Genomic DNA, 53,875 nt, shown 5'->3' with positions numbered 1-53,875 from the left:
ACGCCAAGCAATGGTTCGCCACCTGGTTCATCGAGCACGGCATGGTCTGGCCGCTGGAGACCACCCTGCCGTGGTTCGTGCTCACCAACTACCCCGAGCACAACGACGTCATGACCCTGCTCGATGGCGGCCTGCTGCTGGCCTATATCGGCGCCGCGACGGTCATCCTCGGGGTAGGCCTCTCCGCCCTCGTGGCCCTCGCCACGCGCTTCCTCGGCCCCTGGTCGTCGGCGCGCTTCCACCACCTGACGCAGACGCTGATCCCCATCGCGGGATGCGGCGTGTTCCTCGGCCTCTCGGCCCTCACGGTCACCTTCCTGCGCGGGGAGGGGCTCCCGCTTCCCTACGTCGCCGAGATGCGGGCCGGGCTGCTCATCGGCGCGAGCCTGTGGAGCGCGTGGCTCGCCTGGCAGGTGGCGGGGCTCACCACCGGCGGATGGCGCCGGGCGGGCGCGACGGCCTGCATCGCCGCCGCCGCCACCCTGTCGGTCTCCGGCTGGGTGCTTCTGTTCTGGATCTGGTAGGGCGCTCACGCAGCCCGCCCGCGACATCGAAGGAAATCTCCGCATGATCGGAGCATTCGTCATCGCCTTCCGCGAGGTCATCGAAGCCGGCCTCATCATCGGCATCGTGCTGGCGGCGACGCGCGGCATCGCCGGGCGCGGCCGCTGGATCGGCCTCGGCGTGGTCGGCGGGCTTGCCGGCGCCTGCCTCGTGGCGCTCTTCGCCGAAGCGATCTCCGACGCGTTCGAGGGCGCGGGACAGGACATCCTGAACGCCGCCGTCCTCGCCACCGCCGTTATCATGCTGATCTGGCACAACACCTGGATGAGCCGCCACGGGCGCGAACTGGCGGGCGAACTGAAGGCCGCCGGAGAATCCGTGCGCCGGGGCGAGACCACATCCGCCGCCCTGGCCTTCGTCGTCGGCGCGGCGATCCTGCGCGAGGGCGCGGAACTCGTCCTCTTCCTCTACGGCCTCGTCGCCTCGGGCACGTCCGGCCCCGACCTGCAGATCGGGGCGCTGGCCGGGGTCGGCGCCGGCATCCTGATCTCGGCGGTGAGCTATTTCGGCTTGGCCGCGATCCCCACCCGCTACGTCTTCTCGGTCACCAGCGCGCTCATCATCTTCCTCGCCGCCGGCCTCGCCGCGCAGGCGGCGCAGTTCCTCACCAATGCCGGGCTCATCACCGTGCTCGACCGGCCGCTCTGGAACACCGCCAACATCCTGTCCGAGGGCAGCATGGTCGGCCGCGTGCTCCATGCCCTCGTCGGCTATACCGACCGCCCGACGGGACTGCAGGTCATCGTCTATCTCGGCACGATCCTGGTGATGATCGCGCTCATGCAATGGTCGTCGGCCGACAAGAGGCGGCGGACCCTGCGAACGGCGTGAACCGGGGAGGCGGACCATGCATGTGAACCACGATTCGGCGGCTCCGGCGGCGGCCCCGATCACGTTCGACCAATTCCTGGCCGTCGACATCCGGATCGGCACGGTGGTCTCCGCCGAGCCGTTTCCCGAAGCGCGCAAGCCGGCCCTCAAGCTCGTCATCGATTTCGGACCGGCCATCGGCGCCAAGCGCTCCAGCGCCCAGATCACCGAGCATTACCGGCCGGAGGATCTGGTCGGCCGGCAGGTCGCCGCGGTGGTGAACTTCCCCCCGCGCCAGATCGGCAAGTTCCTCTCGGAGGTCCTGACCCTGGGCTTCGCCGACACGAACGGCGCCGTCGTGCTGTTCCGCCCCGACCAGGCCGTGCCAGACGGAAGCCGCCTGTTCTGATCTCACCGCCGTTTGGCAGCGCCGGCGATCCAGGCGTCGAGGCGTGAGACGAGCGATGCGGGGTCGCCGCCGAGCGCCAGGATCTTCTGTCGCGCCGTATCCCCGGTGACGATGCGGATGTCGGACCGGCGCAGGTCCAGGGCCTCAGCGAGGGCGGCGATCAGCGCCGTGTTGGCGGCCCCCTCCACCGGAGGTGCGGCGACCCGCATCTGGACCCAGACGCGCCCGTCGGCGCCCTCCACGAGACCGTCGAGGCCGGTCCGACTCGCGCGCGCCGTCAGGCGCACGGCGAGCCGGACGCCCTCCCGCGTCGCCGTATAGGGGCGGTTTTCCGTCGAAGGCGGCATGATTCCCTGTCCGTGCATTGTCCGGGCCGGTTTCCCGCGAACCCAGTGGATTTTCCCGAGGCCCTCGCGGCGATGCGGTGTGATCGGCATTTCGCTGCAAAGGCCACGCCCGCGCCGGTCGAACGCGGATCATCGACACGCATTTTATATCCGCAGGGCTGTCCCGGCAGCCGTGTTGCATTAAGCTCCACCGCATCGTCACTGGAATGCGTTCATGTCCGATCTCCGCCTGCGCCGCAGCGTCCTCTACATGCCCGGCTCGAACCAGAGAGCCCTCGACAAGGCGAAGACCCTGCAGGCCGATGCCCTGATTCTGGACCTCGAAGACGCGGTGGGACCGGACGAGAAGGTGCTGGCCCGCGAGCAGGTCTGCGCGGCGGTGAAGGGCGGCGGCTACGGCGACCGCGAGCTCGTGATCCGCGTCAACGCTCCGCAGACCCCCTGGGGCGAAGCCGACCTGAAGGCGGCGATCGAAGCCCGTCCCGACGCCATCCTGATGCCGAAAGTGTCCTCGCCCGCGGTGCTGGAGAGCATCGCCAACCATCTCGAAGCCCTCGATGCGCCCGAGAGCATCGACGTCTGGGCGATGATCGAAACCCCGGCGGCGATCCTCAACATCCAGGACATCGCCAAGGCGCGGCGCGACCGGCGCACCCGGCTCACTTGCTTCGTCCTCGGGACCAACGATCTCGCCAAGGACACCTGGGCGCAGCTCGTGCCCGGCCGGGTGCCGATGCTGCCCTGGATGATGTTCACCCTGGCCGCCGCCCGCGCCGAAGGCCTCACCATCCTCGACGGCGTCTGGAACGATATCGGCGACATCGAAGGGTGTCGCACCGAGTGCCGGCAGGCACGCGACCTCGGCTTCGACGGCAAGACGCTGATCCATCCCAACCAGCTCGAGCCGGCCAACACCTCCTTCGCCCCCACCGAGGAAGAGGTGCGCCGCGCCACCCTGGTGATCGAGGCCTTCGACAAGCCCGAGAACGCCAAGCGCGGCGCCATCAAGGTCGAGGGCCGCATGTACGAGCGCCAGCATATCAGCATGGCCCGCCGCGCGGTGAACTGGTCGGATTCCATCGCCGCCAAAGGGTATTGAGTCAGGTCGTCTCCACCATGAACGGGGGAGAGAGCCCCCTCTCCCCGCAGGCGGGGAGAGGATCGCGGACACCTCGTCGTGTCCGCGATGAGCGGAGGCGAAGCCGGAGCGACGGTGAGGGGGCGATTCCGATGGTGTCTCATCCGACATCGCCCCCTCACCGTCGGCTACCGCCTCGACGCGCCGACGACAGGGTCGTCGCGTCCCTCTCCCCGCAAGCGGGGCGAGGGAATGCGCCCCCCGTGCAATCGGGGAGGGGTGCGGGAACAAGGGATCGGGCGGCGGGATTGCCCGTCCATAGCGCTTCATCCCAACCAGCCCCGTCCCGCCTCCCTCATGAAAGCGGGACGGCTCGGTCGCGTGAACGGGTGAACGCGAGGCCTCCCGGTCGGGGGCCTGTCTCACCCCGTTTAGGACAGCACGCGCCTCATGAGCCCGATCCTCGAACCCTTCACCCTCGGCGACCTGACCCTCAAGAACCGCGTCGTCATGGCGCCGCTGACCCGGAGCCGGTCCTCCGACGAGGGCATCCCCCCGGATTTCGCGGTCGATTACTATGCCCAGCGCGCCAATGCCGGCCTCATCATCTCGGAGGCGACCAACATCTCGCCCCAGGCGGTCGGCTACGCGCTGACGCCGGGCATCTGGACCGATGCGCAGGTGGAGGGATGGAAGCCCGTCACCGCGGCGGTTCACGCCAATGACGGGCGCATCTTCCTGCAGCTCTGGCATACGGGCCGCATCTCGCATCCCGACGTGCAGCCGAACGGCCAGTCGCCGGTGGCGCCCTCGGCCCTGAAGCCCGAGGGCATGGCCTTCACCAAATCCGGCATGAAGCCGCATGAGACGCCCCGCGCCCTGGAGACGGACGAGATCCCGGGCATCGTCGAGGATTATCGGAAGGCCGCCGAGAATGCGAAGCGCGCCGGATTCGACGGTGTCGAGATCCATTCGGCCAACAATTACCTGCTCGAACAGTTCGTGCGCGATTCCACCAACAAGCGGACCGATCGGTATGGCGGCTCCATCGAGAACCGCCTGCGCTTCCCCCTCGCCGTGGTGAAGGCGGTGACCGAGGTCTGGGGCGGCAAGCGCGTCGGCATCCGCCTGTCGCCCGCCACCACGGAACCGGGTAAGACGCCGCTGGACAGCGATCCGAAGGCGACCTTCGGCGCCTATATCGATGCCCTGAACGCATTCGACCTGCTCTACGTCCACACGATCGAGGGCGTGACCCAGCAAACCCGCGACGTGCCGGACGAGGTGGATTTCGGCCAGATCCGCGAGCGTTTCCGGGGCGCCTATATCGGCAACAACCAGTACACGCTCGACCTCGCCGAGAAGGATCTCGCCGAGGGGCGGGCGGACCTATTCAGCTTCGGCCGGCCCTATATCGCCAATCCCGATCTCGTGGAGCGGCTCCGCACCGGCGCACCGCTCGCCGAGGCTCCGAAGGCGTATTGGTATGGCGGGGGCGCCAACGGCTATTCCGACTGGCCGGGCATGAACGGCCCCGTCGCGTTCCGGCGCTGATGCCTCATCCCGGGAACTCGGTCCGGGGTGGACTACTCGCTTCCCGCACCTGCTCGACGGCTGTTCGCCCTATCCAAGAGGGTCCGACGTGAGGCGCCACGGGCTCCCTCTCCTGGAAGGAGAGGGGACCTGCGCTGCCCGCGAGATGTGTGAATATCGTAGCCAAGGTGGAACGGTGGGCCTCAGCCCTTCGGTGACGGCTCGCCGCCTTGCGCCTCGGCCTGCTCGCCACCGGCATTCGCCGGTTGCGGCACCGACATCTCCGGGTAGCGCTTGCGATATTCCTTCAGGAAAGCCTGGAGGGTCTCCGCCTTGGTGGCCCGCTGCGCGATCTCGCGGAAAGCCTGGCTCCGCACCGCGTTCGGCTGGGTGAGCAAGGCGAAGGTGCGGGCGTCGGCGCTCTCGGCCATGGGCTCGGCGAACTTCGCCCTCAGGCGCTCCAGCCCGAGGGACTCGTTCGACAGGCCGTAGGCTATGGCCGAGCGGATGATGTCGGAGCGCATGGCATCGTCGAGGGGTTTGCGCAGTCGCCAGGCCTCGCCGACCATGGCCTCGTGCGCCTCGCCCGCCTCGCGCCAGCGCCGGCCGCTCCAGAGAATGTCCGCGCGCAGCCGCTCCACGTCGGCGCCGGTCTCCGCCTCGATGGTCTCCAGGGCGAGATCGGTGCGCGACAGGTCGGACAGGGCGCGCGCCCGGATGAGCGCGCGGGCACGGCGCAGATCCTCGGGCAATTCCGGCTGATAGGTGGCGTCGATGACCTGGAGCGCCTGGAGCGGCTTCTCGTCCATCATCCGGATGGTCGCCAGCCGCGCGGCGACGCTGGCGCGGGCCGGGCCGGTGAGACGGTGATCGACCTGATGCTGCAGCAGTTCACCCGCCGAATCGAGCAGGTCGAGTTCCACCAGCTTGTCGGCGAGGCGGCGCACGATCTCGTCGCCGCGCCGGCCGATCGGCGCGAAATCCTTGAAATCGAAATACAGCGCCAGCGCCTCCACGCCGGACATCCGCGCCCCCTTCTCGGTGAGGAAGAGGTCGTCGAACAGGTCCTGGGCACTGTCGTGGAGCTCGCGGCTGATCGCCGATCCGGGCGCCAGCGCATCCGCCTTGCGCGAGGCGGCGAAAGCCTGGCGCCAGCGCCCGGCTTCCATGTTCAGCTTGGAGAGCCCTGCGATCGTCCTCTGCTCGATCTCGTCGCCATGCCAGGTGAGGAGGAGCGTTTCCAGCCGTTCGATGGCCTCGGCCACCGGCATCTTGCCGAGGGCATGGGCGAGGACGGTGCCGCGCAGGGTCGCCACGGCGGCGGTCGGCCGGTCCGCCGTGTCGGACAATCGCTGATAGGTATCGAGCGCCGCGCTCGTCTGGCCCGTCACCTCGTCGATCCGCGCACGCAGGAAAGCCAGGCGGTCCGAGACCGAGCGGTCGGACGCGCGCGCCTGCGCGGTGGTGATCTGCTGGCTCGCGGTGGCCCAGTCGCCGGTCTCGATGGCGGCCTCCGCCGCAACCGAGCGAAGCAGGCTCTGCAGGTCGTCGGGATAGCGCTCGATGATGCCCGCCGTATCCCGGAACGCCGTATCGGCGATGGGCCAGCGCCCCGCCTTGGCATCGAGATAGCCCTTCCACAGCCGCGCCTCCGGGTCGGCCCGCAAGTATTCGGAGTCGAGGGCCTTCCGCGCATCGGCGTAACGGGCCATCTGCGCGTTCGCCACGGCGGTGAGGATGGCGAGTTCGCGCTGTCCGGCCATCACCGGATCTTCGCTGGCCGCCACCTGAAGGACGCCGAGGGCTTCCAGGCCGAGGCCGTTGGCGAGCATGCTCCGCGCCAGGGCGAGCCTCAGCGGTCCGCGCGCCGGGCGCGGCGCGTCGACCACGGCGTTCAACTGCTCCCGCAGGTTCTCGCCGATATTGCCGCTCCGCGCCGCGTCCCAGGGCTGGCGCTCGATGGCGAGGTCGCTCACGGCGGTGAGGGCCGGTTCGGCCGGGCGCGCGACCCCCGAGACCGCCATGCCGCCTTCGCGGGCGATCACGACGCCGTCCATGTCCGGCCGCACGAGGAGATCGTCGGCCTTGGCGAGGACGGCGACGCCCTGGCGGCTCGGCAGCAGCTCGAAATCCACGAAGGCCTGCCGCTTGGGGATGCCGGCGGGCTTCGGGCCATAGCCGGTCACCACGCCGATCCGCTCGCCGCCCCGTTCGATCCAGGTCGCCCCGCCGGGGTGGGGCAGGCGGATGCCGATGCCGATGCGGCCGCTCGCTTCCGTGTTGCGGATCGCGGACAGCGTTTCGCTCGCCGACAGATTCTCACCGGCCACGAGTTCCCAGCCGGTGGGCGCATCCGCATCGCCGATGGGGACGAGATCGAGGAGCCGCTCGCGGGGAACCTTGAAGCTCAGGGAGACGAAGGCACCCTGCCGCCGGGGCTGACTGACGAGATCGAAGACCGGATCTCCGGGGGGGACGGCGACCGTCTCGGGCGTCTCGAAGACCAGGGTGGCGATGCCGGCCCGCTCGAACAGGGCCGCCGCCGGCTGGCGCTGGAACGGAAAGGCGAGGCCGGGTCCGGCCGGGCGCAGGACGACGGTCTTCTGCGGAAGAGTGGGCGCCGGCATGCCGGCCGGTTTGGCCTGCGCGGCGCTCACCGGCGCCGTCGCGGGTTTGGACGATGCGTCCCCCGCCGCGGCCTTCACGTCCGCCGCGGATGGCTTGATATCCGAAGCTTTGGCATCCGGGGGCGCGGCCTTGCGGAAGACGTCCAGCGTCACGCCGTCCTCGTCCCGTCCGGTGCGGATCTCGTAGCCGGCGGCGGGCGTCACCAGCAGGCGGGCGCCCTCACCGTCGTTCTCGACGGACAGAGCCTCGATGGCGGGCTTGGTGCGCCCACGGGGCGCGAGGTCGTCGATGCGCCAAGCACCGGGAATCGTCAGCCGCGTCGCCAATCCGGCCTCGTCGAACCGCGCGGTCGTCTCCGGTGCGAGCCGCAGGCTGAGCCGGGTCAGGGTCGGCAGGCGCGAGAGTTCGAGGGGCAGGCGCTTCGGCTCGATGACGGGCTTGGCCGCGCGCATGGCGGCTTCCGCGATCTGCGCCCGGCGGACGAGTTCGGCCACGATCTCGGGCGGCAGCGGAGGAGGGAGCCCGGACCAGTCTTCGGGCAGCAGGTCCACGAAGACGTGTTCGCCCGCCGTCTGGACGTTGAGGCGATACGGCTTCTGCAGGGCGATGCGCAGGCCGGTCCCGTCGGGGTCCCGCCGGACCATGGTGACGAAATCGGGGATCTCGCCCGCGATCTTCTCGGGCGCAGACGTGCTGGGCTCACCGAAATTCACCAGCAGGACGAGGCCGGAGATCCGGGCCTTCACCGGAACCGCCGAATCGAACGTCATGGCGATCCGGGCGTAGCGCCCGACCTGGTTCGCCTTCAGGGTGAGGAGGCGTGCCGCCTCGGCCTCGCTGCCCGAGACCAGCGTCCCGCCGAGGATCGAGGTCGCGACGAAGCCCGCCATGAGCCGGCGCCGTCGTCTCGCGATTTCGGCCCCCATTCCCATCGAACGTCACGCCACACCGGATTGCCCGGAGAATCCGAAACCGATTCCCGCGACACGCTACACCGCCGGCGAGTCTCCACTGTCGAGGCTAACGCCCGCCTAACGCCCGCTCGGCGCGATGTCTCGAAACTGCGCGCCCCCTGGATTCCCCCCGGAACGATGGCCTTCCGCCGATGTCCGATCAAAAAAACCCCGCGCCGGCTTTCGCCGGGCGGGGAGGTGTTCAGAAGGACCTTCCTTGGGAGGAAGACCGCAACTTTACCATGTGACATCCCACATTTACCACATCGGGAAACGGACATGTCCACTGCCGAGGCGGCTCGCGCGTCGATGTCGCGGGCCGGGTGGAGGCCGGCCCATCCGACGCCGGGCGACGACCGAAGAGCGGTTCCGGCCTACATCCCGCCGGTTCCGCCACTGCCGCCACCGGCGCTTCCGGCCCCGGACCGGCGCGAGGGCTGGCTGGAATTGCCGCTCGCCGCGGAACTGTCCCGCCCGCGACGGCCGCCGGTGTTGTTCGAGAGGCTATGGGTTCCAAATCCGCGCTTGGAATGGCGCGAGCGCGCATCGGCGGAGGTCGTCATCTGCGCGAGGGCGAGCGACGAGACGGCGAGGGCGCAAAAAGTGAGGGCCAAGGTCTTCATGAATTCTCCTGTCGATCCGGTGGGCCAACGCCAGAACGACCCGGAATATCCATGACGGGAGAACGAAGACCGCGACGGTAAAGACCCCGCCCGGCGCGAACCGGACGGGGGAAGTCAGACAATCCCCCTCGGGGCGGAGGGTATGGGATAGACGCCCGACCCCAGCCAAATCATCCCCGAAACGGGCAGGCCGCAGATGTCGCACCACCCCCGGCCGTGGCCGCCCTAGATAGAGGGGTCACTCGACGGAGCCGGAAACCGATGTGGTATCTGTACGGCGCCGTTCTTCTCGCGGGCATCGCGAACGCCGTGCAGGCGGGACAGAACGGCGCTCTGGCCAAGAGCTTCGGCGGATCCCTGAGCGCCGGCCTCGTCGTCGCGGCGGGAACGGCCGCCTGCATCACGCTCGCCGGCCTCGTCTCGGGCAAGCTGACCCTGCCGTCCGCCGCCCAGGTTTTGGACGTGCCCTGGTGGGCCTGGTTCGGCGGCGTGCTCGGGGGCGGCATCGTCGTGGCGCAGCTCATGGTGGCCCGCCAGATCGGGGCCGCCCCGTTCCTCGGAATGCTGGTGACGGCGGGCGTCGTCACCTCGATCCTGATCGATCATTTCGGCTGGATCGGCTTCGAACGCCACCCGGCGACCCTGTGGCGGATCGCAGGCGGTCTGCTGATGATCGCAGGCGTCGCCCTCGTGGCGACTTTCTAGTCCGCCCGGCTGAACCGTTTCGACGGTGTCCGCCGTTATAGCGCTACTCTCAACCAGGAAGACCCATGCACCGTTACTTCCCCGTCCTCATCGCCGTCGTCGCGATCCTCGCGGTCGGGATCCTGTATGCCTTCGTCCGCAACGGCGACACGGCGCATACCGCCCCCGTCCAGCAGACGGCGCCGCGCTGATGCGTCGCCTGATGCCCCTGGTGCTGCTGGGTCTCGTCGCGATCCTCGCGGTGATCTGGGTGGGCGTCTGGAATTTCGAGGCGCTTCGCACCGAACGGGCCGAGAATGGCGGAGCCCCCGCCGTCCCGGCCTGCGATCCGAACAACACGGTCGGCAAGGCGATCCTGCCGAACTGCCCCGACGCGTCCATCACCGCGACGCAGAAGCGCTGACGCCCGCGCGTCCCTCCGCTCGATCTTGCCGGAGTACTCAGTCCGGCGGTTGGATCGGGAGACCACCCGACCCCGTCATTTCTTGACGACGAGCCCCGGAATGATCGTGCCGGTCTCGCCGAAATTGGCGACGGCCTTGGCGCAATTGGCCGGCACATCCTTGCCGTAGACGTCGGCATAGGCTTTGACCCGCAGGATCAGCTCGCCGCCCGCCAGGGCATCCGGCTCGATGCCGAGGCCGCGCACCACCGTCTTGAACGTCTCGTAGTTCGGCTTCGATTCGGGGCAGGAGGCCGAGACGAACTGGAGCAGCCCGGCGAGCTTGGCGGCGGTGTTCTTCTGCCGCTCCTCCTTGGTGTCCGGCGGCGGGGGCGCATCCGGCGCGGGCTGGGCGGCGAGGGGAGCCGTCAGGGTCCCCAACAGGAGCGAGGCGAGCACGATCTGCTTCATGGGTGGCGTGTTCCTACCTGTCTGTCCCGTCGCCCGACTGTTTGCCGTCAGTGCGAGAGTGCGCTGGCCCTCGCGAGGGCGGCACCGAAGCCGTTGAGCGGCACGGTGATCGTCGTGGGTTCGGTGGCGTCCTGCTTCGGGGCGAGGATGAGCAGGTTCTTGGCGGTCTTCATCGTGTCGGTGGCCAGGGTCGGCAGGCTCACCGGCACGAGGCAGCCTTCCGAGCTGCAGGTGTAATAGGGCGCGCCCTTGCCGAGAACCGCGTCGTCGATCTTGAAGCTCAACCCGGCCTCGATCTGGAATCCGAACGGCATCAGGATCAGCCCGTCGGTGCGATCGTTCGCGGGCGGCTTCAACTCGATGGCGAATTCGCGGCGGTTCTCGCGCTTCGAGCCCTGGGCCTGCACCACCGAGCAGATCGAGACCTGGTTCTCGCGGGAGCAATTGATGCTCCAATCGCCATAGCTCTCGCTCAGCGCACTGGCGCCTTCCGGCCAGATCGCCTTGGCCGGGGCTACGGCGGCGGGCGCAGCGGCGACCGGGGCGGGGGCTTTCGGCGCGGGCTTCGGCTTCGGCTTGGGTTTGGGCTTCGCCGGCGCGTCGGAGGCGGCCGGTGCGTCCTGCTCCGGCGCGGCCTCCTGCGCCGAAGCACCGTTCCAGGCGGTGATCGCGGCGAACGACATCACGCCGACCACGGGCAAAACATGTCTCCAACGCATCGAGCGGGCATCCGGCATTCGAACGAAATCAGACCTGCCGCCTAGCCCTCCCGGCCCGCGAGCGCAATGGACCCGCCGGCATCGCGATTCGTCGCCCACCGGCAATCCGACCCGGCCGTCCTTGCCGAATTTGCCCGCGAGCCCCGTCTACCCCGCTCGACCGTCCGGGTCAGCGACGCCTATCCTGGCCGCCCTGGTCGATGGCCGGCAGTTCGTTGGGGCCGAGCCCCATGACGACGGGCTGCTGCGTCGGCGTCTGGCCGCGCGCGCGGTTGGCGAGCGCCACGGTGAGCTTCTCGGCGGGTTCCGACTGCATCAGCGCCAGCACGTCGGCCATCTTGCGCGGATTCATCGCCAGGACGATGGGCACCAGCACGTCGAGGGAGAGGCGATCGAAGACGCGGGCGGCGTCCTTCGGTTTCATCGTCTCGTACATGGTGACGATGTTCTTCAGGCCCATCCTCTCGGCCTCGGCCTGCTGCGCGGCGGCGCCGTCGGGCCTGTCCTCGTTGCGCTTGAGATCCTTGACGCCCTCTTCGAGCTTGCGCTCGGCGGTTCCGAGCATCTGCTCGCGCAGGCTCAGGGTCTCGTCGCGCTGCTTGAGGGCGTCGCGCCGGGCCGAGAGCTTTTCGAGGATGGCGCGCTCGCTGGCCGGCATCGGCTCCGGGGGAGGCGGGGGGCGCGGCGCGGGCGGCTCCGGTTCGGCCGCGGGCTTTTCCGGTTCCTTGGGCGTCACGGACCCGGTGGTCTGCGGGTCCGGCAGTTCGTAATTGGTCCGGGCCTTGGCGAGGACCCGCGCGAACTCCGGCAGCTGCGCGTCGGCCGAGGCCGGGCTCGGCCCCAGATCGTCGACGGCGATGGCGCCGAGCTTGAGCACGAGGAGGCCCACGGCCGCCAGCGTCACCGCATCGATCAGCCGCAGCTTGTAGGGACGCGCCTGTGCGGCGCCGGGCCGGCCGGTGCGGAGCTTTCCCAGGCGGGTCTGTCCCGCGCGGACGAGGGAGCGGGGCGTCGTCATGCGGCGCGGCTCCGCAGGCGGCCGAGCGCCCGCTCGGACATGGCGAGGGCGGCGGCGGCGGCAGCGCCGAGGCGCTCACCGTTGGGGCTCGACGGCGCGGCCTTCGTGTCCCCGGCCTCCACCGGCGCGGCGCGGATCTCGGAGGGGCGGATCTCGACGGGGGGCACCACGGCCACCCGCGAGGGCTGCGAATGGGAGACGATGGCGGAGATGCGGGCGATCACGGTCTCGCCGGCCTGGACGTGGGCGGACAGGTCGGCGGCGTAGCGCTCCGCCGTGCCGAGGCGGTCGGCCAGGGTCCGGTCGCACTCGTCGAGGGTGGCGCGCAGGCCGATGATCGCCCGCTCGGCGGTGGAGCTCGCCACCACGAGATCGCCGATGGTCTGGCGCAGGGCCGCCTCGTCGGCCTTCATCCGGGTGATGCGCCGGCTGAGGCGCACGGACGAGACGATGCTGGCCACGAGGAGGATGGCGACGAGGACGTCGGCGGCGAGAGTGACGAGGAGGCTCATGCGCGGGTCACCCGTCGTTGCGGTTGTTCATGGAGGCCTCGAAGGCCTGGAACGTGGTGCGCGAGCGCCGGAGCGGCCGCGTGAGTTGCACCGAGATGTTGTCGTCGACACGGCCGATGCGCCCCTGCGTCAGGGCCCAGTCGCCGCAGCGGACGTTGACGAGGTCGGTGGGCTTGGTGTCGAACATCAGCGTGTCGCCGACCTTCAGGGACAGCACCTTCTTCAGAGGCAGCATCATCTCGTGGAGGACCGCCTCCATGGTGGCGTCGGCCTGCCAGATCTCGGTGGCGAGGTGGCTTTCCCAGGTGTGGTCGCGGCCGAGCTTCTCGCCCATGAAGCTCTGCATGAGCAGTTCACGGATCGGCTCGATGGTGGCGTAGGGAAACAGGATCTGGAGCTGGCCGCCGCGGCCGTCCATGTCGAGCTTCAGGGTGATCAGGATGGCGGCGTTGGCCGGCCGGGTGATCGTGGCGAAGCGCGGGTTGGTCTCGATCCGGTCGATGCCGAAGCGCACCGGGGAGAGCGGCTGGAACGAGAGTTCGAGATCGCTGAGGATGATCTCCACGAGGCGCCGCACCAGCTGCATCTCGATGGTCGTGAACGGACGCCCGTCGAGCCGGGTCGCCGAGCCGCCGCGCTTGCCGCCGAGCAGCAGGTCGAGGGTGGAGTAGGCGAGGTTCGATTCCACCGTGACGAGGCCGGAATTCTCCCAGGCATCGGCCCGGAACACCCCGAGCAGGGTCGGCAGCGGAATGGCATTGAGATAATCGCCGAAGCGGACCGAGGTGATGTTGTCGAGGGTGACCTCGACGTTGTCCTGGAAGAAGTTGCGCAGGCTCGTCGACAACAACCGGATCATCCGGTCGAAGACGATTTCCAGCATCGGCAGGCGTTCGTACTGGACGACGCCCGAATCCACGATGGCGCGGACACCGCCGGCACCCGAGGCCGACAATTCGCGCAAGGAGAAGCCGAGGACGCCGTCGATCTCGTCCTGGTTGAGGATGCGGTCGTTGCCGGCGAGTTCGGGGAGATTGTCGGTCTCCCCGTCCTCGATCATCGTCGCCCATTCGGCGGCGACGTCGCTCGCATGCGTGCTCGTGCCCTGCTCGGCCAGCGCCGCGCCCCACTCGTCGGCCAGCGAGGTCTCGCCGCCTTCGGCGTTCTGCGCGATCAGGGCGGCTGCCCAATCGTCCTCTTCGACCTCGTCTTCGGGACCTGCCATGACCGTCTCGACACCGATGGGGGTTACTGGACGATCACGTCCTTGAAGAGCACGGCCTCGGCCCGTGCCGGATGGATCGCGACGTTGACCCGGCGGAGCAGTTCCTCGCGGAGCCGGTACAATCCGGCCGAGCCGGCGAGGTCGCTCGGGCGCAACTCGCGCATGTAGACCTGGAAGGTGTCCTCGATGCGCGGCATCAGCGGCTTCACCTCGCCCTCCACCTTGGCGTCCTTGAGTTCGAGGGAGACCTTCACCTTGGCCGTGCGCGGCTTGTCCTGGCCGGGCTCGTTGGCGAGGTTGACCACCATCTCGCGCACTTCGAGGAAGACCAGGGGCTTCTTCACCTCCACGGCGGCGTGATCGTCGCCGCCCTTCTTCTTCATCATGAAGAACCCGCCGCCGCCGGCCAGCACCAGCACCGCCGCGCCGATCATGATGATCTTCTTCTTCCCGCCTTTAGGGGCTTCGCCTCCGGCGTCCTCCCCGTCCGCGGCGGGGGCCGTCTTGGGCTTCTTGGCCATGGATCGCCCCCATCGAATCTTGTCCCAGGGTGCGACCGGCGCTGAGCCCCCGCGACCCCGTGGAGGGATGTATCCAAGGTTACGGTTAACGTCTCGTTAAGGCGGCAAAACCTGCCGGGTGGTTCTTGCCGCGGGGATGCGGCGGGAGGACGGTGCGACCGGCCTCTCTTCGCCACAACATATTGGTTTCACTAATCTTTTCAGATTTTTTGGAGATGGCACGGGCCGTGCGGGTAACCTTAACGTCGCCGCAGCCCAAGGCTTATTCGATCCATGCAGAACGCGCTGTTTGTCGGAGTCTCCAGTCAGGTCGCCCTGCAGCGTGAGCTCGACGTGATCGCCAACAACATGGCGAACGTCTCCACCACGGGCTTCAAGGGCCGCAGCTCGCGGTTCCAGGAATACCTGATGCCGGTGGCGAGCGCCGACTCGTTCCATCGGCCAGACCGGCGCGTCTCCTACGTCATCGACCAGGGCACGACCCTCGACCTCGCCCAGGGACCGATCGAGCAGACCGGCAATCCGCTCCACGTCGCGGTGCGCGGCGAGGCCTTCCTCGTGGTCCGCACCCCGAACGGCGACCGCTACACCCGCAACGGCGCGTTCGAGACCGACCCCCAGGGCAATCTCGTCACCAGCGACGGCTACGCCGTGCAGGGCGAGGGCGGCCCGATCCAGATCAACGCCCAGGAGACCGGCCTCTCCATCGGGCCGGACGGCACGGTCTCCACCAATCTCGGCATCCGCGGACGCGTGCGGATGGTGACCTTCGCCAACCCGCAGGCGCTCACCAACGAGGGCGCCAACCTCTACGGGTCGGCGGCGGTTCCGGTGGCCGCCGGCATCAACGGCCGCCTCGAATCGGGTGCCCTCGAACGCTCCAACGTCAAGCCGGTCATCGAGATGACCCGGCTGATGGACGTGAACCGCACCTACACCATGGTCTCGGGCGTGATCTCGCGCCTGGACGAGTTGCGGGGCACGGCGATCCGCCGCCTCGCCGACGTCGCGTAAGGAACCCAGGCGATGCGCGCCCTCTACGCAGCCGCCACGGGCATGGCGGCCCAGGAACTCAACGTCCAGGTCATCTCGAACAACATCGCGAACCTGCGCACCACCGGCTACAAGCGGCAGACGGCCCATTTCCAGGACCTGCTCTACCAGAACCTGCGCCGGGCCGGCTCGTCCACCTCGGACCAGAACACGCAGCTTCCCGCCGGCCTCGCCCTCGGGTCGGGCGTGAAGACGACCTCCACCGCCCGGACGATGTCGCAGGGGCCGCTCGCCTCGACGGAGAAGGAATACGACGTCGCCATCCGCGGCGAGGGCCTGTTCCGGGTGACCATGCCCGACGGCCGCACCGCCTATAGCCGCGACGGGTCGTTCGACCTCTCGGCCCAGGGCCAGCTCGTCACCCGCGACGGCTACCTCGTGGATCCGGGCATCACGGTGCCCAACAACGCCACCAGCGTCACGATCAGCGCGCAGGGCTCGATCCAGGCGACGGTGCCGGGGCAGACCGCGCCGCAGAATCTCGGCCAGTTCCAGCTCGCCCGCTTCGTGAACAAGGTCGGCCTCGAATCCATCGGCGACAACCTGTTCGTCGAGACCGCCGCCTCCGGCCCCGCCATCAACGGCCTGCCGGGCTCGGAGGGCTTCGGCAACCTGCAGCAGAGCTATCTCGAAGAGGCGAACGTCAACGCCGTCACCGAGATCTCGTCGCTGATCGCCGCGCAGCGTGCCTACGAGATGAATTCGAAGGTCGTCACGGCGGCCGACCAGATGCTCTCCACGACCTCGCAGATGTTCCGCGCCTGACGGTTCGTCCGGCCTGACGTTCCCGCTTCGCCTCTCCGTTTCAGCCCGCCTCCGAAAGCGTCGCGCCATGTTCGCCCTGAGACAGATCCCCACCGCCCAGCCGCGCCGCGTCGGCACGCTCACGCCCGGCATCGTCGTGCGCACGTTCCTCGCGCTCGCGGCCCTCGGCTTCATGACGGTCCAGGTTCTCGCCGAGGAGCCCGGCCAGCGGCTGCGCCTGCGCGGCGACGTCACCGCGCGCGGCGATATCCTGACGCTGGGCGATCTGGTGGAAGGGGCGCCGGCGGATCTGGCGCGGCGCCCGCTGTTCCGCGCCCCGGCGCTAGGCGCGTCGGGGACGATCCAGGCCCGCCGCATCGCCGATGCGGTGGCCCCCCTCGGCCTCGGCGAGATCGAGACCGGCGGCCGGAACCAGGTCTCGGTGCAGCGTGCCGCCCGGCGTGTCGGCCCCACGGAGATCGAGGCGGCCATCAAGCGCGTGCTGGAGACGGCCTACGGCCTCGACCCACGCAACCTCGCCCTCCGCCTCGACGGCGAGAACACCGTCCTGCTGGCGCCCCTCGACCTCGACGGGCAGGCGGCGGCCCTCGACGTCACCTACGATCCGCGCCTGAAGCGGGTCGCCGCCCTCATCACCCTGGGCGAGCGCCAGGCCTCCCTGCGCGTCGCCGGGTTGGTGCAGGAAATCCGCGAGGTCCAGATCCTCTCCCGCACGCTCAACCGCGGCGACACCGTGACGGCCGGCGACGTCACCGTCGAGCGCCGCCCCCGCGAGGCGACGCCCCCGGATGCCCAGGCCGGGTCGGTGGTCGCCGTCGGTCAGATCGCCCAGCGCAGCCTGAGCGCCGGCTCCATCCTCCGCTCCGGTGACATCGCTCCGGCGGATCTCGTCCAGCGCGGCGAGGCCGTGACCATCGTGTTCGATTCGCCCGGCCTCAACCTCTCCCTGCGCGGACAGGCCAACGAGAACGGGCGTCTGGGCGCGGCGATCACCGTCACCAATCCCGCTTCCAAGAAGACCCTCGCCGCCACCGTGATCGGCCCCGGCCGCGTCTCGGTCAGCTCCTCCGCCAGCATCGGCCGCCAGGCCAGTGCGGCGTTCGACGCCGGCCGCTGACACCGCCCCGATCCTCACGAGAAAAGCTGGCTCCCATGACCAACCGCTCCATGACCGTCCGTTCCATGCCCCTCATCAAGACGCCGCTCTCCCTCGCGGCGATCCTGGTGGCCTGCGCGGCCCTGGGCGCCTGCAACACGGTGGACCGGCTCTCGCAGGTCGGCGCCACCCCGGCGCTCTCCTCCATCGAGGATCCGACCTCGCAGCCGGGCTACCGCCCGGTGCGCCTGCCCATGCCGGACGTGCAGCCCGTCTCCTACGCACCCAATTCGCTGTGGCGGACGGGATCGCGCGCCTTCTTCAAGGATCAGCGCGCCGCCCGGATCGGCGACCTCGTGACGATCAAGGTCAACGTCACCGACAGGGCCAACCTGAACAACGAGACGAAGCGCTCCCGCTCCAACGCGGAAGGCATGGGGCTCCCCAACGCGTTCGGCCTGGAGAGCAGCGCCGCCGTCGCCGCCGCCGGGATCAGCCCGGACAAGCTCCTCGCCGGGACGTCGACCTCGTCGAGCGATGGTTCGGGGTCGGTCCAGCGCAACGAGACGGTGACGACCAACATCGCCGCCATCGTCAATCAGGTCCTGCCCAACGGGAACCTCGTGGTGGAGGGCAAGCAGGAAATCCGCATCAACTTCGAGGTGCGCGAACTCATCGTCGCCGGCGTGGTGAGGCCGGAGGATATCGAATCCGACAACACGATCGATTCCTCCAAGATCGCCCAGGCCCGCATCGCCTATGGCGGCCGCGGCCAGATCACCGACGTGCAGCAGCCCCGCTACGGCCAGCAGCTCGTCGACATCCTGCTGCCGTTCTGAGGCTGAGCCAGTTCGCCCGGACGGTCTTGGGTTCTGCGTCGTGGAACCTGCACATGTCGGGCTACGATAGTCACATATCTCGCGGGCAGCACGGGTCCCCTCTCTTGGAATGAGAGGAAGCGCGCCACGCCTCAGGTCGAACCGTCTTGGAAGAGGAACGGCCGTCGAAGAGAGGCGTGGACCCGGTGCCTTCCGAGCTAGGGAACGCGCGCGGCCCGCAAGATCGACGACGGTGCGTAAATAAATCCCGTCGACCAGCCCAGAGGGACCGTCCCGGTCAATGCTCGGTACCGGGCCGGTTGGGGCGCGGTGCGGTTCCGTGATTGTCGACGAAGGCCGAGCGTTCGGGGTCGTTCTTCAGCTTGGCGACGCGGGCGCGCTGCCACAACGCCACCCCGACGACGAGCGCGAAGGTTGCGAGGGCAAGCACGAGGATCAGAACTTCATTGTCCATGTCGGGATCCTTGATCGACGCGACGTCGTATCAGTAATCGTGACAACAGGACGAAGGTTCCGGGCGAGCAATTATCGTTTAAGGCCAAGCTTCTGTTGAATGCTCGGCGAGGTATTCAGGATCTAGAACTTCAGGGGCGACCGCCGAAACCTGTCACGACGACCGGCGGTCGCGACAGGTCCGTTCGATGGGCTACACCATCGACGCTACTCGTCGCGATAGACGCGCTCGCGCCGCTCGTGGCGCTCCTGCGCCTCCAGCGACAAGGTTGCGATGGGACGGGCGTCGAGGCGCTTCAGGGAGATCGGCTCGCCGGTCTCCTCGCAATATCCGTAGCTTCGGTCCTCGATCCGGGCCAACGCCGCGTCGATCTTGCCGGTGAGCTTGCGCTGGCGGTCGCGGGCCCGCAACTCGATCGCCCGGTCGGTCTCCGACGAGGCCCGGTCGGCCAGATCCGGATGATTCTCGTTTTCGGTTTGAAGTGCCACGAGCGTATCCTGCGCTTCGCGCAGAATGTCGGCTTTCCATCCCACCAGCTTACGGCGGAAATACTCACGTTGCCGCTCGTTCATGAACGGCTCGTCCTCGGACGGCACGTAACCGTCGTCGATCTTGACTGTCGCCATCCTCGCCCCTTCGCAAGTCCGTCACAGCCGGTACGCGGCGATGTTTCGCGTGCCTATACTTGAGGGCGCCCGACACTACAACGCACCCGTTGGTCCTACCCCCCTCGGATTCGGTGTTGCGTGCCCCCTGCGACAAACACGCAACGGGTGCATCCGCCAGGCGACACCCCGAGACGAACGCGCCGCGCTTGGCGTTCGGGCGGAAACCAGGCCGGATGGCGGTGCGAAGCCCCGTCGCATGGCGGTCGAAAACCCGTCGGATGGCGGTGGCCCGCCCCCTTCGCGAATACCATCGGACGATTGGGAGAGGCCGGTTTGCGGCCGGTGCGCCGTAACCTATAGGGTCGTTTCACGTCGGTCCCCGGACCGGCCGCGTGATCTCGCCCGCCGCGCGAAACCGAGGCCCTGAGAGTGCCGGAAAGCCGAACCTTGCCGAAGCCCATCGCCGGACATTCGGACATCTTCGTCGGCTCGAGCGAGATGGCGGCCCTGATGCGGGCCAAGGACTGGTCCCAGACCCCCCTTGGGCCGCCGGAACGCTGGCCCGAGGCGCTGAAGGTCGCCCTGCGCATCCTCCTGACCTCGCGGTTCGAGATGTGGCTCGGCTGGGGGCCGGAGATCGCGTTCTTCTACAACGACGCCTATCGCCCGACGCTCGGCCTCAAGCACCCGGAATCCCTCGCGAAACCCACCAAGATCCTCTGGGCCGAGATCTGGGACGATATCGAGGCGCGCATCCGCAGCGTCTACGAGGACGGCGAGGCGACCTGGGATCGCGGGCTGCTGCTGCTCCTCGAGCGCAACGGCTATCCCGAGGAAACCTATCACACTTTTTCCTACAGCCCGGTCCTCGCCGACGACGGAACGGTGGGTGGCCTGTTCTGCGCGGTCAGCGAAGAGACGAACCGCGTCATCAGCGAACGGCGCCTCGGAATCCTGCGTCTCCTCGGCGAGAGTCTCGCTCGGGCGGAAAGCCGCTCCGACGTCCTGCGGGCGGTGGAGGCCAGCCTCGGCGAGGCCCGTCGCGATCTGCCCTTCAGTGCCATCCATCTCTACGACGGGGGCAGCCTCGCCCGTCTCGCCGCCGCCACCGGGATGTCGGCGGACCATGCCGCCCTGCCGGAGGTCATCGATCCCGCCGGCCCCCTCGCGGACTTGCTCGACGGCTCGGGACACGAGACGATCGTCGATCTCGATCCGGCCCAGAACTGGCCGACCGGCGACTGGGCGAGGCCACCCGCGCAGGCGGTGAGCCTGCCCCTGGTCGGACAGGGTGGAAGCGCGCCGCTGGGCATCGTCACGGTGGGGCTGAACCCGCACCGGCCCATCGATGCCGATTACCTGAGCTTTCTCAAGCTCTTGGCCGGACAGATCTCGTCGAGCCTCGCCAGCGTCTCGGCCTATGAGGCCGAGCGCGAGCGCAACGCTGTCCTCGCCGAAGCCGTTCGCATGCGTCAGGAGGCGGCCGAAGCCCTGAGGCAGGCCAACGAGGCCCTCCTCTCGGAAGTCCGGCAGAGGACGGCGGAGCGCGACCGCATGCGCACCCTGTTCCAGGACGCACCCGGCTTCATGTGCGTCCTGAGCGGACCCTCGCACGTGTTCGAGTACACCAACGAGGCCTATCTCCAGCTCGTCGGGCATCGCGACATCATCGGGATCGGCGTCCGCGAGGCGTTGCCGGAGGTCGAGGGACAAGGCTTCTTCGAGCTTCTCGACGAGGTCTACGCGACGGGCAGGCCCTTCATCGGCCGGAACATGCCGGTGACGATCCAGGCCGGACAAGATGGCGGCCTCGAACAGCGCATCCTCAACCTCGTCTATCAGCCGATCACGGAGGCCGACGGCAGCGTCACCGGCATCTTCGCCGAGGGGCACGACGTCACCGACCGCGCGCTCGCCGAAGATGCGCTGAGACGCCTGAACGAGACGCTGGAACAACAGGTCCAGGCCCGGACCCAGGAAGTCCAGGAGCGGACCCAGGAGCGCGACCGGGCCTGGCGCCTGTCGCAGGATCTGCTGATGGTCACGGAAGCGGACAGCCGGATCGCGGCGATCAACACCGCCTGGACGACCCTTCTCGGCTGGACATCCGACGATCTCGCCGGCCGGTCCTTTGCGGATCTCGCCCATCCCGACGACCGCGACGCCGTCTGCGCGACCTTCTCGGCCATCGTCGCCGAACCGCTCACCGACCCCTTCGAGTTCCGGCTGCGCCACGCCGACGGCAGCTACCGCTGGTTCGCCTGGACGGGCGCGTTCGAGGACGGGCGGATCTATGCCAGCGGCCGCAACACCACGGCCGAGCGCGAGCAGGCGGCCGCCCTCGCACTCGCCGAGGACGCCTTGCGTCAGGCCCAGAAGATGGAGGCCGTGGGCCAGCTCACCGGCGGGATCGCTCACGATTTCAACAACTTGCTCACCGGGATCGTCGGCTCCCTCGACCTGATGCAGACCCGTTTGTCGCAGGGCCGGATGGACAATATCGAACGCTACGCCAAGGCGGCGATGTCCTCCGCCAACCGGGCCGCCGCGCTGACCCACCGGCTCCTCGCCTTCGCCAGGCGCCAGCCGCTCGATCCGAAGCTGGTCGACGCCAACGCCCTGATCGCATCCCTCGAAGACCTTCTGCGCCGGACGATCGGCGAGACGATCTCCCTCGACATCGTCATGGGGGAGGGGCTGTGGGCGACCCTGTGCGATCCCCACCAGCTCGAGAACGCGATCCTCAACCTCGCCATCAATGCCCGCGATGCCATGCCGGATGGCGGCCGTCTGCGCATCGAAACCAGCAATTCCGAACTCGACCGCGCCTATGCCCGACTGCATCCGGGGGTGGAGCCGGGCGCGTATGTCCGCATCGTCGTATCGGATACCGGCACCGGCATGCCGGCCGACGTCATCGCCCGGGCCTTCGACCCGTTCTTCACCACGAAGCCCCTGGGGCAGGGGACCGGCCTCGGCCTGTCGATGATCTACGGCTTCGCCCGGCAGTCGGACGGCCATGCCAAGATCGACTCGCAGGTCGGGCACGGTACGGCGGTGAAGCTCTACCTGCCCCGCTCCGTCGAAGCGGTCCCGGAGCCAGGCACGGCGGACACCATCACGGAGGCGGCCCGTCTCGGTGCGGGGGAGACGGTCCTCGTGGTCGAAGACGAGGGGGTGGTGCGCGACCTCATCGTCGATGTGCTGGAAGACCTTGGCTACCGCGCGATCTCGGCCCCGGACGGCCTGTCCGGCCTGAAGATCCTGCTCACCCAGGAGCGTGTGGACCTGCTCGTGACCGATGTCGGCCTTCCCGGCCTCAACGGTCGCCAGCTGGCCGATCAGGCCCGCGAAACCCGCCCCAATCTGAAGGTGCTGTTCATTACCGGCTATGCCGAGAACGCCATCTTCGGCAACGGCCAGCTCGATCCGGGCATGCAGATGATCACCAAGCCGTTTCCGGTGGAGATCCTGGCCGGGCGCATCCGCGAGATGATGGAAACCTGAAGCGCCAGAAGGCTTTCGCTTCTGACGGCAGGCCCCGTCAGGTGGCTTGAGCGGCCGAAAGCTTGGCGAGTTCCACCGCTGCGCGCAGCTCGATATCGGCGATGAGCCCGTCGAGGCGCGGATCGCCGCTGGACCCGGCACGCTCCGAGAGTCGGCTCGCGATGGCTTGGAGTTCACGCGTCGAAACCCTTCCCATCACCAGGGAAGCCTTCAGCCGGTCGAGACCGTCGAGCAGGTCGTGGCCACGCTTGGCGAAGCGACGGCGGCGCTCGCCGGGCTGCTCGCCCTGACCCTGCAGGGTCAGGATCGCGTCGAGCCCCGCCAGGGAGGTGGTGGGTGCGGTGGTGGCCGAAGAGGTGGTGGCGGCTGCGTCACCGCCAAGCAGGAAGGAAGAGGACGCATCCGTCTTACGCAGGGCGGGCGAGGCAGAGGCCGAGGCGTGGGAGACGAGGCGGTTATCGACGCGCATGAGCCGTCTCCGAAAATCAGGGCGTCGCTTCGCGCATCGGCACGACGATCGTTTCGCCCAGCAGAATCCGCCCTCGATGGTTAACCATCCGTAAACGACCGGGCAGAAGCTGCCGGGTCGGCAGGGAAAGCGGTTCCCAACCCGAGTACGGGAAACGCCAGCTCGAAAAATAAGCGTTTTTTGTCAGATGCTTGACCGACATGGCCGGTTGGCATGGTCCTGGCAGACCATCCGGCATGTCCAACGTCCACGACATGCCCCGCCGACCAGCAAAGCGCATCATGCCAATCGCGACCGCCCGGACCTTCCAATCGGCACTCCTCACCTGCGGCGCGGCGCTGCTGGCGCTGGTCTTCGGCTTGAGCGGCCAGGCTTTCGCCCTGTCCCGGGTGAAGGATCTCGCGAGCATCGAAGGCGTGCGGCAGAACCAGCTGGTGGGCTACGGTATCGTCGTCGGCCTCAACGGCACCGGCGATACCCTCAACAACATCCCCTTCACCCGGCAGTCCCTCCAGGCGATGCTCGAGCGGCTCGGGGTCAACACGAGGGGGGCCACCATGCGCACCCAGAACCTCGCGGCCGTGATGGTGACGGCGAGCCTGCCGCCCTTCGCCACACAAGGAAACCGGATCGACATCACGGTCTCGTCCCTGGGCGACGCCAAATCCCTCCAGGGCGGCACCCTGCTGGTGACGCCGCTCCTTGGCGCCGATGGCGAGGTCTACGCCCTGGCGCAGGGATCGGTCGCCATCGCGGGCTTCTCGGCCGAGGGCGATGCCGCCAAGATCACGCGCGGGGTGCCCACCAACGGGCGCGTGCCCAACGGAGCGATGATCGAGCGGGAGACGGCGTTCAAGATGAACGACATGCGCTCCCTGCGCCTGTCCCTGCGGAACCCGGACTTCACCACCTCGAAGCGGATCGCCGCCGCGATCAACGACTTCATGGGCGCCGACACCGCTGAACCCACCGACCCAGCCACCGTCACCCTGCAGATCCCGGCGAAGTACAACGGCAACATGATCCGCCTCGTCACCGAGATCGAGCAGCTGAAGATCGAGCCCGATCAGACGGCACGGGTGGTCGTCGACGAGCGCTCGGGCATCATCGTCATGGGCCGCGACGTGCGCGTATCCACCGTCGCCATTGCTCAGGGGAATCTGACCGTCACCATCACCGAGCAGCCGCAAGTCAGCCAGCCAGCGCCCCTCTCCAATGGCACCACCACCGTCGTGCCGCGCACGGGCGTCAAGGTCGATACCGGCGACGGCAACAAGCTCGCCATGGTCAAGGAAGGCGTCACCCTGCGCGAGCTGGTAGACGGCCTCAACGCATTGGGGGTCGGGCCCCGCGACCTGATCTCGATCCTCCAGGCCATCAAGGCCGCCGGCGCCCTCCAGGCCGATATCGAGGTGATGTGATGCAACCCCTTTCCTTCCTCCCACCCAAAAGGCGCTGACCATGCTGTTCGCCCCCCTCGCCGCCAAGGCCGCCATTGGCGTCGGCCGGGCTATCGTCGGCGATATCGCCAAGTCGGTGGGTCATGGCCTGAAAGACGAGACGACAAAGGCGGCGTCGACGTCCGCAAATAGCAAACTTGCAGCGGCGGCCACGGCCAAGACACCGGCGGAGATCAAGGCTCGCAAGGCGTCCAACGAATTCGAGACGATGTTCCTGGAGCAGACCCTGGAGCGGCTCGCCACCTCGGAGGGCACTGATGGCCCCCTCGGCGACAACGGCACCGGCGGAGCGGTTTACCGCTCGATGCTGACCAAGGAATATGCGGGTCAAATGGCGAAGAGCGGGGGGGTCGGCATCGCCGATCAGGTCTACCGCGAGATGATCAAGATGCAGGAGGCTGGAAATGCAAGCCGCAACTGAAACCAAATCTCTTCGCATCGCGGACAAGGCCGGCGCAGATGCGCTGATCGCGCACATCATGCAAACGATGCAGGCGCTGGAGGACATCCTCTCGGAGGAGGGAGGCCACGTTCGAGTCGGGCGCCTTCGCCAGGGCCTCTCGCAGACCGAGCGGAAGACTGCCCTTGGGGCGACCTACATGCAGAGCCTGGAAGTGGCCAAAGCCAATGCCATCGCCTTGGCGCGGTTCGCTCCGGAATCCATCGAAGAGCTTAAAACCGCCCACCGGCGCTTCGCTCAGGTGGTGGAAACCAGTCAGATCGTGCTGGCGACGGCACGTACGGTCTCCGAAAGCCTGGTCAAGTCCCTGGCCGACGACATGAACCGCTCGAGAACGGCCACCGTGTATGGACGCCCCTCTCAGCCGCCGTCTCCCTATGGCAAGGGACCGGCGGGTCGGAGCCAGCCCCTGGTGCTGTCGCGCAACCTTTGACAGCGTTTCAACGCTGTCCCGCGCCGATCCGCACATAGGTCCGAACCGGACCATAACCTGTCTCCGTGCGAGTATCGACGGCGACCCGGCCCCCGGCGATCGATCGGGAGGCGGGGTCGCCTTCGCGGGAGCGTAGGTCGAGCCCCGTCGTTGCCCGTCCGCCAATGCGGATGCAGGTTTCCGAGCCGGGAATGCGAATGAACCCCGAGCCGTGCCTGGGACAAGGCTTTGCCGCCTGCTGCAGTTGCGGCCTCATCGGCTCAAGCGCAAAAGCGAGAGACGTCAGGGTCGTGAGCACGCAGACAGCCAGGCTGCCGACCAGTGTTGCCCTCACCATGCGTGTCGTTCCCCAAGGCTCCGTCGGAACAATTCGCTATACCCTTTCGGCCGCGAACGATCGATACCGGTTCCCCTCCGCCATACGGTAACCTTTCGGTAAACAAACGTCCTTAATCATTGGTGACACGGTCAAACGGGAAGCTTGAGACATGGCGGATAAGGTCATCGGGGCGGCGGAGTCCGATCGGTCGCCGGAAGCGCTTTTGAAACAAGCCGTTAGCGGCGCCAAGGTGAAGCCCGCGCCGATGCCGGAGAAGCGTCGGCGACTGCCATCGATCTCCCCGCTTCTTGGCGGAGTGGCGGCGGCGGCCCTCGTGATCGGGCTCGCTGTGGGCGCAGGAGCGATGAGCCTCGTTTCGCCGAAATCCGATCCATCCTCGGAGCGGCTGGCGCAGATCCAATCCCGTCTGGAAATCCGCCAGGCGGATGTCGCCCGTCTACAGACCGAGATCGAGAAGCTAGGAAAGGTTCTCGCGCAGGTGCAGGATGCTACCGAGTCTGTCCGCAGCGAAGCGAAAAATCGGTCCGGAGCCCTCAACGACCGGATCGGCAAGGCCGAACAGGCTATCGTTTCGAAAGTCACGAGCCTCGCCGAACGGCAGGATCAAACAGAGCGAGACCAGACGGCAAAAATCGCTGCTCTGACGTCGCAATTGGACAAGCGAGCGGCGGCGCCCGCTCCGGCCGCTCCCGCGGCGGCGACGCAAGCCGCCAAGCCTCAGCAGCCTGAGCCAACGGAGACCGGATCCCTTCCCGACAAAGCAAGAGCTTCGACACCGGCTGTCATCGATGGATGGGCTGTGCGCGAGGTCTATAACGGTGTGGCTGTCATCGAAGACCGTCGTCATCGCCTCGTGGAGGTCGGTCCAGGGGACACGATCCCAGGCGTCGGCAAGGTCGATTCAGTCGAGAGACGCGGGCGGAGCTGGGCGGTTGTAACGAAACAGGGCCTGATCACCAGCCAAACTTGGTGAGCCGACGGACGATATCGAGTATGCGCGGAATCAGGACAGCTGTACTTCGATCTCTGGATCACGCAGGGAATGCGGATACCGCGCTTCAATAGTGAGGGGATCAGCCATGGCGCACCCGCGTGCAGCGCGGTTGCGGCCATGGGTCAGTGCCCGATCCTGCGCTTCCTGGGTGGGGAACAGAATGGCCGCGAGGAGAGCCTGCCCCTCGAATTCTGAATCCAGATTCTTTGCTTCAAACACTGGCATTGCGGTCACCGGACCTTGAGCCGTGCGAACTTCGCATGGGTCGTTGTGTGCGTATAAACCGACAATGTGGATTCCGGCAACAAGTTCCCGTACTCCACGATTGTTTACGCTTAATTTGCATTTTGCATCGCCACGAAGTTTTCGCAGTGCGGCAACACACTCGATTACAGATTCATACAATCTGTAATAGGCCCTCCTCCAAAAGTATAGCAAGTGTCAGCCGCCTCACCCCATCATGGGCGAATCAATCTGAAACTCAGCTAATCGTCGGGGGTACAAGTCTTAGATTTTCATAAAAAATTAAATAGAAAGATTTATCGTCAATTCATTTTCAAATTTAAAAATGGCGCCTCGCCCAATATACTACACAATCACTGCAAATTTTTTGGTATTTAATCACATCGATACCGTAGATTGATAATTTACCCGAAAATATTAGTCTTCAATGTACTTTATTCAATATTCTAAAAACTCGATGGCCCTCTGATGTGGCCCGCGATGCCCTTAGATGGGGTCGCCAATCGCTACTCATCCTCGTACCGAAGGACTCCCTGCCCAAGGTTCGATGTAAAATCGGCTGTTGCGCTCCTGTACCGATAAAGTGCGAGCGACACGAAAAAGGGCGCTCGCGCGCCCTTAATCGCCATTGAGCATTGAGCTTTGGTCGCGTCAGGCGACTGCAGTCGCCTTTACAGCCACACCCTTCTCGGTGAGGAACTGCTGCAATTCTCCCGACTGGAACATCTCGCGGGTGATATCGCAACCGCCCACGAACTCGCCCTTGACGTAGATCTGCGGAATGGTGGGCCAATTCGAAAAGGCCTTGATCCCGTCGCGGATCGCCATGTCGTCGAGAACGTTCACGCCCTTGAACGGCACTTCGAGGTAATTGAGGATCTGCACGACTTGGCCGGAGAAGCCGCACATCGGAAACTGTGGCGTGCCCTTCATGAACACGACGACGTCCTGGGAATCGATCTCGGTCTTGATGGCGGCGTTGACGTCGGTCATGCAGATATCCTTTCCAGGACTGAGGCGGGGAACTAGCGCTTGAAGTCAGTGTTTTTCCAGCGATTTCAAGATCGTCGTTTCGGCGATCCTCAAAAGCGCGTCGTCAATGTAGAATGGGGTGACCAGGGGATCGGCCACGTCCAAGGAGCATTGAAACGGCAAGTTGGAGATCAGCGTATTGCCGTATGCGGTCCGTCCCGGCTTGGCTAGTTCCTGGGTTGCGGCCCAGCCGTTGAACCAGTCGATACGCTGCGACATGGAAGGTTCGCAACGTCCGCGGGCACCGATCTGGAAGGCCTCAACCTCCCTGCGCCAATGCTCCACGGGGAGGGTGCATGGCGAAGATCGCCGCTCTAAGAGATGCGCCGGGCTTTGAGTGAGGAGGCCTTCACCGGTCTGGACCTGCGAACGACCCACTCTCTCGATCTCCTCGGCGACATTCTCCCCGTCCAGCATATTGGACAGATCGGAACGTCGCGAGAGGGATCGCAAGGCCGACGCCCGTTGCTCGGTCCCGCTCACGATGTCGTCGTACAGGCTCGGCTGGTCCATGGGGACGCCCTGTTGATCGCCCCTAATCTTGCGGGACACCGGTGGTGAGCGCAAGGGCGTGCAGGACGCCCCCCATCCGCCCCTGAAGCGCACCGTAGACGAGTTGGTGTTGCGCCACGCGAGTCTTACCCTTGAAGGCCGAGGAGATGACTGTGGCGGCATAATGGTCGCCGTCGCCGGCCAGGTCTTTGATCTCGATCGTGGCGTCGGGCAGCGCTTCACGGATCATGGCCTCGATATCGCGCGCATCCATCGGCATCGGACTCAATCCCTTTCGAGTGACGTTCAGACCGTGGCAGGCCGGGTCGCCATGTAGGTCGGCAGCCAGCCTTCATGCGCCTCGCGCAGATCCGAGACGGATATGGTTTCGCCAGCGGGCAAGGTCAAATCTCGCCCTCCAGCTAAGCCGATGACGGAGGCCGGAATACCCTGCGCGTTCGCGCTGTAGAGAAGGTCCGGCACGTTCTCCGGGTCGACGCTGAGGAGGTAGCGGGCCTGGTCCTCTCCAAAGAGATAGGCATGCGCGGGAAGACCGGCGGGCGCATCCGGCAGGGTCGCGCCGATACCACCGGCAATGGCCATTTCGGCGAGGGCCACGGCAAGCCCGCCATCGGAGAGGTCGTGCACGGTGTCGACGAGGCCCGAGACGATGAGGCTGCGCACGAAATCGCCGTTGCGGCGCTCTGCCGCGAGATCGACCGGCGGCGGCGCACCATCCTCGCGCCCGGAAACCACCGAGAGATAGACCGATTGGCCGAGCCAGCCTTCCGTGGCGCCCACGAGGACGAGCATATCGCCGTCACGCTTCAGCGAGATGGTGGCGTGTTTCGTGACATCGTCGAGAAGGCCGACGCCGCCAATAGTCGGGGTCGGCAGGATGCCGACGCCGTTGGTTTCGTTGTACAGCGAGACGTTGCCGGAGACGACGGGGAAGTCGAGGGCGAGGCAGGCCTCGCCGATGCCCTTGAGGCAGCCGACGAGCTGCCCCATCACCTCGGGCTTCTCCGGGTTGCCGAAATTCAGGTTGTCGGTGATGGCGAGAGGCTTGGCGCCCACCGCCGTGATGTTGCGCCAGGCTTCCGCCACGGCCTGCCGGCCGCCTTGCACCGGGTCCGCCTCGCAATAGCGCGGAGTCACGTCGGCGGTCAGGGCTAGCCCCTTGGGTCCGTCCTCGACGCGAACGATGGCGGCGTCGCCACCGGGCTTCTGCACGGTGTTGCCGCCGATGAAGTGGTCGTACTGCTCGTAGACCCAGCGCTTCGAAGAGAGGTCGGGGGAGCCGACCAGCTTCTTCAGGGCCTCGGCATTGCCGATCGGCGCAGGCACGTCGGCGGCCGCGATCACCGGCTGGTGCGTGTTGGCGATGTGCGGCCGGTCGTAGAGCGGGGCTTCGTCGCCGAGTTCCTTGATCGGCAGGTCGGCCATCGTGACGCTGTCATGCTTCACCACGAAGCGCAGAGTATCGGTGGTGTGCCCGATGATCGCGAAATCGAGGCCCCATTTCACGAAAATGGCCTCGGCTTCCGCTTCCATGCCGGGCTTGAGCACCATGAGCATGCGCTCCTGGCTCTCCGAGAGCATCATCTCGTAGGCGCTCATGTTCTCTTCGCGGGCCGGCACCTTCTCGATGTGGAGCTCTACGCCGAGATCGCCCTTGGCGCCCATCTCGACGGCCGAGCAGGTGAGGCCGGCCGCACCCATGTCCTGGATCGCGATGACGGCTCCCGTCGCCATCAGTTCGAGGCAGGCTTCGAGCAGCAGCTTCTCGGCGAAGGGGTCGCCGACCTGCACCGTGGGACGCTTCGATTCGGAGGCGTCGTCGAACTCAGCCGAGGCCATGCTGGCGCCGTGGATGCCGTCGCGGCCGGTCTTAGAGCCGAGATAGACGATTGGGTTCCCGACGCCTGTTGCCGCCGCATAAAAGATCGCGTCGGTGCGGGCGAGGCCCACCGCCATGGCGTTGACGAGGATGTTGCCGTCATAGCGCGGGTGGAAACCGACGGCGCCGCCCACGGTTGGGACGCCGAAGGAATTGCCGTAGCCGCCGATGCCGGCCACCACACCGGAGACGAGGTGGCGCGTGCGGGGATGGTCCGGAGAGCCGAAGCGCAGGGCGTTCAGCGCCGCGATCGGCCGCGCCCCCATGGTGAACACGTCGCGCAGGATGCCGCCAACCCCTGTCGCTGCGCCCTGATAGGGCTCGATGAAGCTCGGGTGGTTGTGACTCTCCATCTTGAAGACGCAGGCCAGTCCGTCTCCGATATCGATGATACCGGCATTCTCGCCGGGTCCCTGGATCACCCATGGCGCCGAGGTCGGCAGGCCGCGCAGGTGCTTGCGCGAGGACTTGTAGGAGCAGTGCTCGTTCCACATGGCCGAGACGATGCCGAGCTCGGTCAGGGTCGGATCGCGTCCGATCAGGCCACGGAAGCGCTCGTACTCGTCCGGCGTCAGGCCATGCTGGCGTACCAGCTCCGGTGTGATCGGAACATCGTTGCGGAACATGCGACCCCTCTCGACCGCTCAGGTATCTGTCGCAGCCCTCCCGATCTCGGAATGGGTTTGCGAGGTTCACCAAGTCCGGTCGGCTCTAGAGGGTAAGCGCCCGTGCTGGCAACTCATCAAAGCGGCGTCCGGCCATGCGGACTGGCGGAAACGCTGCGTCAGACGACCTTCTCGGAGGCGGGCTCACCTGGAAGACGCAGGCGATCGATGGCGCTGTGGATAGGCTCGGGACCAGCGACGAAGGCGACGTAATCGAATGCCTGTGGGTTCAGGCTCGACATCAGCAACTGGAAATGCATGCGGAACAGATTCCACTTGCGCCGGGCGATAATGTTCTTCTCGATCAGGTCGGTGATGCGGACATGGATCTCCACCGGCCGATGTGCAGGCGGGGAGGGCATGTCGGAGGCGCTGAGGACGTCGCGTTGGTGGACCGAAAGCCAGTCCCACTTCGCACGCACGTCAAGCCAACGGATGGCGCGGCATGCCGCCACCCGCGCGAGGGCCGCGCGCATCTCGCCAGCCGGTGCATCGAGGGTGATCCAAGGGATCACGCTGCCGATACTGACGAAGGAAACCGGCGTGCCACGCTGCCCGAAGCCGGGATCCTGCGTGAGGACCCTGTCGAGAGCCTCGACGCCGAGAAAGCTCGATGAGGAATGTCCGATGACGACGATCTCGCTTGCTCTGCCTTCAGCGGTGCGTATCTCATCGGCGAAGGCGTCGAGACGCCGGCGCATGCGCGTCTCGGCACCGCTGGCGTGGTCGTGGGTGAATGCGGCATCGTCCACGAGGTGGGCGACATAGAACGGTTTGGACCGGGTCAAGCCCATCAGGCCGGCGAGGAGGGCGTAGGAGAGGACCGGGATCGCCGCGATCAACCAAGGTCGCCAGCCTGACGGTCCGAGCAGAGACGGCAACGCCGCCAGGATCACCGATGCGACGATCAGGCCGGCATAGATCTGGTGGACGCCGATGATCACGCGGGCAAAGCGCTTGGCTTCCCGCCGAAACCTGCGAACGTATCCGCTGCGGTAGAGGCGCCACCATAGGGCGGGGACCTCCACAAGGCGTCGCCAGTTCGATCGCGGAAAGCGGGCGCGGACGATGTCGTCCCAGCGCAGCAGGGTATAGCGCGTGGGGGCCCCGTCCACGTTCACCGTCCAATCGAGGCGCAAGCCATCTTCCGACCGCACCGGGTCGCTCACGGCGATGGCCATGCGGCGCCTCACTGCCGTCAGTCGGCTCTCGCGCCGAAATAAGCCCCAATAGGTTTCGGGCTCACGCGGATCGAAACCCGGCATGTAAAAAATCTGGCGCGGAAGGAGATCTGTGGCGGGTGATTCCGAAGCGATGGGATGTTTATCCGTGCAGCAGGAGGAGAAGGTGGGCGGCGCCTGCAAGCGAAGCGCCGGAACCGGTCCCTACACGATCAAGTCGACCTCGTACGAGTGCGAATTCGCATCAGGCGTTGCCCCCGGCCCCATGAGCGAGATGCTCCGCGATTGCTGTGACGAACCGCTCCCCGTAGGCATCGCGCTTGCGCTCGCCGACGCCGTGGACCGTCCTTAGGGCATAGAGATCCACCGGCTTCGCCCGCGCCATCTCAATCAGCGTCCGGTCTGGGAACACCATGAAGGCGGCGATGCCCTCCGTGCGGGCGATGGTGGCGCGCAGGCCACGCAGGTGCTGGAACAGAGCTTCCGTCGCTGGATCGAGATCGAGGGTCGCATCTTCGCGCGCCGCGCCGCTGCGCTTGCGGTCGCGAGGCTCGGCCACCTTCGGCTCCGGGTCCGGCCGCATCTGGATCGCTTCGCGACCGAACAGGATGGCCTCGCCCTTTTCAGTCAGGGAGAGCCCGCCGAACCCGTCGTCGTTCTCCGCCACGGCACCGGCCGCGAAGAGCTGGCGCAGCATCGCCCGCCATGCCGGTAGCGGCTTGTCGGCACCGACGCCGAAGGTCTTCAGCGCCGTGTGCCCGTTGCGCCGAATCGTGTCGGTCTCCTTGCCGTGGACCACGTCGCAGACATAAGCCGCGCCGAATCGCTGCCCCGTTCGCACGATGGCCGAGAGCAGCTTCTGCGCCGGCACGGTGGCATCAATGAGCGAGATGCCGCTGCGGCACAGATCACAGCGGCCGCAGGGCTCGCTCGCCTCGCCGAAATAGCCGAGGAGCGATTGGCGCCGGCAGGTCGCCCCCTCGCAAAGAGCGATCATCGCCTCCAACTTGCGCCGCTCGACGCGACGGCGCTCATCGGGCACGTCCTTCTCGTCGATCTGCCGGCGGCGGAGCGACATGTCGTCGAGGCCGTAAATCGTGAGCGTGTCGGCGGGCAGGCCGTCGCGGCCGGCGCGGCCGATCTCCTGATAGTAGCCCTCGACATTGGAGGGCATGTCGGCGTGGCAGACGAAGCGCACGTCCGGCTTGTTGATGCCCATGCCGAAGGCGACGGTGGCGGTCATCACCACCCCGTCCTCCTGAAGGAACGTGTCCTGGTTCTTCATGCGCGTGCCCTGGTCGAGGCCGGCATGGTAGGGGAGGGCGTTGAACCCATCCTTGGCGAGCACCTCCGCGAGTTGCTCCGTGCGCTTCCTCGACGAGCAGTAAATGATGCCGCTCTCGGAGCGTCGGTGGCGCAAGAAGCGCTCGATCTGGCGGGTCGGGTTGTCCTTCGGCATGAAAGTCAGCCGGATGTTCGGCCGGTCGAAGGAATGGACGAAGGCCTTCAGGTCGCGACCAGCCGGGAACAACCGCTCGGTGATGTCGGCCCGCGTCGCCTTATCGGCGGTAGCGGTGAGCGCCACGGTCTGGACATTCCCCAACGCTTCGCGCGCCTTGGAGAGATCGCGGTATTCCGGGCGGAAATCATGCCCCCATTGCGAGACGCAATGAGCCTCGTCCACGGCCAGCCGCCGGACGCCAGCCCCGCGCAGGGCATCTATCAGCCCTTCCATCATCAGCCGCTCAGGCGAGACGAAGAGGAGCCGCAGATCGCCGCTGCGGATCTTGCGCCAGGTCTCCCGGGACGTCGCTTCCGCCACCGATGAGTTCAGGGTCGCCGCCTCGACGCCGAAACCGATCATCTGCTGGACCTGATCGTGCATGAGGGCGATCAGCGGCGACACGACCACCGTGAGCGAGGATTCGACCAGCGCCGGCAGCTGATAGGTCATCGACTTGCCCGAGCCCGTCGGCATCACCGCGAACACATCCGTCCCATCCAGGACGGCACCGATCACCTCGTCCTGTCCGGGCCGGAAATCGTCGTAGCCGAAGGTGGTCTTGAGGGCGCGTCGAGCTTCGTCGAGGCGGTCGGTCATGCAGGGCCCGTCATCGCGGTCAGGGAAAGGCGGCAGGCGGACGTCGCGCCGGCCATCCTTGGCACGGCAATGCCGCCGTCGAGGCCGTCATTTGCCAGGAAGGTGGCTTTGACCGCCCTGGACCCCGAGGTCAATCGTCGGGACCACCACCTCACCTCGATCTCGAGAACGTATCAGCGGGACGCGATCGCGACGGCAGCGCCGGCCATGACCGTCCCGGCTCCCCGGTTGAGCAGTCGTCGTGCCCTGGCGGAGGTCATGACGCGCCGGGCTCGTTCGGCCGCCAGGACATAACCGTAGAGGATGGTGCCGAGGACGAGAACGATGGTGGCGCCAAGTTCCGCCAGCCCCGGAACATCGATCCGGTCGAGGTCAACGACCGTCGGCAGCAGGGCCAGGAAGAATAGGATCACCTTCGGGTTGCCCAGGGTGACGGCGAGGCCGCCCGCGAACAGGCGCAATGCACCCTCGTCACGAAGAGGCTCCGCGTCGATCACGCCGACCCGGGATGTCCAGGCTTTGAACGCCAGGACAGCGAGATAGACCGCGCCGGCATATTTCAGTGCGACGAGGAGCGGCGCGAAGGTCTGCGCCACCAGGGCGAATCCACCCGCCGCGACGGCGAACCATATCAGGTCGCCGACAATGAAGCCCGCGACGAAGGCACCGATGCCGCGGGTGCCCTCGGCGAGGACACGCGCCACCAGAGCCGCGACGCCGGGTCCGGGGGAGGCTACGGCGGCGGCATAGATGGCGGCAAAGACGACAAGTTGCGCGATGGGAATGACGCCTGCTCCGATCGACAGTTGCAATACAGGGCATACAAAGACTTCACATCTTAAGTCACCCGAAAGGAGATGTCTGCTCAGATGGGCAAGGGTCAGCGGGTCGTCATCGCGGGCCGATGAAAGACCGGCGAGTTTATCCCATGATGGTCCTTCCCTTCCTCGGTTTCGCTGGCGCCACGGGGGCGGCTATCGCCGGGAGACGCGGCCTGGCCTTGCTCCTCTGGGGCCTGTCCCTGGGCGTGTTGCTGGCGTTGTTCCGCGAGCACGCCACCGACGCCCTGCCGCTCGTCTTCTGAAGGCCACGGAATGTCCGCATCGTCCCTCGCCCGCGCGCTCAACGCAGCGGGACTCCTTGGCTGCAGCCTCATTTTGCTCGTGGCGTTCTGGTTTCAGATCGTCCTCGGAGAATTGCCGTGCCCGCTCTGCGTCCTTCAGCGCGCCGCTTTCACGGCGGTCGGCCTGGGGCTGGTCCTCAATATCTGTGACCGGCCGAGACCGTCGCATTATGCCATCGTCATCCTGAGCGCCGTGGTGGGGGGTGCGGTCTCCGCCCGTCAGACGGCTTTGCACATCATCCCCGGAACCGGGACCTACGGCTCGGCCCTGTTCGGCCTCCATTTCTATGTCTGGGCGCTCATCGCTTTCACCGGCGTGATCGTCGCCGTCGCCATCCTGTGCCTGTGGGATCGGCAGTTCACCCCTGAGGCCGCCGTGTCCCGCCCGGAGACGGTCTCGGTCCTTGGGCAGCCCACCGGAACGGCGCCGACGGTTCTTCCCGGCACCCGGGCCGGGGCGCTCGGTCTTTCCGTGGTCCTGCTGTTTCTCGTCGTGGCGCTGGCCAATGCCGGCTCGACCTTTGCCGAATGCGGGTTCGGCCTGTGTCCGGACAATCCGGTGAACTACGAGATGTTCGATCGGCTCATCGCGCGGTGATTCAGGCGCGCACGATACGTCCGTCGGAGACCGAAACCATGTCGGCCCGGCCGTCCAATTCGACGAACAGCGCCGGATCGGCGCCGGTCATCCAAACCTGCCCCTGCAGGGCGGCCAAGGCATCGAACAGGCCGGCCCGCCGTCGCGGATCAAGATGCGCCGCGACCTCATCGAGCAGGATGATGGGAGCGATGCCGCACATGGCCTGAACCAAGCGCGCATGGGCCAGCACAAGGCCGATGAGCAGCGCCTTCTGCTCACCCGTCGAGGCGGTTGCGGCGGCTACGTCCTTCGGTCCATGGCGGACTACGAGATCGGTGGCCTGCGGGCCGACCAGGGTGCGGCCGGCGGCACGGTCGCGGTGGCGGCCCTGGCGGAGGGCGGCGCGGAACCGGTCCTCCGCCTCCAGGGCCGGCCAGACGGCCACGAGATCGTCGAGGTCGCCTTCCAGCCTGAGCCCCGCCCATGGAAAGGGCTGCGCGTCATCGCGGGTCTCGGCGATGAGGCGATCCAGCCGCTCGGCGGTCTCGCGCCGCGCCAACGCCACAGCGACGCCGAGTTCGGCGACTTCGCGCTCGACCGCATCGAGCCATTGCCCGTCGCTGGGTCGCTCTTCGAGCAGGCGGTTGCGCGATCGGAGTGCCCGCTCCAGCGCGTTCACCCTGGCGCCGTGCGTCGCGTCGACGGCAAGGACCAGGCGGTCGAGGAAGCGACGGCGGTCGCCGGCGGGCCCGCGAAACAAACCGTCGAGATCCGGCGTCAGCCAGACCACCCTCAGGAACTCGGAGAAGGCTACGGGGGAGCCTACCGTTTCGCCGTCGATCCGACACAGACGCGTAGCCCGGCCGTCGCCCACGGCGGGCTCGAAGCCCGTGCCGATACGATGCTCGTCCTCTCCCTGTTTGAGCGCGAGGGAGACCGCGAACCCGCCGGAGCCGGCATTCCGCGCCATGCTCGACAGGTCCGCCCGCCGCAGGCCACGGCCGGGGCAGAAGAGCGAAATCGATTCGAGCAGGTTGGTCTTCCCCGCCCCGTTCTCGCCGACAAGCGCGACGAAACGGCTCCCGACAGCGAGGTCGAGATCGGCATGGTTGCGGAAGTCGCGGCAGATGACACGGGTGAGACGCAGACCGACGACGGACGGTTCGTCGGTGGATGGATCCACGATGCCCGAACTTTCTTGGGTAATCGGCGAAACGACCTCGATCACACCCGCATCGGCATCAGCACATACAGCGCCGAAGCGCCCTCGCGGTCCTGGATCAGGGTCGGCGAGCCGGGATCGGCGAGCTTGAACAGAGCGGTGTCGCCCTCGAGCTGGCTGGTGATATCGAGGAGGTAGCGGGCATTGAAGCCGATATCGAGGGCGGAGGCCTCGTAATCGACGTCGAGCTCTTCCGTGGCACTACCGGAATCCGGGTTGTTGACGGAGAGGGCGAGGCGGCCCTCCTGCACGGCGAGCTTCACCGCGCGGCCGCGCTCGGACGAGATCGTCGAGACACGGTCGACGGCACGGGCGAACTGGTCGCGCTGCACAGTGAGGAACTTGTCGTTCCCCGACGGGATCACCCGCTGGTAGTCGGGGAAGGTGCCATCGATGAGCTTGGAGATCAGCGTCACGCCGCTGGCGAAGCGGAAGCGGATCTTGGCCGGCGAGAGGTCGATCTCGACGGTTTCGCCGCCATCCTCGACCAGCTTCTGAATCTCCGCCACGGCCTTACGCGGCACGATGATGCCCGGCATGCCACGGCTGCCCTCGGGAGCATCGATCTCGACGCGGGCGAGGCGATGGCCATCGGTGGCGACCGCACGCATCTTCAGCGCGCCGTCGACCTCGATCGTGTGGAGGTAGATGCCGTTGAGGTAGTAACGCGTCTCCTCTGTGGAGATGGCGAACTGTGTCTTCTCGATGAGGCGCTTGAGGTCGCTGGCACCAATGGCGAAGCTGGTGCCGAGTTCGCCGGCGGCGAGATCCGGAAAGTCACCCTCGGGCAGGGCACCGAGGGAGAAGCGCGAGCGCCCGGAACGGATCGTCATCTGCCCAGTCTCGCCGCTCGTCTCCAGCGAGACCTGCGCTCCATCGGGAAGCTTGCGCACGATGTCGTAGATCACATGCGCGGGCACCGTGGTGGCACCCGGATCGACGATGTCGGCGGGCACGGATTCCGTCACCTCGATGTCGAGGTCGGTCGCCTTCAGCTCCAGTCCATCAGGCCCGCTGCGCAGGAGCACGTTGGAGAGGATCGGAATCGTGTTGCGCCGCTCCACCACACGGTGCACGTGGCCGAGCGATCGAAGGAGAGCCGCGCGCTCGACAGTGACTTTCATCGCAACAACTCGTGGTCATTCTAAAAAAACGTCGCCCACCCCGAAAACGGTGACGGATGGAGCCGGCGGCTTGGCCGGTGAACTTGGCGAAGGCCCTGTCCGAACGCAAGAGCGCGGAACGCTCTATCCAGGGCAATGCGGGAGGGACGTCTCCCGCATTGCTCCGATCCCGCCAATCAGTCCTGCAGCATCCGCTTGAGGAGCTCGACCTCGTCGTTCAGCACATTGTCCTCGCCGATCAGCTTATCGATCTTGCGGACCGCGTGGAGCACTGTGGTGTGGTCGCGGCCTCCGAAGCGGCGGCCGATCTCGGGCAGCGACCGTAGAGTCAGCACCTTCGACAGATACATCGCGATCTGGCGCGGCTTGACCACGGCGGCGGTCCGCCGCTCCGACAGGATATCGGAACGCGAGACGTTGTAGCGCGAGGCAACCAGCTTCTGGATGTCCTCGATCTTGATGCGCTTGGGCTCCCGGTTCTTCACGAGGTCGCGGATCGCGGTTTCTGCCGTCTCCATGGTCACGGCGGTGCCGGTGAGCGTGGCATGGGCGAGAAGCCGGTTCACGGCGCCTTCGAGATCGCGGCCATTGGCGGTGATCGCGCGGGCGACATAGGTGGCGACGGTGGGCGACACTTCGAAATTCGGATGCGCCACCCGCACGGCAGCGAGTCGCGCCGACAGGATCGACATGCGCAGTTGTTCGTCCAGCGTGCCGATCTCGACCACGAGGCCGCCGGCCAGACGGGAACGGACCCGTTCTTCCAGGGCTTCGAGTTCGGTGGGCGGGCGGTCCGAGGCGACGACGACCTGACGGCCCGCATCGATGAGCGAGTTGATCGTGTGCCCGAACTCGGCCTGGATTGACTTGCCCTGGATGAACTGGACGTCATCGAGGATGAGGAGATCGATGGCGCGCAGCTTCTCCTTGAAGGCGAGCGCGCTCTGGGTCTTCAGGGCGTTGACGAAGCCGTACATGAAGCGGTCGGCGGTCAGGTAGATCACACGGCGGCCGGATTCGCGCGCAGCATGGCCGATGCCGTGGAGAAGGTGGGTCTTACCCAGGCCCACGCCGGCATGGAAATAGAGCGGATTGTAGAGGGCGCCCTGCCCATCATGACGGGCCACGCGCTCGGCTGCGGCGTGTGCCAGGGCATTGGATCGGCCGACGACGAAGCTCGCGAAGGTGAGGCGATTGTCGAGGGGCGCGCCGTTGAGGTCACTGGAGGCTTCGCCGCGCGCCTGAGAGGAGGATTCCGCCTCGGCTGGGAAGCTCATCTCGCCGGATGAGGGCTGCGCGTTGCTGGCGGCCTGGAGACGGGCGAGGGGACTCGCGGGTGCCGAGGACTTGACCGCACCCGAAACGACGCGTGGGGGAGCACCTGCCCCGCGCACGCCCACCTCGATAAGCGAGACGCTCTCTACCTCGCTGCGGAACGTGGCCAGGACACGGTCGAGATAATGGGATTCGATCCAGCTCTTAAGGAATCGGGTCGGCACGCTAAGGCGGGCGGTCCCGGAGACCACCTCCACCAATTCGAGACGCGCGAACCAGCTGGCGAAGACGTCTTCGCCCAATTCCGCCCGCAGGCGCCGCTTCACGCGCGCCCAGGCAGCAACCGTGTCCGATCCCCCTGCGCCACCCATGCCGGTCTCGGCGTTACCCGCCACGCTACCGTCGACATGCATCATCGCTCTCCTCGCGCCGAGGGCGAAGCCGCCGCTCGGAACGTACGCACACTGGACTGACTTCACGCCCCGCAAGGAATTTGCGGAACCCATAGAGATCCGGCGGAGTCAACATCTCCACCGCAGGCTTTTGCCGATGAGAGGAGCCTATCAACAATAAGCTACGGTTCTCCTAACAACGGGGGTTGCGGGGAAAGCTGTGTGAGGTGCCGTGAGAGTCTCGCTGATCCGCACCGAGTCCAGAGCCGCCCGAAACCTTGCGGACGATTCGGATAGGTTTGAATTAAGTGTGAATTTTCCCGCTTCTGGCGAGAGATCATTAATCTACACAGCCCTCCTAGACTCCGCAACACGGCAGATTCGCAAGTAGGGTTAACGGTTCGACTCAAATTGAAGCGATGACCAGCCGGCCGGACCATCGAGAGATGACCGGCACCCGCCACGAAACATCCGGCGGGCTCGTGCGGAAAAAGTATCGGGAACGGGGCGGAAAACCGAGCCTGAAACGAAAGAAGCCCGGCACTGAGGCCGGGCTTCTTTCGCGTCATCCGAGGAAGGAAAGGATCAGGCTGCGAGAGCCTTGACCCGCGCCGCGAGGCGCGAAACCTTCCGGGAGGCGTTGTTCTTATGAACGATGCCGTGCTGAGCGGCCCGCATGATCTCGGGCTCGGCTGCCCGCAGGGCGGTCAGCGCAACGGACTGGTCGCCACCGGAAATCGCCTCTTCGACCTTGCGGAGGAAGGTACGCATACGGCTGCGGCGCGAGCGGTTCACAGCGGTCCGCTTCGCGATCTTGCGGGTCATTTTCTTGGCCGACACGGTGTTGGCCATGGGGCATCCTCGTTCATGTAGGGCGATGCCGACGAGCCCGCGGGCTTGGTGTGTCGGTCTACGCGCGAAGGTTGTTCGGGCAATGGCGAAGCCGACGGGCTGCTTGAGTGCGGCCTGTCGGCGAAGCGCGCTCTATAGACACGCCCCGGCATTCCGTCAACGCGACAGGCGCGAATGTCCGCGCCGCCGATGCTGCCGAACCCTCGGCCGAGCCATCGACATTCTGCACAGAATGACGCCGATCGGACAACGCAGCACCATCACGGCAAGTATTGCATTGGAATACGAAGAGGTTATCCGCCGCTTCGACAATTGAAGGGGGCGCCCCGACACAACCCTCTCGTTCCCGACACGATCATCCGGCGACCGTCTTTTTTCGCCTAACGATGAGACGATGTTTGACCGGGACAAGGCTTCGGAGAAAGTGGCCTTCCACGATTCGCACGCGAAACGGAATCGATGACCTCCGACATCACGCTCTATCATTCACCCAACACGCGCTCGTCTGGCGTCCGCATCCTGCTGGACGAGCTCCAGGTGCCCTACCGCCTGCACGTCCTCAATATGAGGGCGGGGGAGCATCGCGAGGCCCCCTATCTGGCGATCAATCCCCTGGGCAAGGTCCCCGCCATCCGCCGCGGGGATGCGGTCATCACCGAGCAGGCCGCGATCTATCTCTATCTCGCCGATGAGTTCGCCGAGAAGGGCCTCGCGCCGCCGATCGGGGACCCGCTGCGCGGTCCCTATCTTCGCTGGATGATTCTGTACGGGTCGTGCTTCGAGCCGGCGGTGATTGACCGCGCGCTCGAAAGAGAGCCGGGCCCGATGGCGATGTCCCCCTATGGCAGCTTCGACGCGGTTCTCGACAGCATCGTCGCGGGCCTGTCGAAGGGGCCATATCTTCTAGGTGAGCGATTCAGCGCCGCCGACATCCTTTGGGGTGCCGCACTCGGCTGGATGACCGCCTTCAAACTCGTTCCGGAAGAACCCTTGATCGTCGCCTACGTCGCCCGGATCAAGGATCGCCCCTCCTTCCGCAAGACCACGGCCGAAGAATCCGCCCTGGCGGCCCAGCAGCAGGAAGCGGGCTGATCGCTGTCCGCGGCCCACCATGCCCACCGGAATCATGAGAAGGAGCGACAGACATGCGGATGATCTTCGTCAATCTGCCGGTGAAGGATCTCGAAGCCTCAAAGACCTTCTTTGGCGCCCTCGGCTTCACGTTCAATCCGGCCTTCACCGACGAGAATGCGGCCTGCATGGTGGTGTCGGACAGAATTTTCGTGATGCTGCTGACGGAAGCGCGTTTTCGTGACTTCATCACCGGCGACATCTGCGATGCGTCGAAGGCCACCGAAGTGCTGACCTGCCTTTCCTGCGAATCACGTCAGGAGGTCGACGATACCTTGGCCAAGGCGCTGGCGGCCGGTGCCAAGCCTTGGAAGCCGAACATGGATTACGGCTTCATGTACGGCTGCTCGTTCCAGGATCCGGACGGCCACGTCTGGGAGCTGATGCATATGGATCCGGCAGCCATGCCGCCGCGATCCTAAGGCGTGCTTCGTGGCCGCCGAAGCTCAGCCCGGCGGAAGCGCCGTGCCGGCCGAGCGCGTCATCAGCGTCGAGGGAAGCGAAGCGGGGGCGAAGGCCGCCACGAGGTGCATGCCGATGACGGGCGCGAAGACCAGCGACATCATCACGAGAAGGATCAACGCCACGCTGTTGTCGCGGGCGGGCGAAGCGACGCGCGAGCGGGCACGGCGGAAAGCAAGAGTCTGGAAGGTCATGGGCTCACCTCGTTCGACCGGCCGTCAAGGCCGATCGCGGGTGAACCCGATCACGCGATCAGGCGCTCAACACGCGGTCGGCCAAATTCGGCGCGGTCCATCGACTACTGTCGCTGGGCATTGGGTTCGAAAGTTCCTGTGATCCACCGAGCCGAGCATATGCCGGGCAACGGCGGTTGCGCCCACATGATGCGGTGCGAAGTGTTCGTCAAGCCTTAACGTGGCATCTGCGAGATTGATCCGCCTCACGGTGCGAGCCGCGCGGCAAAGCGCTCCACGAGTCGTCGCCCGACCTCGTCCTTGTCGAGGGTCGGCCATGTCTCCAACCCACCGTCCCGGTCGAGCAGATGGATGGTGTTGGCGGTGCCGCCCATGACGCCGCCCTCGGCGGAGACATCGTTGGCGACGAGCAGATCGCAGCCCTTGCGGGCGATCTTCGCCCGAGCGTGGGCGATCACCGAATCGGTTTCGGCGGCAAAGCCGACCACCAGCTTCGGGCGCCCTTCACTGCGCTTGGCGATGGTGGCGAGAATGTCCGGATTCTCCACAAGGGAGAGGGGCGGCACGGCCGCTCCGTCCTTCTTGATCTTCGACGTACTGTCCTGAGCCGGGCGCCAGTCCCCCACCGCCGCGGCGAAGACGGCGAGGTCGGCGGGGAGGGCGGCCTCCACCGCAGCAAGCATCTCCCGCGCGGTCTCCACACGCACGATTGTAACGCCCTTCGGGTCGGCGATGGCCACGGGACCCGAGATCAGCGTGACCTCCGCGCCCGCTTCTGCGGCAGCGGCGGCGATGGCATGGCCCTGTCGCCCCGACGAGCGGTTGGCGAGGTATCGTACGGGGTCGATCGGTTCATGCGTCGGGCCGGACGTCACGAGGACGCGCCGGCCCGCGAGAGGCTTCTGCGGCGAACGACCGGCGAGAAATCCGAATCCCCCGGTCGCCGCCGAGGATGCCGTCGAAATTTCACCGAGCATGGCCTCGACCGCATCGGCGATTTCCAGGGGTTCCGCGAGGCGGCCCGGACCGAACTCCGCTTCGGCCATGGCGCCGTCATTGGGTCCGACCACTCGGACACCGTCGCCCTTGAGCGTCGCCAGGTTCCGACGCGTCGCCGGATGCTGCCACATGCGGACATTCATCGCCGGAGCGATCAGGATCGGGAGGGTCGTCGCAAGGAGAACCGTGGAGGCGAGGTCCGAGGCGTCTCCGCTCGCCATCCGCGCCATCAGGTTGGCGGTGGCAGGCGCGACCACGATGGCATCCGCATCGCGCGCCAGCTTGATATGGCCGATCTCGGCTTCCTCCGCCCGGTCGAACAGGTCGGTATGGGCGCGCTCCCCGGCGAGGGCGGCAGCGGCGAGGGGGGTGACGAATTCCTGTGCCCCCGCCGTGAGCAGCGGACGCACCCGCGCCCCGCGCTCGCGGAGGCGGCGGATCAGGTCCAACGACTTGTAGGCGGCGATACCGCCACCGATCACGAGCAGGATGCGTCGGTTCTGGAGGGGGAGGGTCATGATGGAGGGCTACTCCCGCGCGTCGTGATCGTCCACAGCGAACGGATATGACAGTGCGGCCACGAACAGCGGTGTCCGCGCCATCCCGTTCACCCGGCCCTTACCGGAACGCCATCACCAGTGCGCCTACCGCGATGGCCCAGAGCGCCGCCGTGGACCACAGCGCCCGGCGACGCTCCTTGCGGGCTATGCTCTCCAACGCCTTGCGGTCGCCGGTTCCGCTCTCGTCGAGACGCACGAGAATCCGGCGCAGGCGCTGGGCGAGATCGGGCAGGTCGGTGACGACGTCGGACAAGGTCAGAACTGCACGTCCCGCACCCTCGATTCGCCCGAGGGGGCCGAGATTACGCGCGATCCACGAGCGGACCACCGGCTCCGCCCCGGTCCACATATCGAGCTGCGGGTCCAGGGAACGGGCGACGCCTTCCACCACCACCATGGTCTTCTGCAGCATCACCAATTCGGTGCGCGTGCTCATGTCGAACAGGGCAGTGATGTCGAAGAGCAGCGTCAGCACCTTGGCCATCGAGATCTCGTCGGCCCGTCGCTGGTGGATCGGCTCGCCGATGGCGCGGATGGCCTGGGCGAAATCCTCCACCGAATGGTGGGCCGGCACGTAACCCGCCTCGAAATGCACCTGCGCCACGCGCTTGTAGTCGCGCAGGATGAAGCCGAGCAGGATCTCGGCGAGGAAGCGCCGCTCCATCATCCCGAGCCGGCCCATGATGCCGAAATCGACCGCCACCAGCGTACCGCTCGCATCCACGAACAGGTTTCCGGGATGCATGTCGGCGTGGAAGAAGCCGTCGCGGATCGCCTGCCGCAGGAAGGACTGGATGACCGCGAGGCCGAGCGCCTTGGGGTCGTGGCCGGCAGCGACGATGGCGGCGCGATCATTGAGCCGGATGCCCTCGATCCACTCGCTCGACAGCACGTCCCGCGCGGTCAGCTCCCATTCGGGCTTCGGCACGCGGAAATCGGCATCGTCCTTGGTGTTCTGCGCGAGCTCGGACATGGCCGCGGCTTCGAGCCGGAAATCCATCTCCATCATCACGGAGCGGGCCAGGATCTCGACCACGTCGCGCGGGCGCAGGCGCTCCGCCTTCGGCGACAGGGCATGGACCACGCGAGCCATGAACCGCATCACCTGAAGATCGCGCTGGAACCGCTCGCGCACGCCCGGCCGCATGATCTTCACCGCCAGCACCCGCTCGACGCCGTTCGCGTCGAGGATGTGAGCCTTGTGGACCTGGGCGATGGACGCGGCGGCCACGGGCTCGCTGAAGGACAGGAACAGTTCGCGGATCGGCTTGCCGAAGGCGGCCTCGACCACGCGGATCGCCTGTTCCTGTGGGAACGGCGGAACCCTGTCCTGCAGCTTCTCGAGATCGAGGGCGGCATTCATGCCGACGATGTCGGGCCGCGTCGCCAGGAATTGGCCGAACTTGACGTAGGAAGGGCCGAGCCGGGTCAGCGCACGTTGCAGCGGACCCGCCCCGGCGCCGAGGCCCGGCCGCTCCAGCATCCGCCCGAGCTTAAGGGCGAAGCGAAGATGCGGCGGTAGCTCGGTGGGGTCGATGAACGACAGCCCGCCTTCGCGTGCCAGCACGAAGCCGACCCCGGCACCGCGGATGAGATAGACGATGGCGCCTAGCATGGGATGCTTTCGACGTGCGTGATCACGGCAGGACCAGCACTCGTCCCACCACTGAACCTCATCCTCAGGTGACGATGCGGAGCGGCGGCCTCGAAGGAGGTTTCCAGAGGCCACCCTGCGATCTGGAGGCCTCCTTCGAGGCCGCTATCGCGGCACCTCAGGATGAGGCCGCTGTGTAGGACCAGATCGGGCAGATCGATCCGATCTGACGTCACGAGATCTTCCAGCCGGAATGGATCGCGACGATTCCGCCGGACAGGGGCCGGTGGGTAACGTGCTTGAACCCGGCGTCTTCGATCATGCCGGCAAATCGACCAGGGGTCGGGAATTTGCGGATGGATTCCACGAGGTACCGGTAGGAATCCGCATCGCCGGCCACGCTCGCGCCCAAGCGAGGAATCACGTGGAACGAGTAGGCGTCGTAGATCCGGTCGAGGACGGGCAGATCGACTTTTGAGAATTCCAGGCAGAGGAAGCGCCCGCCGGGCTTCAGGACGCGGCGTGCCTCGGCCAGGGCCAGGTCGATCCGGGGAACGTTCCGGATGCCGAAGGCGATGGTGTAGGCGTCGAACGCTTCGTTCGGCAGAGGGAGCGACTCGGCATTCGCGGTGACGAAATCGATCCGGCCGTCATAGCGGTGGCCGGCCCGCTCCGCACCGACCCGCAGCATCGACTCGTTGATGTCGAGCACTGTGACATGGGTTTCGGGGCCCCCCGCCTCCAAGCAGCGGAAGGCGATGTCGGCAGTGCCGCCGGCCACGTCGAGATGGTGGAAAGGCCGGTTGCGCGGTGGCCGCAGCATCGAGATGAGATGCGACTTCCAGGCGCGGTGGAGCCCGCCCGACATCAGGTCGTTCATCAGGTCGTAGCGTTTCGCCACGGAGCGGAACACGTCGTCGACACGCCCCTGCTTCTCGTCGAGCGCAACCTGCTCGAACCCGAAATGCGTGCTGGTCTCGTCCTTCGAACGCTCGGCCGAACTCATGTCACCATCCTCTTGCGCGAGCGTCATAGCGAAAGCCGGCACGGATCGCCATGTGCCGGGTTAGACAGGTGCATGACGATCGGGTGGCGGATGCCGCTCTTGTCTTGTAGGCGCCGTCCCCAATCCAGAGCCTCGCCCCCCTCCATGCCCGAACTGCCCGAAGTCGAAACCGTCCGTCGCGGTCTTTCCCCCGCCATGGTGGGCGCGACGTTCTCCCGTGTGACCCTGCGCCGGCCGAACCTGCGGTTTCCCTTCCCCGAGCGCTTCGCACAGCGGCTCGAAGGCGCGACGGTGACCGATCTGGCGCGACGGGCGAAATACCTCACCGCCGGTCTCGACACCGGGGAGACCCTGATCCTGCATCTCGGCATGAGCGGGCGCTTCGACGTGGCCCTGCCGGACGGTCGCAACGTCTCGCCGGGAGATTTCTATCTCGAAGGGGCGCTCGGCAACGCCAAGCACGACCATGTGGTGATGGCGATGTCGAACGGCGCGACTGTCACTTACAACGATGCGCGCCGTTTCGGCTTCATGGACCTCGTGCCGACCCTTGACCTCGCCGGCTGTAAGCATTTCGCCGCGATGGGGATCGAGCCGCTGAGCGAAGCCATGAGCCCGGAGAGCCTGGCGCTCCTCTTCCGCAACAAGATCACGCCGCTGAAGGCCGCTCTCCTCGATCAGCGGCTCATTGCTGGTCTCGGCAACATCTATGTCTGCGAAGCGCTTCACCGCGCCGGGCTGCATCCCGAATTGCCGGCGGGAATCCTGGCGAAAGACGACGGGCGGCCGACGATGAAAGCGCGGTTGCTCGCGCGGATGATCCGCGACGTGCTCACCGAGGCGGTCGCCGCCGGCGGGTCCACCCTGCGCGACTATGCCCATACCGATGGCGGGTCGGGCTCGTTCCAGCATGCGTTCCGGGTCTATGACCGCACCGGCGAGCCCTGCAGCACGAAAGACTGCGGCGGCACCATCGCGCGGATCGTGCAATCGGGCCGCTCGACCTTCTACTGTGCGACGTGTCAGCCTGCGAAGCCCGGCAAACCTGCCGTCAGCCGGGCCTGAGTCGGTATTACCAGCCGCGACGCTCCTCCGGAGCCGGCTTGCGCCCCTGCGGGGTCAGCCCGTCGATGACGCCCGGAAGCGCTTGTGCAAGTTGCGACAGCAGATCATCGCGGGAGAGCCCGGTGCGGCTCTGCAACGTGTTCACTGTGTCCGAACCGAGGGCGTCGGCAAGCCGGTTCGGCTCCACGGGCTGGTTCTGTCCATGCCCGATCCAGGAACCGATGGCGTCGCCGAGACCGCCGCGCTGCAATTTATCGATCAACCCGTCGAACCCACCGAGATCGTCGCCCTGCTCCCGGTCGAGGCGGCTGTAAGACCCCGCCCCGGAGGAATGCCCCTGATCGCGAGAGCCCTGGTCGCCGCCAGGTCCGTCGAGCATCCCCGACAGGTCGCTGAAGTCGCCTTCGGGCGACGATCCGCGCGATCCTCCGCCGTAGCCGCCACGGTCTCGGCCCTCATTGTACGGGTCCTGGTTGAACCCGCCCTGGTCGCCTCCCTCATAGGGTTCGGGCGGCCCGCGCCGGCCTTGCTCCATATCCGGCGCCCCCCCCCGGCCGCCGCCGAGGATGTCGCTCAGCCCGCCTCCGCCCTTTTGCAGGAGCAGCATCAGCAAAGCCTGCACGATGGGCGACAGGGAGCCTCCGAGCGCTCCGCCACCGGAACCGCCGCCTTGCTGGTGATCGCTGCCCCGGCCGCCGCCGAGGACGTTGCCGAGCACACCGCCGATGACCTGATCGAGTAATCCCATGGTCGTTCCTCCTGAGCAGCGAGCCTTGACGGCGAATTCTATTCCCGGCGTCCGCCGGTCCCGGCGCGGTCGCGCGCGGGCAAATGATCGAGCGGGTTGGTCCGAGAGGTCTTTCCGTCATCCTCGGTGACAGCCGTCGAGGGGCGGATGGCGCTCGGCGGCTTCACATCGCCGATGGGCTTCGAACCAGATGTCTCGCCCGATCGGGTTTCGGACGGCACGTCGGCAGCCGTCGGTTGGTCGCGACGATCGGAGATCGCCTGAGCGGGCGCGGTATGCACCAGGAGGATTCCGGCAGCGAGGAGCAGGCTCGCCCGGATAAGAGGTTCCTTGCGCATGGGATCGCTCCGTCGGTTCGAGGCATGGGGGCGACAGGTGAAGGGCCGCCGTCACATGCTTCTCCAAGCCCGAGCCTAGGCCGGGGGTTCCGACGACGATGCGTGTTTCAGTCGCGCTTGCGCCCGCCACCGCCTTTGTATTTCGGCTTCTGGCCGCCGAGCCCCTGCGTCGAACGCGGCTTCGGCCGCTCAGCCCAGAGCGGCGCTTCGCCTCCCACGGGTAATTCGCGGTCGGTGCCCGGACCCATATTGTCGAGGCTCGGCTTCGAGATGCGGCTCCGCTTCGCGCCGTACTTGCCCGCGTCGCGCTCAACGTCACCCTGGCGCGCCATCGGATCATCCGAGAGCAGGAGTTCCGTCGCCTGCAGGCGCTTGAGCTCGTCGCGCAGGCGCGCCGCTTCCTCGAAGTCAAGATCGGCGGCGGCCGTGCGCATGCGCTTCTCGAGATCCGCGATGACGGCCTTGAAGTTGTGGCCGATTGTGACTGCGTCCTTGGCGAGCCCGGTATCCACCTTGACGTGGTCGCCCTCGAAGACACTGCTGAGAATGTCGGAGATGCCACGCTTCACACTCTGCGGCGTGATGCCGTGCTCCTCGTTATAGGCGAGCTGCTTCAGGCGGCGACGCTCGGTCTCCGCCATGGCCCGCTCCATCGAGCCGGTGATGTTGTCCGCGTAGAGGATGCAGCGCGCATCGGCATTGCGTGCGGCGCGGCCGATGGTCTGGATCAGCGAGGTCTCGGAGCGCAGGAAGCCCTCCTTGTCGGCGTCGAGGATCGCCACGAGGGCGCATTCCGGGATGTCGAGGCCCTCGCGCAGCAGGTTGATGCCGATGAGCACGTCGAACGCCCCGAGCCGCAGGTCGCGGATGATCTCGATCCGTTCCAGCGTGTCGATGTCCGAGTGCATGTAGCGCACGCGGACGCTGTTCTCGTGCAAATACTCGGTCAGGTCCTCGGCCATGCGCTTTGTGAGCGTGGTCACTAGGGTGCGGTAGCCGGCCTGGGCCACTTCGCGCACTTCGCCCAACAGATCGTCCACCTGCGAACGGGCAGGGCGGATCTCGATCACCGGATCGACGAGGCCGGTGGGGCGGATGACCTGTTCGGCGAAGACACCGCCGGTCTGCTCCATCTCCCATTTCGCCGGGGTCGCCGAGACGTGGACCGATTGCGGCCGCATGGCGTCCCATTCCTCGAACCGGAGCGGGCGGTTGTCTAGGCAGGAGGGCAGGCGGAAGCCGTATTCGGCCAGCGTCGCCTTGCGGCGAAAGTCGCCCTTGTACATGCCGCCGATCTGCGGAACCGTGACATGGCTCTCGTCGGTGAAGACGATGGCATTGTCGGGCAGGTATTCGAACAGCGTCGGCGGCGGCTCGCCGGGCTTGCGGCCGGTGAGGTAGCGCGAATAGTTCTCAATGCCGTTGCAGGCGCCCGTCGCCTCGATCATCTCGATGTCGAAGGTGCAGCGCTGCTCGATCCGCTGCGCCTCGATGAGCCGGCCCATCTTGGTCAACTCGTCGACCCGAAGCTTCAGTTCGGTCTTGATGCCCTTGATCGCCTGCTGGAGCGTCGGACGCGGCGTGACGTAGTGCGAGTTGGCGTAGACCTTCACGAATTTCAGGTCGTTGATCTTCTTGCCGGTGAGCGGATCAAATTCGGTGATCGACTCGATTTCGTCGCCGAACAGGCCGATGCGCCAGCCGCGATCCTCCAAGTGGGCAGGCCAGAGTTCGATCACGTCGCCACGCACCCGGAAGGTGCCGCGGGCAAAATCGGATTGGATGCGCTTGTATTGGAGCGCCACGAGGTCGGCGACCAGCTGGCGCTGCTCGATCCGCTCGTTCAGCGACACCGTGAACGACATGGCGGTGTAGGTCTCCACCGAGCCGATACCGTAGATGCACGAGACCGACGCGACGATGATGACGTCGTCGCGCTCCAGCAGAGCGCGGGTGGCCGAGTGGCGCATCCGGTCGATCTGCTCGTTGATCGAGGATTCCTTCTCGATGAACGTATCAGAGCGCGGCACATAGGCCTCGGGCTGGTAGTAATCGTAGTAGGAGACGAAATACTCCACCGCGTTGTCGGGGAAGAAGCTCTTGAACTCGCCGTAGAGCTGCGCCGCCAGCGTCTTGTTCGGCGCCAGGATGAGGGCGGGGCGCTGCGTCGCCTCGATGATCTTGGCCATGGTGAAGGTCTTGCCCGAGCCGGTGACGCCGAGCAGCACCTGATCGCGCTCGTTCTTGTTCACCCCCTCCACCAGTTCGGCGATGGCGCGGGGCTGGTCGCCCGCGGGCTCGAACTCGGATTTCAACGTGAAGGCGAGGCCGCCCTCGGATTTCTTCGGCCGCTCCGGGCGATGCGGCGCCCAGGTCTTGCCGTCCCGGAACAGCGGGTTGCCTTCGGTGAGGAGGCGCGACAGGGCGTCCACCGTGGCGGACACGCCGTCGCTGGCCAGCGAACCCTCATCCTCGTTCGCCAGCGCCTCGGGTGCCGGACCGTCTTCCGGCGACGTGATCCCCAACGCCTGCGCAAGGCGTGGGTCGACCTCGGCCGCGTCGCCGAGGGTGAACCCGGCCTGCGGCGCTTCACCGAAACCGCCGGGGGGCGATGCGGCTTTCTGAGGCCTGCCGGGCTTCTTCGGCGGAGCCGGCGGCGTGGGATTCTCCACGGCGGGCAGCCGGTTGCGGTTGAGCGCCGGGCTCAGCAGGGCCGCCAGATGCTCGTCGAGCGGTTTCAGCTCGGGCTTCGAAGCCTTCGCCGAGGAGACGCGGGGTTTGTTCGCAGGAGGCATGGGTGGAATATGGCCCCGCGGAACGAAAGGGGAAAGGGCGGCCCATCGCTTCGCGACGATCAGGAGCGAGACCCATCATGACGACGACGTCGAACCCAATCCATCCGCAGGCGCGGATCGGCCATGTCCATCTCAAGGTCGCGAACCTCGACCGAGCGCTGGCCTTTTATTGCGGAGTGCTCGGCTTCACCCTGAAGGCTCACTATGGCACCCAGGCCGCCTTCATCGCTGCCGGGGACTACCACCACCATATCGGGCTCAACACGTGGGAGAGCGAAGGCGGCAGCCAGCCGGCGCCCGGCACGACCGGCCTGTTCCACCTCGCCATACTCTACCCCACACGCGCCTCCCTCGCCGATGCCCTGCGCCGCCTCGACGAAGCCGGCATCGCCCTCGACGGCGCCAGCGACCATGGTGTCAGCGAAGCGCTCTACCTGCGTGATCCCGACATGAACGGGGTCGAACTCTACCGGGACAGACCGGAAGCGGACTGGCCGCGTGACGCGGAGGGCGGCCTCACCATGTTCACCCGCCGCCTCGACCTCGCCGATCTCCGCGCGGCTGGAGAGCATTCATGAGGAGCGGCAAACCGTTAGGCGGCAACCCTCCGGTGTGCTACCTGCTTGTTCAGACGGTGCCACCCTCGGTGAGGGTGGCTGAGGCGAGCATGACGGCACCAGACCGTCGCCGCCTCGACGCCCCTCGCTCGAGCAAGGCCGAAGGCCGCGGGAGCGCGCCGGCGGCGGGTGGAAATGAGTAGCGATCCCACCTGTCCCATTGCCTGATGCGAGCGAACTTATGAAAATCCGGACCGGCTACACGATCGGCTACGACACGTTCGGCCCGACGCCGATCACCTTGATGCTCAACGTCCATCCCTCGCGCGCAGGAGACCTGCTGACACCGGAGACGATGACGATCGAGCCGCCGGTGGAGGCCCACAGCTACCTCGATCCGTTCGGCAACGTCTGCACCCGCATCCTCGCCCCCGGTGGCCGGATCACGGTGTCGGCCGATTTCATGATCGAAGATTCCGGCGAGCTGGACGAGCTCGTACCCGAGGCGAAACAGCATCCGGTGCAGGATCTGCCGGACGACGTCATGCCGTTCCTGCTCGGCAGCCGCTACTGCGAGACCGACAAGCTCTCGAACATCGCCTGGGGTCTGTTCGGGACCACACCCGAGGGCTGGGCACGGGTCCAGGCGATCCACGATTTCGTGCATCGGCACATCAAGTTCGATTACCAGCAGGCCGACGCCACCCGTACGGCCTACGAGGCCTATACCCAGAAGATCGGCGTCTGCCGCGACTTCACCCATTTGGCCGTGGCCTTCTGCCGCTGCATGAACATCCCGGCGCGGTACTGCACCGGCTATCTCGGGGATATCGGCGTGCCCTTAGTACCACCGGGTGACTTCTCGGCTTGGCTCGAAGTTTATCTCGACGGGCGCTGGTTCACCTTCGACGCCCGCAACAACAAGCGCCGCATCGGCCGCATCCTCATCGCGCGCGGCCGCGACGCCACCGACGTGGCGATCTCCACGAGCTTCAGCACGGCCCTGCTCGCGAGCTTCGACGTGCATACCGACGAGATCAGCGAGACCGGCGAGCTGACCCCCGTCGCCTGAAGCGGACCCACGCCGGATCGACATCCGACCTCCCGCGTTCCGGTAGACACATTCCCTCCTTAGCCGGTCCCCCCATCGGATGGGCCGAGGAGGAATGCACCTCTATTGGAGACAGCATGTCGGACAGGATCAAGGGTACGGCGCTCATCGCCGGTGCGAGCGGCATCGTCGGCAACAACCTCGCCCGTCACCTCGT

The 53,875-nt window shown here is 66.7% G+C and carries 58 protein-coding genes (2 of these 58 running past the window's edge); 25 read left to right on the top strand and 33 right to left on the bottom strand.

What is annotated here, in order from left to right; all coding sequences use genetic code 11:
• The 3 genes in view from MBTS_RS10745 to MBTS_RS10735 are tightly spaced (at most 43 nt apart) and all read left to right on the top strand, a layout consistent with a single transcriptional unit that may run on beyond the window.
• Nucleotides 1–524 carry the 3' portion of a 4Fe-4S binding protein gene (locus MBTS_RS10745; protein WP_192215595.1) on the top strand. It extends 877 nt beyond the left edge of the window, so only the last 524 of its 1,401 coding nucleotides appear in the window; the start codon falls outside the window, past its left edge; the stop codon is at nt 522–524.
• Nucleotides 525–567: 43 nt separating this feature from the next.
• Nucleotides 568–1,395, top strand: coding sequence for an FTR1 family iron permease (locus MBTS_RS10740; protein ID WP_056144153.1), 828 nt, complete (start codon nt 568–570; stop codon nt 1,393–1,395).
• Between the two features lie 16 nt (nt 1,396–1,411).
• Nucleotides 1,412–1,783 (top strand): tRNA-binding protein, encoded by a 372-nt coding sequence (locus MBTS_RS10735; RefSeq protein WP_056144155.1) that lies wholly within the window; start codon nt 1,412–1,414, stop codon nt 1,781–1,783.
• A 2-nt stretch (nt 1,784–1,785) separates the two neighbouring features.
• Here MBTS_RS10735 and MBTS_RS10730 read toward each other — a convergent pair whose 3' ends face one another.
• Nucleotides 1,786–2,130 carry a DUF167 family protein gene (locus MBTS_RS10730; RefSeq protein WP_192215594.1) on the bottom strand — a complete coding sequence of 115 codons (345 nt, stop codon included), beginning with the start codon at nt 2,128–2,130 and terminating at the stop codon, nt 1,786–1,788.
• A gap of 214 nt (nt 2,131–2,344) precedes the next feature.
• Between MBTS_RS10730 and MBTS_RS10725 the strand changes: the two genes are divergently transcribed.
• Together MBTS_RS10725 and MBTS_RS10720 are read left to right on the top strand one after the other, a co-directional pair.
• A complete protein-coding gene (locus MBTS_RS10725) occupies nt 2,345–3,229 on the top strand; it encodes an HpcH/HpaI aldolase/citrate lyase family protein (RefSeq protein ID WP_147832298.1) in 885 nt (294 codons plus the stop codon).
• 429 nt (nt 3,230–3,658) lie between these two features.
• The gene (locus tag MBTS_RS10720; RefSeq protein WP_192215593.1) at nt 3,659–4,762 is read left to right on the top strand and encodes an alkene reductase; all 1,104 of its coding nucleotides are present in this window, start codon (nt 3,659–3,661) and stop codon (nt 4,760–4,762) included.
• 182 nt (nt 4,763–4,944) lie between these two features.
• Here MBTS_RS10720 and MBTS_RS10715 read toward each other — a convergent pair whose 3' ends face one another.
• Together MBTS_RS10715 and MBTS_RS10710 are read right to left on the bottom strand one after the other, a co-directional pair.
• On the bottom strand, nt 4,945–8,259 hold the full coding sequence (locus MBTS_RS10715) for a hypothetical protein (RefSeq protein WP_192215592.1): 3,315 nt from the start codon (nt 8,257–8,259) through the stop codon (nt 4,945–4,947).
• 437 nt (nt 8,260–8,696) lie between these two features.
• Complete coding sequence (locus tag MBTS_RS10710; protein ID WP_018042591.1) at nt 8,697–8,945, bottom strand: hypothetical protein; 249 nt, start codon at nt 8,943–8,945, stop codon at nt 8,697–8,699.
• Nucleotides 8,946–9,206: 261 nt separating this feature from the next.
• Here MBTS_RS10710 and MBTS_RS10705 point away from each other — a divergent pair, with 261 nt between their 5' ends.
• From MBTS_RS10705 to MBTS_RS10700, 3 genes are all read left to right on the top strand, one after another.
• Nucleotides 9,207–9,650, top strand: coding sequence for a DMT family transporter (locus tag MBTS_RS10705; RefSeq protein ID WP_192215591.1), 444 nt, complete (start codon nt 9,207–9,209; stop codon nt 9,648–9,650).
• A 65-nt stretch (nt 9,651–9,715) separates the two neighbouring features.
• Nucleotides 9,716–9,841: a hypothetical protein gene (locus MBTS_RS23995; RefSeq protein ID WP_018042593.1), complete on the top strand. Its 126-nt coding sequence runs from the start codon at nt 9,716–9,718 to the stop codon at nt 9,839–9,841.
• Nucleotides 9,841–10,053: a hypothetical protein gene (locus tag MBTS_RS10700; protein WP_026175717.1), complete on the top strand. Its 213-nt coding sequence runs from the start codon at nt 9,841–9,843 to the stop codon at nt 10,051–10,053. Before MBTS_RS23995 ends, MBTS_RS10700 begins: the two co-directional genes overlap by 1 nt.
• Before the next feature lie 75 nt (nt 10,054–10,128).
• On the opposite strand, the gene MBTS_RS10695 is transcribed toward MBTS_RS10700, so the two are convergent.
• The 6 genes from MBTS_RS10695 to fliL form a co-directional block, all read right to left on the bottom strand.
• Entirely contained in the window at nt 10,129–10,503 is a 375-nt protein-coding gene (locus tag MBTS_RS10695) for a hypothetical protein (protein WP_056144167.1), read from the bottom strand.
• Nucleotides 10,504–10,550: 47 nt separating this feature from the next.
• Nucleotides 10,551–11,222 (bottom strand): invasion associated locus B family protein, encoded by a 672-nt coding sequence (locus MBTS_RS10690; protein WP_156465607.1) that lies wholly within the window; start codon nt 11,220–11,222, stop codon nt 10,551–10,553.
• A gap of 169 nt (nt 11,223–11,391) precedes the next feature.
• Nucleotides 11,392–12,240 (bottom strand): MotE family protein, encoded by an 849-nt coding sequence (locus tag MBTS_RS10685; protein WP_018042599.1) that lies wholly within the window; start codon nt 12,238–12,240, stop codon nt 11,392–11,394.
• A complete protein-coding gene (locus tag MBTS_RS10680; RefSeq protein WP_018042600.1) occupies nt 12,237–12,752 on the bottom strand; it encodes a DUF6468 domain-containing protein in 516 nt (171 codons plus the stop codon). The genes MBTS_RS10685 and MBTS_RS10680 overlap by 4 nt, the downstream gene beginning before the upstream one ends.
• A 7-nt stretch (nt 12,753–12,759) precedes the next feature.
• Nucleotides 12,760–13,977 carry a flagellar motor switch protein FliM gene (fliM, locus tag MBTS_RS10675; protein WP_018042601.1) on the bottom strand — a complete coding sequence of 406 codons (1,218 nt, stop codon included), beginning with the start codon at nt 13,975–13,977 and terminating at the stop codon, nt 12,760–12,762.
• Between the two features lie 23 nt (nt 13,978–14,000).
• On the bottom strand, nt 14,001–14,498 hold the full coding sequence (gene fliL, locus MBTS_RS10670) for a flagellar basal body-associated protein FliL (protein ID WP_056144178.1): 498 nt from the start codon (nt 14,496–14,498) through the stop codon (nt 14,001–14,003).
• 273 nt (nt 14,499–14,771) lie between these two features.
• Between fliL and flgF the strand changes: the two genes are divergently transcribed.
• From flgF to flgH, 4 genes are all read left to right on the top strand, one after another.
• A complete protein-coding gene (gene flgF, locus MBTS_RS10665) occupies nt 14,772–15,512 on the top strand; it encodes a flagellar basal-body rod protein FlgF (RefSeq protein ID WP_192215590.1) in 741 nt (246 codons plus the stop codon).
• 12 nt (nt 15,513–15,524) lie between these two features.
• A complete protein-coding gene (gene flgG, locus MBTS_RS10660) occupies nt 15,525–16,316 on the top strand; it encodes a flagellar basal-body rod protein FlgG (protein ID WP_018042604.1) in 792 nt (263 codons plus the stop codon).
• Nucleotides 16,317–16,383: 67 nt separating this feature from the next.
• A complete protein-coding gene (gene flgA, locus MBTS_RS10655; RefSeq protein ID WP_192215589.1) occupies nt 16,384–17,433 on the top strand; it encodes a flagellar basal body P-ring formation chaperone FlgA in 1,050 nt (349 codons plus the stop codon).
• Between the two features lie 65 nt (nt 17,434–17,498).
• Nucleotides 17,499–18,251 (top strand): flagellar basal body L-ring protein FlgH, encoded by a 753-nt coding sequence (gene flgH / locus MBTS_RS10650; protein WP_192215605.1) that lies wholly within the window; start codon nt 17,499–17,501, stop codon nt 18,249–18,251.
• 277 nt (nt 18,252–18,528) lie between these two features.
• Here flgH and MBTS_RS10645 read toward each other — a convergent pair whose 3' ends face one another.
• Nucleotides 18,529–18,705 (bottom strand): hypothetical protein, encoded by a 177-nt coding sequence (locus MBTS_RS10645; protein ID WP_187273287.1) that lies wholly within the window; start codon nt 18,703–18,705, stop codon nt 18,529–18,531.
• Nucleotides 18,706–18,911: 206 nt separating this feature from the next.
• The gene (gene dksA, locus MBTS_RS10640; RefSeq protein WP_018042608.1) at nt 18,912–19,331 is read right to left on the bottom strand and encodes an RNA polymerase-binding protein DksA; all 420 of its coding nucleotides are present in this window, start codon (nt 19,329–19,331) and stop codon (nt 18,912–18,914) included.
• A 480-nt stretch (nt 19,332–19,811) separates the two neighbouring features.
• On the opposite strand from dksA, the gene MBTS_RS10635 reads away from it, so the two are divergent.
• Nucleotides 19,812–22,820, top strand: coding sequence for a PAS domain-containing protein (locus tag MBTS_RS10635; protein ID WP_192215604.1), 3,009 nt, complete (start codon nt 19,812–19,814; stop codon nt 22,818–22,820).
• Between the two features lie 37 nt (nt 22,821–22,857).
• On the opposite strand, the gene MBTS_RS10630 is transcribed toward MBTS_RS10635, so the two are convergent.
• Both MBTS_RS10630 and MBTS_RS10625 read right to left on the bottom strand, forming a co-directional pair.
• Nucleotides 22,858–23,289 (bottom strand): flagellar assembly protein FliX, encoded by a 432-nt coding sequence (locus MBTS_RS10630; RefSeq protein WP_056144193.1) that lies wholly within the window; start codon nt 23,287–23,289, stop codon nt 22,858–22,860.
• A 16-nt stretch (nt 23,290–23,305) separates the two neighbouring features.
• Nucleotides 23,306–23,491: a hypothetical protein gene (locus MBTS_RS10625; RefSeq protein ID WP_210322754.1), complete on the bottom strand. Its 186-nt coding sequence runs from the start codon at nt 23,489–23,491 to the stop codon at nt 23,306–23,308.
• A 79-nt stretch (nt 23,492–23,570) separates the two neighbouring features.
• Between MBTS_RS10625 and MBTS_RS10620 the strand changes: the two genes are divergently transcribed.
• Genes MBTS_RS10620 through MBTS_RS10610 form a run of 3 tightly spaced genes read left to right on the top strand, consistent with a single transcriptional unit; the run spans nt 23,571 to nt 25,642 of the window.
• Entirely contained in the window at nt 23,571–24,710 is a 1,140-nt protein-coding gene (locus tag MBTS_RS10620; RefSeq protein ID WP_192215587.1) for a flagellar basal body P-ring protein FlgI, read from the top strand.
• A 40-nt stretch (nt 24,711–24,750) separates the two neighbouring features.
• Nucleotides 24,751–25,170, top strand: a complete 420-nt coding sequence (locus MBTS_RS10615; protein ID WP_192215586.1) for a rod-binding protein — start codon at nt 24,751–24,753, stop codon at nt 25,168–25,170.
• The gene (locus MBTS_RS10610) at nt 25,154–25,642 is read left to right on the top strand and encodes a hypothetical protein (RefSeq protein WP_192215585.1); all 489 of its coding nucleotides are present in this window, start codon (nt 25,154–25,156) and stop codon (nt 25,640–25,642) included. The genes MBTS_RS10615 and MBTS_RS10610 overlap by 17 nt, the downstream gene beginning before the upstream one ends.
• 7 nt (nt 25,643–25,649) lie before the next feature.
• Here MBTS_RS10610 and MBTS_RS10605 read toward each other — a convergent pair whose 3' ends face one another.
• Nucleotides 25,650–25,898 (bottom strand): porin, encoded by a 249-nt coding sequence (locus tag MBTS_RS10605; RefSeq protein ID WP_238253873.1) that lies wholly within the window; start codon nt 25,896–25,898, stop codon nt 25,650–25,652.
• Between the two features lie 232 nt (nt 25,899–26,130).
• Here MBTS_RS10605 and MBTS_RS10600 point away from each other — a divergent pair, with 232 nt between their 5' ends.
• The gene (locus tag MBTS_RS10600) at nt 26,131–26,955 is read left to right on the top strand and encodes a hypothetical protein (protein ID WP_192215583.1); all 825 of its coding nucleotides are present in this window, start codon (nt 26,131–26,133) and stop codon (nt 26,953–26,955) included.
• 30 nt (nt 26,956–26,985) lie between these two features.
• On the opposite strand, the gene MBTS_RS23760 is transcribed toward MBTS_RS10600, so the two are convergent.
• The 8 genes from MBTS_RS23760 to MBTS_RS10560 all read right to left on the bottom strand — a co-directional run bounded on the left by MBTS_RS23760 (nt 26,986) and on the right by MBTS_RS10560 (nt 35,402).
• Nucleotides 26,986–27,381: a hypothetical protein gene (locus MBTS_RS23760; protein WP_238253861.1), complete on the bottom strand. Its 396-nt coding sequence runs from the start codon at nt 27,379–27,381 to the stop codon at nt 26,986–26,988.
• Between the two features lie 489 nt (nt 27,382–27,870).
• Nucleotides 27,871–28,212 carry a Grx4 family monothiol glutaredoxin gene (grxD, locus tag MBTS_RS10590; protein ID WP_018042617.1) on the bottom strand — a complete coding sequence of 114 codons (342 nt, stop codon included), beginning with the start codon at nt 28,210–28,212 and terminating at the stop codon, nt 27,871–27,873.
• A gap of 45 nt (nt 28,213–28,257) precedes the next feature.
• Nucleotides 28,258–28,764, bottom strand: coding sequence for a DUF29 family protein (locus MBTS_RS10585; protein ID WP_192215582.1), 507 nt, complete (start codon nt 28,762–28,764; stop codon nt 28,258–28,260).
• A 22-nt stretch (nt 28,765–28,786) separates the two neighbouring features.
• Nucleotides 28,787–29,023, bottom strand: coding sequence for a BolA family protein (locus tag MBTS_RS10580; protein ID WP_018042619.1), 237 nt, complete (start codon nt 29,021–29,023; stop codon nt 28,787–28,789).
• A gap of 26 nt (nt 29,024–29,049) precedes the next feature.
• Nucleotides 29,050–31,269 carry a phosphoribosylformylglycinamidine synthase subunit PurL gene (purL, locus tag MBTS_RS10575; protein WP_192215581.1) on the bottom strand — a complete coding sequence of 740 codons (2,220 nt, stop codon included), beginning with the start codon at nt 31,267–31,269 and terminating at the stop codon, nt 29,050–29,052.
• Between the two features lie 158 nt (nt 31,270–31,427).
• The gene (locus tag MBTS_RS10570; RefSeq protein WP_238253859.1) at nt 31,428–32,489 is read right to left on the bottom strand and encodes a hydrolase; all 1,062 of its coding nucleotides are present in this window, start codon (nt 32,487–32,489) and stop codon (nt 31,428–31,430) included.
• A 244-nt stretch (nt 32,490–32,733) separates the two neighbouring features.
• A complete protein-coding gene (gene recQ, locus MBTS_RS10565) occupies nt 32,734–34,590 on the bottom strand; it encodes a DNA helicase RecQ (RefSeq protein ID WP_192215580.1) in 1,857 nt (618 codons plus the stop codon).
• Nucleotides 34,591–34,763: 173 nt separating this feature from the next.
• On the bottom strand, nt 34,764–35,402 hold the full coding sequence (locus MBTS_RS10560) for a LysE family translocator (RefSeq protein WP_210322753.1): 639 nt from the start codon (nt 35,400–35,402) through the stop codon (nt 34,764–34,766).
• A 116-nt stretch (nt 35,403–35,518) separates the two neighbouring features.
• On the opposite strand from MBTS_RS10560, the gene MBTS_RS10555 reads away from it, so the two are divergent.
• On the top strand, nt 35,519–35,674 hold the full coding sequence (locus tag MBTS_RS10555; protein WP_018042624.1) for a DUF5993 family protein: 156 nt from the start codon (nt 35,519–35,521) through the stop codon (nt 35,672–35,674).
• A 10-nt stretch (nt 35,675–35,684) separates the two neighbouring features.
• Nucleotides 35,685–36,311 (top strand): disulfide bond formation protein B, encoded by a 627-nt coding sequence (locus tag MBTS_RS10550; RefSeq protein ID WP_018042625.1) that lies wholly within the window; start codon nt 35,685–35,687, stop codon nt 36,309–36,311.
• A gap of 1 nt (nt 36,312) precedes the next feature.
• On the opposite strand, the gene recF is transcribed toward MBTS_RS10550, so the two are convergent.
• The 4 genes from recF to rpsT all read right to left on the bottom strand — a co-directional run bounded on the left by recF (nt 36,313) and on the right by rpsT (nt 41,158).
• Nucleotides 36,313–37,476, bottom strand: coding sequence for a DNA replication/repair protein RecF (gene recF, locus MBTS_RS10545; RefSeq protein ID WP_147829029.1), 1,164 nt, complete (start codon nt 37,474–37,476; stop codon nt 36,313–36,315).
• Between the two features lie 41 nt (nt 37,477–37,517).
• On the bottom strand, nt 37,518–38,639 hold the full coding sequence (dnaN, locus tag MBTS_RS10540) for a DNA polymerase III subunit beta (RefSeq protein ID WP_018042627.1): 1,122 nt from the start codon (nt 38,637–38,639) through the stop codon (nt 37,518–37,520).
• Between the two features lie 176 nt (nt 38,640–38,815).
• Nucleotides 38,816–40,327 carry a chromosomal replication initiator protein DnaA gene (gene dnaA / locus MBTS_RS10535; protein WP_056158902.1) on the bottom strand — a complete coding sequence of 504 codons (1,512 nt, stop codon included), beginning with the start codon at nt 40,325–40,327 and terminating at the stop codon, nt 38,816–38,818.
• 564 nt (nt 40,328–40,891) lie between these two features.
• Entirely contained in the window at nt 40,892–41,158 is a 267-nt protein-coding gene (rpsT, locus tag MBTS_RS10530) for a 30S ribosomal protein S20 (protein ID WP_018042629.1), read from the bottom strand.
• A gap of 459 nt (nt 41,159–41,617) precedes the next feature.
• On the opposite strand from rpsT, the gene MBTS_RS10525 reads away from it, so the two are divergent.
• Both MBTS_RS10525 and MBTS_RS10520 read left to right on the top strand, forming a co-directional pair.
• Nucleotides 41,618–42,250: a glutathione S-transferase family protein gene (locus tag MBTS_RS10525; RefSeq protein WP_056144218.1), complete on the top strand. Its 633-nt coding sequence runs from the start codon at nt 41,618–41,620 to the stop codon at nt 42,248–42,250.
• A 53-nt stretch (nt 42,251–42,303) separates the two neighbouring features.
• Entirely contained in the window at nt 42,304–42,711 is a 408-nt protein-coding gene (locus MBTS_RS10520; RefSeq protein ID WP_018042631.1) for a VOC family protein, read from the top strand.
• Between the two features lie 24 nt (nt 42,712–42,735).
• Here the strand turns inward: MBTS_RS10520 and MBTS_RS10515 are convergent, their stop codons facing one another.
• The 4 genes from MBTS_RS10515 to ubiE form a co-directional block, all read right to left on the bottom strand.
• Nucleotides 42,736–42,945: a hypothetical protein gene (locus MBTS_RS10515; RefSeq protein WP_018042632.1), complete on the bottom strand. Its 210-nt coding sequence runs from the start codon at nt 42,943–42,945 to the stop codon at nt 42,736–42,738.
• Between the two features lie 245 nt (nt 42,946–43,190).
• Nucleotides 43,191–44,462 carry a phosphopantothenoylcysteine decarboxylase domain-containing protein gene (locus MBTS_RS10510; RefSeq protein WP_192215579.1) on the bottom strand — a complete coding sequence of 424 codons (1,272 nt, stop codon included), beginning with the start codon at nt 44,460–44,462 and terminating at the stop codon, nt 43,191–43,193.
• Nucleotides 44,463–44,562: 100 nt separating this feature from the next.
• Entirely contained in the window at nt 44,563–46,119 is a 1,557-nt protein-coding gene (ubiB, locus tag MBTS_RS10505) for a 2-polyprenylphenol 6-hydroxylase (protein WP_192215578.1), read from the bottom strand.
• Nucleotides 46,120–46,330: 211 nt separating this feature from the next.
• Nucleotides 46,331–47,104, bottom strand: a complete 774-nt coding sequence (gene ubiE / locus MBTS_RS10500; protein WP_147829019.1) for a bifunctional demethylmenaquinone methyltransferase/2-methoxy-6-polyprenyl-1,4-benzoquinol methylase UbiE — start codon at nt 47,102–47,104, stop codon at nt 46,331–46,333.
• A 144-nt stretch (nt 47,105–47,248) separates the two neighbouring features.
• Between ubiE and mutM the strand changes: the two genes are divergently transcribed.
• Entirely contained in the window at nt 47,249–48,169 is a 921-nt protein-coding gene (gene mutM, locus MBTS_RS10495) for a bifunctional DNA-formamidopyrimidine glycosylase/DNA-(apurinic or apyrimidinic site) lyase (protein WP_147829017.1), read from the top strand.
• Nucleotides 48,170–48,176: 7 nt separating this feature from the next.
• Here mutM and MBTS_RS10490 read toward each other — a convergent pair whose 3' ends face one another.
• The 3 genes from MBTS_RS10490 to uvrB form a co-directional block, all read right to left on the bottom strand.
• Entirely contained in the window at nt 48,177–48,917 is a 741-nt protein-coding gene (locus MBTS_RS10490; protein ID WP_192215577.1) for a YidB family protein, read from the bottom strand.
• 38 nt (nt 48,918–48,955) lie between these two features.
• Nucleotides 48,956–49,255, bottom strand: a complete 300-nt coding sequence (locus MBTS_RS10485) for a hypothetical protein (protein WP_056144236.1) — start codon at nt 49,253–49,255, stop codon at nt 48,956–48,958.
• 107 nt (nt 49,256–49,362) lie between these two features.
• Nucleotides 49,363–52,050, bottom strand: coding sequence for an excinuclease ABC subunit UvrB (gene uvrB, locus MBTS_RS10480; RefSeq protein WP_192215576.1), 2,688 nt, complete (start codon nt 52,048–52,050; stop codon nt 49,363–49,365).
• A 77-nt stretch (nt 52,051–52,127) separates the two neighbouring features.
• On the opposite strand from uvrB, the gene MBTS_RS10475 reads away from it, so the two are divergent.
• The 3 genes from MBTS_RS10475 to MBTS_RS10465 all read left to right on the top strand — a co-directional run.
• Nucleotides 52,128–52,628 carry a VOC family protein gene (locus MBTS_RS10475; RefSeq protein WP_192215575.1) on the top strand — a complete coding sequence of 167 codons (501 nt, stop codon included), beginning with the start codon at nt 52,128–52,130 and terminating at the stop codon, nt 52,626–52,628.
• Between the two features lie 220 nt (nt 52,629–52,848).
• On the top strand, nt 52,849–53,679 hold the full coding sequence (locus MBTS_RS10470; protein ID WP_192215574.1) for a transglutaminase-like domain-containing protein: 831 nt from the start codon (nt 52,849–52,851) through the stop codon (nt 53,677–53,679).
• 128 nt (nt 53,680–53,807) lie between these two features.
• Nucleotides 53,808–53,875, top strand: partial view of an SDR family oxidoreductase gene (locus MBTS_RS10465; RefSeq protein WP_192215602.1) — the 5' end (the start) only. 991 nt of this gene lie beyond the right edge of the window; 68 of the gene's 1,059 nt are visible here — the first part of the coding sequence; its start codon is at nt 53,808–53,810; its stop codon lies off the right edge, out of view.

It is taken from the genome of Methylobacterium bullatum, from assembly GCF_014845095.1.
Lineage (GTDB): Bacteria > Pseudomonadota > Alphaproteobacteria > Rhizobiales > Beijerinckiaceae > Methylobacterium > Methylobacterium bullatum.
The sequence above is the reverse complement of the archived record's forward strand: the minus strand, read 5'-3'. Positions and strand labels throughout refer to the sequence as shown.

What these genes read in the sequence shown, in the direction of transcription:
- dnaN (WP_018042627.1), bottom strand. Translation starts at nt 38,639, where the DNA reads ATGAAAGTCACTGTCGAGCGCGCGGCTCTCCTTCGATCGCTCGGCCAC.
- MBTS_RS10700 (WP_026175717.1), top strand. Translation starts at nt 9,841, where the DNA reads ATGCGTCGCCTGATGCCCCTGGTGCTGCTGGGTCTCGTCGCGATCCTC.
- MBTS_RS10725 (WP_147832298.1), top strand. Translation starts at nt 2,345, where the DNA reads ATGTCCGATCTCCGCCTGCGCCGCAGCGTCCTCTACATGCCCGGCTCG.
- flgA (WP_192215589.1), top strand. Translation starts at nt 16,384, where the DNA reads ATGTTCGCCCTGAGACAGATCCCCACCGCCCAGCCGCGCCGCGTCGGC.
- MBTS_RS10720 (WP_192215593.1), top strand. Translation starts at nt 3,659, where the DNA reads ATGAGCCCGATCCTCGAACCCTTCACCCTCGGCGACCTGACCCTCAAG.
- MBTS_RS10710 (WP_018042591.1), bottom strand. Translation starts at nt 8,945, where the DNA reads ATGAAGACCTTGGCCCTCACTTTTTGCGCCCTCGCCGTCTCGTCGCTC.
- grxD (WP_018042617.1), bottom strand. Translation starts at nt 28,212, where the DNA reads ATGACCGACGTCAACGCCGCCATCAAGACCGAGATCGATTCCCAGGAC.
- MBTS_RS10690 (WP_156465607.1), bottom strand. Translation starts at nt 11,222, where the DNA reads ATGCGTTGGAGACATGTTTTGCCCGTGGTCGGCGTGATGTCGTTCGCC.
- MBTS_RS10525 (WP_056144218.1), top strand. Translation starts at nt 41,618, where the DNA reads ATGACCTCCGACATCACGCTCTATCATTCACCCAACACGCGCTCGTCT.
- fliM (WP_018042601.1), bottom strand. Translation starts at nt 13,977, where the DNA reads ATGGCAGGTCCCGAAGACGAGGTCGAAGAGGACGATTGGGCAGCCGCC.
- MBTS_RS10630 (WP_056144193.1), bottom strand. Translation starts at nt 23,289, where the DNA reads ATGCGCGTCGATAACCGCCTCGTCTCCCACGCCTCGGCCTCTGCCTCG.
- ubiE (WP_147829019.1), bottom strand. Translation starts at nt 47,104, where the DNA reads ATGAGTTCGGCCGAGCGTTCGAAGGACGAGACCAGCACGCATTTCGGG.
- MBTS_RS10705 (WP_192215591.1), top strand. Translation starts at nt 9,207, where the DNA reads ATGTGGTATCTGTACGGCGCCGTTCTTCTCGCGGGCATCGCGAACGCC.
- MBTS_RS10580 (WP_018042619.1), bottom strand. Translation starts at nt 29,023, where the DNA reads ATGCCGATGGATGCGCGCGATATCGAGGCCATGATCCGTGAAGCGCTG.
- flgH (WP_192215605.1), top strand. Translation starts at nt 17,499, where the DNA reads ATGCCCCTCATCAAGACGCCGCTCTCCCTCGCGGCGATCCTGGTGGCC.
- recQ (WP_192215580.1), bottom strand. Translation starts at nt 34,590, where the DNA reads ATGACCGACCGCCTCGACGAAGCTCGACGCGCCCTCAAGACCACCTTC.
- MBTS_RS10735 (WP_056144155.1), top strand. Translation starts at nt 1,412, where the DNA reads ATGCATGTGAACCACGATTCGGCGGCTCCGGCGGCGGCCCCGATCACG.
- MBTS_RS10490 (WP_192215577.1), bottom strand. Translation starts at nt 48,917, where the DNA reads ATGGGATTACTCGATCAGGTCATCGGCGGTGTGCTCGGCAACGTCCTC.
- uvrB (WP_192215576.1), bottom strand. Translation starts at nt 52,050, where the DNA reads ATGCCTCCTGCGAACAAACCCCGCGTCTCCTCGGCGAAGGCTTCGAAG.
- dksA (WP_018042608.1), bottom strand. Translation starts at nt 19,331, where the DNA reads ATGGCGACAGTCAAGATCGACGACGGTTACGTGCCGTCCGAGGACGAG.
- MBTS_RS10520 (WP_018042631.1), top strand. Translation starts at nt 42,304, where the DNA reads ATGCGGATGATCTTCGTCAATCTGCCGGTGAAGGATCTCGAAGCCTCA.
- ubiB (WP_192215578.1), bottom strand. Translation starts at nt 46,119, where the DNA reads ATGCTAGGCGCCATCGTCTATCTCATCCGCGGTGCCGGGGTCGGCTTC.
- MBTS_RS10475 (WP_192215575.1), top strand. Translation starts at nt 52,128, where the DNA reads ATGACGACGACGTCGAACCCAATCCATCCGCAGGCGCGGATCGGCCAT.
- flgF (WP_192215590.1), top strand. Translation starts at nt 14,772, where the DNA reads ATGCAGAACGCGCTGTTTGTCGGAGTCTCCAGTCAGGTCGCCCTGCAG.
- MBTS_RS10695 (WP_056144167.1), bottom strand. Translation starts at nt 10,503, where the DNA reads ATGAAGCAGATCGTGCTCGCCTCGCTCCTGTTGGGGACCCTGACGGCT.
- mutM (WP_147829017.1), top strand. Translation starts at nt 47,249, where the DNA reads ATGCCCGAACTGCCCGAAGTCGAAACCGTCCGTCGCGGTCTTTCCCCC.
- MBTS_RS10620 (WP_192215587.1), top strand. Translation starts at nt 23,571, where the DNA reads ATGCCAATCGCGACCGCCCGGACCTTCCAATCGGCACTCCTCACCTGC.
- MBTS_RS10635 (WP_192215604.1), top strand. Translation starts at nt 19,812, where the DNA reads ATGGCGGCCCTGATGCGGGCCAAGGACTGGTCCCAGACCCCCCTTGGG.
- MBTS_RS10600 (WP_192215583.1), top strand. Translation starts at nt 26,131, where the DNA reads ATGGCGGATAAGGTCATCGGGGCGGCGGAGTCCGATCGGTCGCCGGAA.
- MBTS_RS10610 (WP_192215585.1), top strand. Translation starts at nt 25,154, where the DNA reads ATGCAAGCCGCAACTGAAACCAAATCTCTTCGCATCGCGGACAAGGCC.
- fliL (WP_056144178.1), bottom strand. Translation starts at nt 14,498, where the DNA reads ATGGCCAAGAAGCCCAAGACGGCCCCCGCCGCGGACGGGGAGGACGCC.
- MBTS_RS10615 (WP_192215586.1), top strand. Translation starts at nt 24,751, where the DNA reads ATGCTGTTCGCCCCCCTCGCCGCCAAGGCCGCCATTGGCGTCGGCCGG.
- MBTS_RS10715 (WP_192215592.1), bottom strand. Translation starts at nt 8,259, where the DNA reads ATGGCGGGCTTCGTCGCGACCTCGATCCTCGGCGGGACGCTGGTCTCG.
- MBTS_RS10470 (WP_192215574.1), top strand. Translation starts at nt 52,849, where the DNA reads ATGAAAATCCGGACCGGCTACACGATCGGCTACGACACGTTCGGCCCG.
- rpsT (WP_018042629.1), bottom strand. Translation starts at nt 41,158, where the DNA reads ATGGCCAACACCGTGTCGGCCAAGAAAATGACCCGCAAGATCGCGAAG.
- MBTS_RS10515 (WP_018042632.1), bottom strand. Translation starts at nt 42,945, where the DNA reads ATGACCTTCCAGACTCTTGCTTTCCGCCGTGCCCGCTCGCGCGTCGCT.
- MBTS_RS10680 (WP_018042600.1), bottom strand. Translation starts at nt 12,752, where the DNA reads ATGAGCCTCCTCGTCACTCTCGCCGCCGACGTCCTCGTCGCCATCCTC.
- MBTS_RS10555 (WP_018042624.1), top strand. Translation starts at nt 35,519, where the DNA reads ATGATGGTCCTTCCCTTCCTCGGTTTCGCTGGCGCCACGGGGGCGGCT.
- MBTS_RS10645 (WP_187273287.1), bottom strand. Translation starts at nt 18,705, where the DNA reads ATGGACAATGAAGTTCTGATCCTCGTGCTTGCCCTCGCAACCTTCGCG.
- MBTS_RS10485 (WP_056144236.1), bottom strand. Translation starts at nt 49,255, where the DNA reads ATGCGCAAGGAACCTCTTATCCGGGCGAGCCTGCTCCTCGCTGCCGGA.
- MBTS_RS10585 (WP_192215582.1), bottom strand. Translation starts at nt 28,764, where the DNA reads ATGGACCAGCCGAGCCTGTACGACGACATCGTGAGCGGGACCGAGCAA.
- MBTS_RS10740 (WP_056144153.1), top strand. Translation starts at nt 568, where the DNA reads ATGATCGGAGCATTCGTCATCGCCTTCCGCGAGGTCATCGAAGCCGGC.
- MBTS_RS10730 (WP_192215594.1), bottom strand. Translation starts at nt 2,130, where the DNA reads ATGCCGCCTTCGACGGAAAACCGCCCCTATACGGCGACGCGGGAGGGC.
- MBTS_RS10625 (WP_210322754.1), bottom strand. Translation starts at nt 23,491, where the DNA reads ATGTCGGTCAAGCATCTGACAAAAAACGCTTATTTTTCGAGCTGGCGT.
- MBTS_RS10510 (WP_192215579.1), bottom strand. Translation starts at nt 44,462, where the DNA reads ATGACCCTCCCCCTCCAGAACCGACGCATCCTGCTCGTGATCGGTGGC.
- dnaA (WP_056158902.1), bottom strand. Translation starts at nt 40,327, where the DNA reads ATGCATGTCGACGGTAGCGTGGCGGGTAACGCCGAGACCGGCATGGGT.
- MBTS_RS10685 (WP_018042599.1), bottom strand. Translation starts at nt 12,240, where the DNA reads ATGACGACGCCCCGCTCCCTCGTCCGCGCGGGACAGACCCGCCTGGGA.
- flgG (WP_018042604.1), top strand. Translation starts at nt 15,525, where the DNA reads ATGCGCGCCCTCTACGCAGCCGCCACGGGCATGGCGGCCCAGGAACTC.
- MBTS_RS23995 (WP_018042593.1), top strand. Translation starts at nt 9,716, where the DNA reads ATGCACCGTTACTTCCCCGTCCTCATCGCCGTCGTCGCGATCCTCGCG.
- MBTS_RS10605 (WP_238253873.1), bottom strand. Translation starts at nt 25,898, where the DNA reads ATGAGGCCGCAACTGCAGCAGGCGGCAAAGCCTTGTCCCAGGCACGGC.
- purL (WP_192215581.1), bottom strand. Translation starts at nt 31,269, where the DNA reads ATGTTCCGCAACGATGTTCCGATCACACCGGAGCTGGTACGCCAGCAT.
- MBTS_RS10570 (WP_238253859.1), bottom strand. Translation starts at nt 32,489, where the DNA reads ATGGCCATCGCCGTGAGCGACCCGGTGCGGTCGGAAGATGGCTTGCGC.
- MBTS_RS10550 (WP_018042625.1), top strand. Translation starts at nt 35,685, where the DNA reads ATGTCCGCATCGTCCCTCGCCCGCGCGCTCAACGCAGCGGGACTCCTT.